Source organism: Actinomycetota bacterium (genome assembly GCA_016700055.1).
In the GTDB taxonomy this organism is placed as follows: domain Bacteria; phylum Actinomycetota; class Acidimicrobiia; order Acidimicrobiales; family Ilumatobacteraceae; genus Kalu-18.
Genome location: CP064997.1, coordinates 1,764,828 through 1,820,348, shown reverse-complemented (window position 1 = coordinate 1,820,348; position 55,521 = coordinate 1,764,828). Strand labels below are relative to the sequence as shown.

Genomic DNA, 55,521 nt, shown 5'->3' with positions numbered 1-55,521 from the left:
GCCCGGACCGCTGAGGTGGAACGACTGGTCGTCGAGCACCACGGCCCGCTCGCCGCCACCGACGACGGCCACGGCGGGCGCAAGCAGGCCGTTGTCCGGGCCGAGCAGAACGCCGCGCCCGCCCGCCACCTCGACCGCGACCATCCTCGACGAGCCGGCACCCGGGTCGACGGCCGCGATCACGACGCCGGCCGGCACGTACGGGATCGCCCGGGCGAGCGCGAGGGCGCCGGCACGCACGTCGAACGGTGCCACACCGTGGGTGAGGTCGATCACGCGCACACCCGGGGCGAGATCCTGCAGCACCGCGCGGACCACTCCCGCCGCCTCGTCGTCGGTGCCCAGATCGGAGAGCAAGGTCACCGTGTCGTAGCGCACGCCATGGCAGGCTAGGACCTGGACAACGGGCGCAGACGCGACAGAAGCCGGTGCCAACCCCCCGATGGCACCGGCTTCCGTCGGCGCAGCCCATGTGGGCGCGTCTCCCGGTCGAGTCGCTCGACCGGCGGTCGCTCGACCAGCGCCGACTTTAGACGCTGCTAGTCGGTGAGAAAAGAGTCACGTCCCGAATTGTTGGCGCCTATTCGCCGAGCTGCCTGCTGCGCGCCGCGGCGGCGGCGACGGCGTCGAGAAACGCCGCCCGGACGGCGTGTGACTCGAGCGCGTGGAGCCCGGCGACGGTGGTCCCCGCCGGCGAGGTGACGCCCGCCCGCAGTACGGCCGGCGGGTCACCGCCGGCGAGCAGAGCTGCCGAGCCGACGAACAACTGGCGCACGAGCGCCTCCGACGTCGCCCGGGGAAGCCCGACGGCGACACCGGCGTCCATCATCGCCTCGGCGACGAGGAACAGGTAGGCCGGCCCGCTCCCCGACAGACCGGTCACGGCATCGAGGCTCGACTCCGGCACCCGCACCACCGTCCCTACGGCGGAGAGCACCTGCTCGGCCCAGTCCACGTCCCGGTCGTCACAACCTCGGCCGGGGCTGATCGCCGCGGCGCCCTGGCCGATGAGCGCCGGGGTGTTCGGCATCGCGCGGATCACCGCCACTCCCGGTCCGCATGCGCTCTCCAGTTGGGCAAGCGTCACCCCGGCCGCGATCGAGAGCACCCGCGTCGCGCCGGCCGCCACGGCGGCGCCGGCAGCGCCCGGCGCGTCGGGAGGCTTGACGGCGATCACCGCGCCGGTGCACGGCGGTGTCGATTCGGCGACGAGCAATCCCGGGAAGCGCCCGGTGAGCTCGTCCCGGCGGGAGCCAACCACCTCCACCACACCGAGCTCGCCGACCTCGCGGCCGGCGGCGAGCAGCCCGGCGACGAGGGCCGCCCCCATGTTGCCGCCTCCGACCACCACCAGCGCCTGTGTCATGGCATCGCACGCTAGTGAGCACCCGGCGTCGGCCGCCCCCGCTGCGGCTGCGCCCGGGTGTTCCGACGACTTCCCCAAGTGCCGGCCCGCCCGGACGCCACCTGGTATGTGGGCGCGCTAGGGGGCGAAGCGGCCGGCGAAACCGATGCGGACCATCGTCGTGAAGCAACGCTCGACGTATTCGTGCAGTGACCCGAGCACCCGATCGAGCTCGTCCTCGGTGAGGGCCGGGAGCGCCAGCTCGCCGCGGAGGTAGACGGCATCTTCGGCCCCGATCGAGAAGTGCGCCCCGACGAGCGTGTCGTTGCGCCGCAGCAGGTGCTCGTAGAGCTGCTGCGCGTTCTCCTCGGGCGCGGGCATGACGTACGTCTCGTAGCGCAACGTCCTCTGGCCGAGGGCGAGCCAGGCCGTGGTGTAGTCCTTCGCCTCACCGCGCATGCGCACGTACCAGCGCCTCGCGTCGCCGGGATCGCGGTCCACCGCTTCGATTGCCGGGTTCGCCGCCGCCGCCGAGCTCAGCCACTCGTCGATCAGGCGCTCCGTCGCGTCGAGCGAGGAGACGCCGAACAACTCGCTCACGAGCAGGTCACCGGCTGGCGAGCGGCGACGTCGGCGTAGACGCGGCGCAACCTGGCGGCGGCCAGGCTCCAGGTGTAGTGGCGGCCGCGCTCGGCAGCCTCCGCGCCCATCGCCGCCGCCAGCTCCGGCGCGTCGAGCAGCTCGGCGGTGTGCCGCGCGAACAGCTCGGGATCGCGCCCGCGGACCAGGAAGCCGGTGCGGCCGTGGTCGACGAGCGACAGCAGCCCACCGACGGCGCTCGCGATGACCGGCACGCCGCAAGCAGCCGCCTCGAGCGCGACCAGCCCGAAGCTCTCCGAGCGGCTGGGCACCCACACCACGTCGGCGGCGCGGTAGTAGGTGGACAAGATGTGGTGCGGTTGCGGCGCCACGAAGCGCACCTGCGCGGAGAGACCGAGCGCTTCGACCAGGGCCTCGATGCGGCTGACCTCGGCCCCGCCCTCGGCGCCGCTCGCCCCGCCGACGACGAGCAACGTCGCATCGCGGCGCCCGAGCGAGTGCAGCGCCTTGACGGCGACGTCGAGTCCCTTCAGCGGCTGGATCCGCCCGACGAAGACCAAGACCGGCCCCGAGCCGAGCCCGAGCGCGTTCCGAGCACCGCGACGATCACCGGGCGCGAAGAACGCGTGCTCCACGCCGGGAGCGACGATCTCGAGCACGCCGGGTGGGTCGCCGTACAGCCGGCGGAACTGCTGCTCCTCCTGGGGGCAAGACACGCAGATGGCGTCGGCACAGCCGATGACGTCGGCCTCGGCGCGCTCCCGGCGCGCCGATTCGGTGTCGCCGCCCTCGGCCTTCACCCGTGCCAGCGTGTGGAAGGTGGTGACGAGCGGAAGATCCAGCTCGTGCTTCACGCGGTGTCCGGCGACACCGGAGAGCCAGTAGTTCGCGTGCACCACGTCGGCTCCGCCACGACGGTGCAAGTCGTCGAGCACACCGTCGGTGAACTCGTCGACGACACCACCGAGTGCTTCCTTGTCCAGCTCGTAACGGCCGGCGGGCACATGGACGACGCGGTGGTTCGGCTCGACCTGAACCGAGGGCGCGAGCCCGGCGCGCCAGGCACGGGTGTACGTGGTGCAGTCGAGCCCGGCATGGGCGAGGGCGGACACCAGCTCGCGCACGTAGACGTTCATCCCCCCGGAGTCGCCGACGCCTGGCTGGGCGAGCGGCGACGTGTGGAACGAGAGCACTGCCACGCGCTGCACGAGCGTTGAAACCTACCGTCACTCGGCGCTGTTGGCGGCGAGGAACCCCTTGTACACCGTCACCAGGCTGCGCTTCTGGTCGGCCGTCAGACGGTCGTCGTGGGAGATCGCGTCGAGTACACCCCAACGATGCTCGTGCTCATGGTCGAGGATGCCGGCGCGCACGTACAGGCTCTCGGCCGAGATCTGCAGTGCCTTCGCGAGCTGCTGGAGGATCTCGGCCGACGGCCGGCGCAGGCCGCGTTCGATCTGCGACAGGTAGGGGTTGGAGACGCCGGCGAGCTTCGCGAGGTCGCGGATGCTCTGGCGCGCGGCCTCACGCTGGGAACGGATGAAGGCGCCGAGGTCGGGCAGGCGCGAGTCGGCCTCGTTCGGCACCCTCGGTCAGTCCTCGGCCGGCGAATCGCCGGCGAGCGGGAGCGGCGCGGCGCCGTCGCGGTAGCGGCGCACCAGCTCGGCGGTGAGGGCGTCGATCCGCTCGAACAGGTCGTGACGCTCCCCGGAACGGTCGCGCTCGAACCCGGAGATGCCGTCGGCGAGGCGGGCGAGGCCGGCGTCGTCGAGCGCGGCGAGGTCTTCGAACCCGAGCTCTGCACACAGCGAGTCGAGCTCACGCAGCAGATGGTCGTCGGCGGGCAGCACGGTCGGGCGCGGCGGTCGGGCGGATCCCGCCGCCACCTGCCTGCCGAGGATCGCGGTCAGCTCGCCGGAGAGCTCGGCATCTCCCTCGCCGTCACGGCGCCTCGACTCGGCGCGGACGAGGTCGAGGCGGCCCTGGGCGACACGGCGCACGAAGGACACCGCGTCCTCCTCGGCCTGGAGCGCGGCGCGTTCGGCCTTCAGGTCGTCGAGCGCGAGCTCGGTGGGATCCGTGGCACCCATTCAGCATCCTCCAGAGACCGGTGGCAGCACCGCCAGCTCATCTTGGTCCGCCACAGCGGCCGTGCCGGGGACCGCTTCGCCGTTCAGCCACACCCGACAGGTGGCGAGCACCGTGGCGAAGGGCTCGCCGTAGCGAGTGACGGCTGTCGCGAGCACCTCGTCGACGCTGCTGCCGGGCACCTCGTCGCGGGCCGTGCCCGCGGCTTCGCGAGCCGATGCGAACAGGCGCAGGATCGCCATCGGCTCCGATGGTACCGGCGCTACCCTCGCCGCCGTGCCGGCGGGGACCACCAACATCCTCGTGGTTCGCCACGGGCAGAGCGAGTGGAACCGCGAACGCCGTTGGCAGGGCCACGCCGACTCACCACTCAGCGAGCTCGGCGTGGAGCAGGCGGTGGCGGCGGCCGACGCCCTCCGCGACGACTGCCCGCCGTTCGACGCCGTACTGGCGAGCGACCTGTGCCGGGCCAGCCACACGGCCGAGCTGCTCGCGGCGGCCCTCGGCCTCGGCGCGGTCCGCCTCGACGCGCGGCTGCGTGAGGCCGGCGCCGGCGAGTGGCAGGGCCTCACCCCCGAAGAGATCGCCCGGCTGTGGCCGGGGTGGCTCGAAGCAGGCCGCCGCCCACCTGGGGCCGAGCCCCACGCGGCCGCTGGCGAGCGCTTCCTCGCGGCCCTGCGCGACGCCTCGGCAGCGCTGCCCGGCGCCCACGTGCTGGTCGTCAGCCACAGCGGGGTCCTGCGCGCCGCGCGGCGACTCGTCGGCGCGCCCGATGTCAAGTTCCCGAACCTGGCCGGGGCATGGTTCCACGTCGGTCGACCGGTCGGGGCGGGCGAGGCCGAGGTGCGTGGCGGCGCGGTCTTCTTGCCACTGGCACCGCGTGAGGACAGCGTCGTCGAGTAGCCGGTCGGCTGAGCGGCGCTAGGGATGCACAGCGCCGGGCATGGCCGGGATCGGCTCGTCGGCGCCACGAGCGGCCTGCGCGGCGGCGCCGACCAGCAGCACCCCGGCGACCACCGCCGTCACCACGATCCGAGCCGTCCGTCGCCGCACGAGAGCACACGTTAGGGACGATCCTCCAGACGTTGGATGGGCCGTATGGACCGTTCCCTCTCGGCACCCCCTCGGCGCCGTCCGCTTCAGCCGCGGAAGCGGTGCGTGATCGGCAGGCGACGGTCCTTGCCGAACGCCTTCCCGGTGACGCGCACCCCGGGCGGGGACTGGCGGCGCTTGTACTCGGCGAGGTCGACGAGTCGGGCGATGCGCGCGACCAGCGCCGCGTCGTGGCCGAGGGCGACGATCTCGGCGACGGTGCGGTCGTCCTCGACGTAGAGCTCGAGGATCGGGTCGAGCACCTCGTAGGGCGGCAGGCTCTGGTCGTCGCGCTGGTCGGGGCGCAGCTCTGCCGAGGGCGCCTTGGTGAGCACGGACTCGGGCACCACCTGGCGGCCCGCGCTGGCGTTGACGAGCTCGCACAGCTCGTACACGTCGAGCTTGCGCACGTCCTTCAACACCGCGAACCCTCCGGCCGAGTCGCCGTAGATGGTGAAGTACCCGACGGCCATCTCGCTCTTGTTGCCGGTGGTCAGCACCATGTAGCCGAACTTGTTCGAGAGCGCCATCAGGATCTGGGCGCGACAGCGGCTCTGCAGGTTCTCCTCGGTCAGGTCCGGCGCGAGGCCGGCGAAGCTCGGCTCGAGCATCTGCAGGTAGGCGGCGAAGGCCGGCTCGATCGGGATCGTGCGCAGGTCGATGCCGAGCGCCTCGGCCAGCGCCTCGGCGTCGGTGCGCGAACCCTCCGACGAGTAGCGCGACGGCATCGACACCCCGTGCACGTGCCCGGCGCCGAGCGCGTCGACGGCGATGCACGCGACGAGCGAGGAGTCGACGCCACCGGACAGGCCGATGACCACGTCTTCGAAGCCGTTCTTGCGCACGTAGTCGCGAGTGCCGAGCACCAGCGCGCCGTAGAGCTCCTCGACGGGCGGGAGCGCAGGCGCGACCGTTCCCCTGGCGGGCCCGTTCGCCGACCGGGGCACGGCCGCGCCGGCCACCACGGTCGGCAGCGGGGCCTCGGTGGCGCGCCCACGCGGATCGAGGAGCCGCTTGCGGTACACGGGCGGGATGTCGACGTCGACGATCAGCAACTCCTCGGCGAACTGCGCCGCTCGGGCGAGGAGGCGCCCGTCCGCGTCGAAGGCCAGGGATCCGCCGTCGAACACGAGCTCGTCCTGGCCGCCGACCTGGTTGACGTAGACGACGGCGCAGCTCGCGTCGGCGGCGCGGGTGGCGAGCATGCGCTCCCGGTCGGCGAGCTTGCCGCGCTGGAACGGCGAGCCGTTCAGGTTCACGTTCAGCTCGGCTCCGCCTGCGGCCTGGGTGGCCAGGGGACCGCTCGGGCTCCAGATGTCCTCGCAGATCGTCACGCCCACCTTGACCCCGCCGATCACGTAGAGCTCCGGCGGATCGCTCGGCGCACCGGGGGTGAAGTAGCGCGCCTCGTCGAACACGCCGTAGTTCGGCAGCAGCCGCTTGCGGTAGGTGCCGACCACCGTTCCCGCCGTGCACACCGCCGCCGCGTTGTACAGGTCGCGGTCGGCGTCGACGAAGCCGACCACGGCCACGCATTCGCGGGTGCGCGCGGCGAACTCGGCCAGAGCCGCTTGGTTGGCGGAGACGAAGCCGGGCTTCAGCACCAGGTCTTCTGGGGGGTAGCCGGTGATCGCGAGCTCGGGGAAGGCGACGATGTCGCACCCCGCGGCGTCTGCCTCGTCGTAGAAGCGCGTGATCAGGTGGAGGTTGGCGTCGAGGTCGCCTACCGCCGGATCGATCTGGGCGAGAGCGATGCGCAGCCGTGGCACGCGCAGGAGGCTAATGGCTCAGCACAGCCCGTCGCCGGGGAGCACGGGGGCGACGAACAGCTGGTAGGCCTCGCCGCCGTCTTCGAACAAGGTGAGCTGGTCGACGGGATCGAGGATCTCGCTCGCGTCCTCGTACGCGACGCGGGCGCAGTCGCCGGCGTCGGCGAGAGCCACGCCGAGCAGGGCTCCCGGCCATGGCCGTACGGTCGCCTCCTGCCCGTTGCGCCCGAAGTCGGCCGGGTCGACGGCCACCGCGCGGATCCGGTACTCCTCGGGCACGAACGCGGCGGGGAGCCCGAAGTGGGCCGCGCCGATCACCACGTCGAGCTGGGGAAGAGCATCGGTGAACTGCTGCAGCCGCCGACGGTCGGGATCGGACTCCGCCCTGCCGTCGAAACCGATCGCGACCGCCTCGTGCACGAACGACCCCCCGTCGGCGTTGATCGTCACCACCCATTCGTCCACCTCGGAGAAACCCTCCGGGATCGTGTACTCGGGCGGGTCTGTGAGCAGACCGTTCGCGTCGGCGAGGGCGAGCGTGGCGTCGATGCCTTGGGGAGTGACCGTGCGCACATCCATGAGCGGCACCAGCGGACCGGGGTAGGGCGCGACCACAGGGGCCGGGGTGTAGAGGGCGCCGTCGCCGGCGATCAGCACCGCCGGCAGGTGCAAGAAGTCGAACTGCTCCGGCATCACCTCCCCCACCCGGTCGAGGCGTACGACCACGTCGTTCGCGCCGGTGGACCAGCTGTGCGCGGCGTCGAAATCGCTGTCGCCACCGCCGCCGGGGCCGTCCCCGCCGCCACCGTCGTCGCCCCCGCACCCGACGACGAACGCACTGAGCGCGAGCGCGGTGACGGTCAGCGAGCGAAAGGAGCGGTTGCTCATCGCTCGAAGAGTGCCACAACCCTCCCCGTGAGGGCGAGCACCGCCGATCGGCGGTGGGCGGTTCACACAGCGTTCACAGGGGGGCAACGGCTGGGAAACCGCGCCTTGGCAAGGTCTCTCGTGCCCCTCACCCCGCAACCGGAAGGACGACATCCCGTGGCTTTTCAGGCCGAGTACATCTGGCTGGACGGCACCGAGCCGACGCCGTTGCTACGCAACAAGACGAAGATCCTGACCCACGACACCGAAGTGCCCCCGATCTGGGGTTTCGACGGCTCGTCCACGAACCAGGCCGACGGAGAGCACTCGGACTGCGTCCTGCGTCCGGTCTTCCAGTGTCATGACCCGATCCGTGGAGGACGCAACATCCTCGTGCTCTGCGACGTGCTGAACGCCCGTGACATGGAGCCCCACCCGACGAACACCCGCGCGGCGTGTGAGGCGACGGCCAAGCAGTACGAGCGCCACGAGATGTGGTTCGGCATCGAGCAGGAATACACGATGATGCGCGACGACGGGACGCCGCTCGGCTTCCCGACCGGTGGTGGCTTCCCGGCCCCCCAGGGGCCGTACTACTGCGGCGTCGGCGCCGGACGCGTCGTCGGGCGCGACATCATCGAGGCCCACACGGCAGCCTGCCTGGAGGCCGGCTTGATGATCTCGGGCACGAACGCCGAGGTCATGCCCGGCCAGTGGGAGTTCCAGATCGGGCCTGCCGACGCGTTGAAGGTCAGCGATCACCTGACCGTCGCCCGTTGGCTGCTGCACCGCATCGCCGAGGACTACGACGTGGTCATCACCCTCGCCGCCAAGCCGCAGAAGGGCGACTGGAACGGCGCCGGCGCCCACACGAACTTCTCCACCTGGAAGATGCGCGAGAGCTACCAGGCGATCGAGCAGGCGTGTGAGGCGATCGGCAAGAAGATCGACCAGCACGTGTCCAACTACGGCCACGACATCCAGAGCCGCCTCACCGGACAGCACGAGACGGCGCCGTGGAACCACTTCTCCTACGGCGTCTCCAACCGCGGCGCTTCGATCCGCATCCCGTGGCAGGTGGAACGAGACGGCAAGGGCTACGCCGAGGATCGCCGACCGAACGCGAACTGCGATCCGTACACCGTCACCCGCCTGATCGTCGACACCGTCTGCTCCAACGAGACGCTCGACTGACCTGGCGTTCCCGAGGTCGCTGCCGCCCGCGGGGTGGGTGACGAAGTTCGCCACCTACCTCGCGGCCGGCATCGGCCAGAATGAGGAGATGTCCGGCATGCTCGAGCAGCAGCGCGACTACGTGCTGCACACCGTGGAAGAACGCGGTGTGCGGCTCATCCGGCTTTGGTTCACCGACGTCCTCGGGAACCTGAAGAGCTTTGCGATCAGTCCCGCCGAACTGGAGAACGCCCTCGACGACGGGATGACCTTCGACGGCTCGTCGATCGACGGCTTCTCGCGGGTGCAGGAGAGCGACGTGCTCGCGATCCCCGATCCGAACACGTTCGAGCTGCTGCCGTGGGGTGACCCGAAGGCTCCCGAGGCCCGGGTCTTCTGCGACATCTGGAACCTCGACGGCACCCCCTTCGACGGCGACCCCCGCCAGGTGCTGCGCCGCAACCTCGAGCGCGCCCACGAGCTCGGGTTCACGTTCTACGTCGCGCCCGACATCGAGTTCTTCTACTTCGCCCCGCCCGAGCCCGGGCTGGCCCCGGTGCCCCTCGACGAGGCCGGGTTCTTCGACCTCACCGCGAGCGACGTGGCGGGGACGCTGCGCAAGCAGACCATCCGCACGCTCGAGACGATGAGCATCCCGGTCGAGTACTCGTTCCACGAGGACGCGCCGAGCCAGCACGAGATCGACCTGCGCCACACCGACGCGCTGACGATGGCAGACAGCGTGATGACCTTCCGGCTGGTCGTGAAGGAGGTCGCCGCCCAGCAGGGGGTGCACGCCACCTTCATGCCCAAGCCGCTCGAGGGTGTCCAGGGCAGCGGGATGCACGTGCACCTGTCGCTCTTCGACGGCGCCGAGAACGCGTTCTACGACGCTTCCGACGCATACGACCTGTCCAAGGTCGCGAAGTCCTTCATGGCCGGTCTGCTGCGCCATGCGGGCGAGATCACCGCGCTCACCAACCAGACCGTCAACAGCTACAAGCGTCTCGTGCCCGGCTTCGAGGCGCCGGTGCACATCTCGTGGGCACGCAACAACCGCAGCGGCCTCGTCCGCGTGCCGATCGCCAAGCGCTCGAACCCGCTCGCCACCCGGATCGAGTACCGCTCGCCCGACCCGGCGTGCAACCCGTACCTCGCGTTCGCGGTGTTGCTCGCCGCCGGGCTCCAAGGCGTCGCCGAGGGATACGAGCTGCCCCCCGAGGCAGACGCGAACCTGTTCGAGCTCGACGAGGCCCAGCTCCGCAACATCGGCGTCGCCAACCTGCCCCAATCCCTCGCCGACGCGTTGACCGCGATGGAGGGCTCGGAGCTGGTGCGCAACGCGCTCGGCGAACACATCTTCGAGTGGTTCCTGCGCAACAAGCGCTCGGAGTGGCGCGGCTACAAGACTCAGGTGACACCGTTCGAGTTGCGCCGATACCTGAAGTCACTGTGAGGCCACGGTGGAGCTGATCGCCGTCTACCCCGATCCGCCCCCTGCCGACCTGGTGCGCACCCTCGACCTCGCCGGCTACCGCTGGCGCGGGGTCGCCTCGGCCGACGAGGCCGCTCGGGCGGAGCCGGGCGAGGGCTGGCTCGGCGCGGTGGTCGTCGCCGACGCCGATCCCGAGGGCGCGTGGGCGTTCGTGCGCGCGGTGCGCAAGCGCGACGGCTCGGCCCATCCGCTGCTGCTGCTCGTCGGTGGCGCCCAGCTTGACGAGCTCGACCTGCGTGACGAGCTGTTCGACGACTTCTGCATCACCCCGTTCCACCCGCGCGAGCTGGAAGCCAGGCTGCGCCACCTGCTGTGGCAGCGCGGCGGTACGGCACGGCCCGACCTCGTCGAGTACGCCCAGCTCGTGCTGAACCTCGAGACCTATCAGGCCACGATCGAGGGTCGGCCGCTCGACCTCACGTACATGGAGTACGAGCTGCTCAAGTTCCTCGCCCAGAACCCAGGCAAGGTGTTCACCCGCGAGGTGCTGCTGTCGCGCGTGTGGGGTTACGAGTACTACGGCGGAGCACGGACCGTCGACGTCCACATCCGCCGCCTGCGGGCCAAGCTCGGCGAGGAGCACGCCGGGCTGATCCAGACGGTGCGCAGCGTCGGCTACCGCTTCGGCCAGTCGCGCTGGGCCGCCTAGGCGCATTGGTCGCCTAGGTCGCCGCCGACACGAACGACACGAGCGCGAGCACCAAGAACACCCCGGCGGCCACCTTGCGCACGAGGGCGAGCGGGACCCGCCGTTCGATGGCCCGGCCCGCCGTGACCGCCAGGCCGGCGACCGAAGCGAGGGCCAGCCAGGCGCCGAGCCAGACGGCCACCGGGTCGCCGGTGCGGCTCGCGAGGCCGGCGGTGGCGAGCTGGGTGAGATCGCCGATCTCGGCCAGCAGCACCACCGATCCCGAAGCGAGCGCGATCCGCCACGGCGAGACGATCGGCTGCTCGCCGGTGCCGGAAGCCTCGCCCACCGCCTCGCCCTGGTCGCGCCAGAGCAGCACCGCGCCGACGAGGAACACGAGCCCGACAGCGACGTCGACGGGGCGCTCCGGCAACCGGCGCAGCAGCGACCCGAGCAGCACGGCAGCGGTGACGTGCACCGCGAACGCCGCGATCACGCCGAGCCAGACGGGCAACGGACGGCGAAAGCGCGCGGAGAGAACCAGCGTGGCGACCATCGTCTTGTCCGGCAGCTCGGCCAGGAAGACGGCCGCGAACGCGGTCAGCACATGTCCGATCATCGCTTCGGCACTCAGTTCGTCGGGTCGAGACGCTGGATCCGTCGGGCCGCCGCCTGGTGGCGGCGTAGCGCGTCGTCGATGCCGGGGTGCACGAGCACACCGTCGCGCACCAGCACCCGACCGTGCACGACGGTGTGCCGGGCCGACACCGGGCCGCAGCGCAGCCAGGCCTCGACGGCGTCGGCGGCGGCTCCGGAGAACGCCGGCCCGGTGAGCGGCCACACGGCGACGTCACCGACGGCACCGGGGGCGAGGACGCCGATCTCGCCCTCCCGCCCGAGGCAGGCGGCGCCGCCCGTCGTCGCGCACTCGAGTGCCATGCGCGCCGTGAAGGCAGCGGGACCGCTGCGCAGCTTGGCGAGCAACATCGCCTGGCGGGCCTCGAGCCACAGCGAGGCCGAATCGGCCGAGGACGAGCCGTCGACCCCGAGCCCGACGTGCACCCCGGCGGCGCGCAGCTGGACGATCGGGGCGATGCCGGAGGCGAGGATCAGGTTGCTCGACGGGCAATGGGCGGCACCGATGCGCGCCGCGCCGAGGCGGCGCACCTCGTCCTCGTCGGGTCGCACGCAGTGGGCCACCCAGGTGCGCTCCGTACACCAGCCGACGCGCTCCAGGTACTCGGTCGGGCGGCAGCCAAAGCGCGCGAGGGAGTACTCGTCGTCCTCCTCGTTCTCGGCGAAGTGGGTGTGGAGACGCACGTCGAGGCGCTGGGCGAGCTCGGCCGAGCGGACCATCAGCGCCTCGGTGACGGTGAACGGCGAGCACGGCGCCAGGGCCACCCTCACCATCGCCCCGTGGGAAGGATCGTGGTGAGCCTGCACGGCCGCCTCACACGCGGCGAGGATCTCGTCGTCGTCGGAGACCACGTCGTCGGGTGGCAGACCGCCGTCCTTCACCGACAGCGACATCGAACCCCGCGTCGGGTGGAACCGCATGCCCAGCTCTCGCGCCGCCTCGATCTCGGCCGCCAGCAGATCCCCGGCGCCGTGCGGGTGCAGGTAGAGGTGATCGGTCGAGGTGGTGCAGCCCGCCAGCGCGAGTTCGGCGAGGCCGACGAACGCGCTGACGTGGACCGACTCCTCGTCGAGCGCCCGCCAGAGGGGGTAGAGCGTCTGGAGCCATCCGAAGAGCGGCTGCCCGGTCATCGGGGGGTAGGCCCTGGTGAGGTTCTGGAACAAGTGGTGGTGCGTGTTGACCAGCCCCGGTGTGACGAGGCAGTCGGTGGCGTCCAGCGTCTCTCGCGCCTTCGGCACCGGCGCGCCCGGGCCGCCGACGGCGCTCACCAGGCCACCGTCGATGGTCAGCCAGCCCCCGGCCAGCTCCCTGCTGTCGCCGTCCATCGTCACGAGCAGGCGCGCGTTGACCACGGCGAGATCGACCGGGTCGAGCGCGTTCATCGAAGGGACTCGATGATCGCCCGCAGGTCGTCGACGGTGGTCAGCGGGTTGACGATGCACATCCGCAGCACGGTTTCGCCCTGCCACACCGTCGGTACGACGAAGCTCTCCCCGGCCGCGAGCATGCGGTCGCTCCACTCCTGGTAGTCGTCGTGGCGCCAGCCGACGCGGCGCAGCAGCAGCACGCTGAGCTCGGGCTCGAGCAGCAGCTCGGTGTGCGGGGCCTGGCGCAGCAGATCGGCGCCGGCGCGGGTCACCCGCAGCGTCGTCTCCACCGCCTCGGTGTAGGCATCGGTGCCGTGCGCGGCCAGGCTGAACCACAGCGGCAGCCCCCGCGCGCGGCGCGAGAGGTGATGCGCGTAGTCGCTCGGGTTCCACTCCGGAACCCCACGCTCGTCGGCGGTGTGGAGCACCTCGAGGTACTCGGCGTGCTGGGTGTGCGCAGCGCGCGCCACCGACGGCTCGCGGTACACCAACGCGCACGAGTCGAACGGCCCGAAGAGCCACTTGTGGGGGTCGACGATGAGGCTGTCGGCCCGTTCGATGCCGTCGAAGCGTTGGCGCACGCTCGGCGCGGACAGCGCCGCCCCGCCGTAGGCCCCGTCGACGTGCAGCCAGGTGTCGAGCGCCTCGGCGGCGTCGGCCGCGGCAGCGAGGTCGTCGATCACGCCGGCGTTGGTCGTCCCGCCCGTGGCGACGATGGCGAAGACGCGCTCGCGGTCGGCCACGTCCAGCGCCGCGAGCGTGGCCCCCAAGGCGTCGGCGCGCAGGCGGCCCTCGGCGTCGGGGGGCACCGTCACCACGTCGGCATCCATCACCCGCGCGGCCTGCGCCACCGACGAGTGTGCTCCGCCGGAGGCCACCATCAGGCCCCTCGTGCGGTCGTGGCGGGGATCGGCGCGGTGGCGCCACCGGAAGCGGGCGGCGATCAGCGCGCTCAGGTTGCCGGCCGTGCCGCCGGCCACGAAGACGCCCCCCGATCCAGCCGGGAAGCCGGCCAGGTCGGCGATCCACCGCAGCGCCTCGTTCTCCGCGAAGACGGCACCCGAGCCCTCCATCCACGACCCGCCGTAGATGCTCGACGCCCCGACCACGAGGTCGAACAGGATCGAGGACTCGGTCGGCGCGGCCGGGACGAACGACAAGAACCGGGGATGGTCGACCGAGATGCACGCGGGCGCGAGCACGTCGCTGAACACCCGGAGCGCCTGGAGACCACCGAGCCCGTCGGCGGTGATCGTGCGCCCGGCCATCTGGTTCAGCTCGTCGAGCGTGCGGCCGTGGTCGAGCGGCGGAGGGTGCATCCGCACGCGGTCGATCGCGTAGCGCACGATCGCCTCGGTGAGGACCTCGGTGGACTGGTCGTGGCGGTGCACGCGGGGACCGCCAGCGCTTTCAGACGTTCAGGTCGAGCAGCTCACTGCCCTCGTTGCGCGCCTCGCCGTCGCGGGCGAGCAGCTCGCCGAGACCGACGGCGAGGAGCGTGCTGCCGATGGCGACCAGCACCGGGAACGCCAGCAGCACGACGACGAGAACGATCGCTCCAGCCACGACGCCGACCCTACTCGCCGAGCGGCTTGTAGGCCCAGGCCTCGATCTCGACCGCCGCGTTCGCCGGCAGCGCGGCGACGCCGATCGTGGAACGTGCCGGGCGGTGACCGACGAAACCGGCGACGTAGGCCTCGTTGAACGTGGTGAACGCGTCCATGTCGGTGAGGAAGCACAGCGTCTTCGCCACGTCGCCCAGCTCGGCGCCGAGCTCGCCGAGGCGCTCGGACAGGTTGGCGATGGCCTGCGCGGTCTGGGCGGCGACGCCGGTGGCGAGCACGCCGTCGGCCATGCCGAGCTGGCCCGACACGATGATCCAATCGCCGGCGCGCACGGCAGGGGTGTACGGACCGAGAGGTGCTTGCATCGCGCGGACGCTACCGCGCGCCCGGCGCCCGCTGGTAGGGCCACTGCGGGGGGTGGCCCGCGTGGCGCCATGCCGCAGCTGCGACGGCGGCGAACACGGCGTCGGAGCCGTTGACGGCGGGAGCGTCGTCGGGCTCGATCTCGACGTGCACCGCCGGGGTGTCGACGGCGCGCAAGATGCCGAACGAGCGCATCGTCAGGTCGTGCACCTGGCCCTCGCCGTCGACGGCGATCCCCTCCGAGCGCACCCAGCCGAGAGCCATGTGGGCGGCGCCGATGCAGTAGCTGCGCAGCACCACAGCATCGAGCGGCTGGCCGCAGCGCACCCTGACGTGCACGCCGTCGGCGTCGACCACGGCCTCGGCCGTCGCCCCCTCCGGCGATCTCACCCGATCCGGACCGCCAGGTGCCAGCGAGGCGAGCAGCACCGCGGCCTCGGCCCACCCGGCCGCGCGCAGGTCGCCCGACGTCGACGGGCCGTTCACCGCGCACTCCTCCACCAAGAGCGACGGCGCCACGGCGTGAATCGCAGCGGCGATGCCGGGCGTGGCGACCACGCGCACGATTCCGCTGCCGTCGGCTCGCACCCCCGCGGCGATGGGTGGGCGCTTGGGGCCGTGGCGCACGACGTCTTCGCGCGACCACAGCACCCGCGTCGTGCGGCCGTGGATGTCGGCGAGCTCACGCGCGACGCGTCCCAACTCGGCGGTCACCTTGCCCCCGAACGCGCCGCCGTTGCCGAGCGGCGAAGCCGGCACACCTCCCGGTGCACACCACGTCGCGTCGGGCTCCAGGTAGGCGGGCTCCACCCACGTCGTACGCAGCGTGCGCGCCCACTCCCCTGCCGGCAGGTCGAGCGGCCAACCGAGGGCGACGGTGCTCCGCCGGCCCTGCACCTTGCGGGCTGCGGCGCGGGCCTCGACCAGAGTCTCGGCCACCGCCCAGCCCCCGTCTGCGGAGGGCACGGCGACGAGTGCCCCGGCGGGCGCGGTGTCATCGGCGAAGCCGCCCGCGCCGAGGGCGACGGAGGGATCGACGCGTTGGCCGGTGCGGCCTTCGAGGGCTGCCCGCCGCTCGGCGCCAGCACGGTCACGTGACGGCGCGTGATGTCCGGCGCCACCGCCGGCCACGAGCCGCGCCGCCTCCTCGATCGTCTGCCACCCCGTGCAACGGCAGACGTGGGCCAGGAGCGCCTGGCCGACGGCGGCATCGTCGAGAGGTCCCTTCACCGCGGCCGCTGCGCCCAGCCCGGCCAGCCGGGTGACGATCCCCGGGGTGCAGAACCCGCACTGGCTGCCCCCCGTTGCCGCGAGCGCGGCGGCCCATTCGTCGCGCACCTCGCCGGCAAGGCCCTCGAGCGTGGTCACCGACCGCCCGGCGACCCGCGCGGCCGGCGTCACGCAGGCGACGCGTGGCTGGCCGTCGACGAGCACCGTGCAACAGCCGCACTGGCCCTGCGGGCTGCAGCCGTCCTTGGCCGCGCGCAACCCGAGCCGGTCGCGCAGCACCTCGAGCAGCGAGGCCCCGTCGGCGGGCACCGTCGCCGGGCGGCCGTTCACCGTGAGCGTGATCGTCGCGGGTCGAACACCAGCCGAGTCGTCCATGGGTGCCCATGCCACACGCCGCGCGCACCCGGCGCCAAGCCCGAGCCCGATACCGTCGGGCGCCGTGACTTCGCGCGCGCGTCCTGGCACCACGTTCGGCCGTCGCCGGTTCCTGCAGGTGTCGCTCGTTTCGCTGGCCTCCGGCACGGCCGTGCTCACCGTCGCCTGCGGCGGCGACAACGACGACGACGACGACAACGGCACCGGCACCGGCGGCGACGACAACGACGACACCGGCGGTGGCGCGGTCGACACCGCGCCCGCGGGGTTCAGCGTCGTGCAGCGTTGGGTGCCCACGGCGAACACCCCCGGTGAGGTGCGGCTGCCGTTCTCGATCGGCGACGGAGCGGGACTGCTGCTGAGCGGTCCCGACGAGCTCGAGGTGCGCATCGTCGACTTCGACACCGGCGACGTGCTGGTCGAACCATTCGCGGTGCCGATCGAGAAGTTCGACGCCGAGACGCCGCCGTTCTGGGTGGCCAACGTCACCCTCGACGAGCCCGGCGTCTACCGGCTGCAGGTGCTCGGCGGCGACCCCGACGGGGCCTCGGTGCAGGTGCTCACCGCCGATCAGGTGATCGTGCCGAAGCCCGGCGAGCCCCTCCCCCCGTTCGACACGCCGACGCTCGACGACCCGCGTGGGGTGGACCCGATCTGCTCACGCCTCGACGGTCCCTGCCCCTTCCACGACGTGACGCTCACCGAGGCCCTCGCGTCGGGCAAGCCCGTCGTCTACCTGATCGGCACCCCGGCGCACTGCCAGACGGGCACCTGCGGCCCGGTGCTCGAAGAGCTGATCACCGCGAGTGAGCAGTTCGGCGACGACGTCGTCGTCGTCCATGCCGACGTCTACACCGACGACACGGCGACGGAGGTGGCGCCCGCGGTGCAGGCCTACCAGATGGATTACGAACCCGTGCTGTGGGTGACCGACACGGACGGCACGATCGTGGCCCGCTTCGACAGCGTGTGGGCGGCGCGTGAGGTGCTGGCCGCCCTGGGGCTCAGCTGAAGCTCTGGCCGCAGCCGCAGCTGCGCGACGCGTTCGGGTTCGTGATCGAGAACCCGGCCTGGTTCAAGCCGTCCTTGTAGTCGAGCGTGGCGCCCTCGAGCAGTTGGGCAGAGGCAGGGTCGACGACCACGCGTACTGCGGGTTCGCCGAACGTCGCCTGCTGGTCTTCCTCGGCGATGTCGCCGTCGAAGAACATCTCGTAGGAAAAGCCGCTGCATCCGCCGGGGCGAACCGCCACGCGCAGCGCCAGATCGGTGGCGCCTTCGGCAACTAGCAGCTCGCTGACCTTGGTCGCGGCGGTGTCGGTGAGGGTGATCACGGGAGGTCCTCCTCTTGGCTGATGTCGGGAAAGGTTAACGGGTGGCGATCGAGACTTGGCACGAGGTGCGGTGCACGAGCGTGCAGAACTCCCGCACCTCGGCGTCGTCGGTGGTCTCGACGAAACCCTCGACGAGTCCTCGGTGCAGGGCGCAGACGATCTCGGGGTTCTCCTCGGCGAGCGCTCGGAACGGGCAATGCGCGAACCCGACGACGGCGGTGTCCTCGTCGGGGCCGTCGGTGACGGCGGGGTCGAAGCCGAGCCGGTCCAACTCGGCGACCAGGGCTTCCAGGCTGGAAGGGGCGTGCTCGTAGCGGCCGGCATCGATCCGTCCCTGACGCCTGCCCACTGCGGCCGCGTCTTCGCTGCCGGCCCCCATCGCCTTCGCGAGGGAGAGCACCATCCCCGCGAGCATCGGCATCGATGCCGACTCGGTCCCGAGCGAAGGCGCGTCCGGCGCGATGGAGTAACGGTGCTGGGGCCGCCCGACGCCGCCGCGCGAATCGATCGCCACGTCGAGCAGGCCGACCTCCCGCATGCGCTCGAGATGGGGCCGCACCGTGTTCGGGTGCAGGTCGAGCACCTCGGCGATCTCCGCGGTGGCGAGTGGGCGTGACGAGCGGGCGATCTCGAGGTAGATCGCGTAGCGCGTGTCGTCGCCGAGCGCCTTCATCACGTCGAGGCGAGGGAAACCCGGCAACATGCCGGCCAATTTACACGGTTAGAACCGGTACAATGCGCGAATGGCCCGCCCGACTGCTCCGCCCACACCGGCAGAGGTCACCGGCCTGCTGCGCGGCGTGATCGACCCCGAGCTCGGGGGCAACGTCGTCGATCTCGGCATGGCCCGCTGCACCGGCGTCACGCCCGAGGGCGACGTCGGCATCGCCGTCAAGCTGACCGTCGTCGGCTGCCCCCTGCGCGCGCAGATCAAGGCCGACGTCGAAGCCCGGGTGGAGAGCCACCCCGGCGTGCGCAGCGTGCACGTCGAGTGGGGCGAGATGACGCCCGAGGAGCGCACCGAGGTGATGACGAAGGCTCGGTGGAACGCGCGAGAGCAGGCCCCCGAGACCGAGGTCGGCCCGACCACGCGGGTGCTCGCCATCGCCTCGGGCAAGGGCGGGGTCGGCAAGAGCTCGGTCACGGTCAACCTCGCCGTGGCCATCGCCGCGAGGGGCTACAAGGTGGGCGTCCTCGACGCCGACATCTGGGGCTTCTCCGTGCCGCGCATGCTCGGGATGAGCGAGCGCCTCGAAGCCGAGCCAGGCGCGAACGGCGGGCCGGCGAAGATCCGTCCGAACGAGCGCCGGATCGGCGACGGGCTGCTGAAGGTCGTCTCCACCGGCTTCCTCGTCGACGACGAGGGCACCGCGCTCATGTGGCGAGGGCTGATGCTGACGAAGGCGGTCGAGCAGTTCCTGCGCGACGTGAGCTGGGGCGAGCTCGACTACCTGCTGATCGACATGCCCCCCGGCACCGGCGACGTGCAGATGGGCCTCGCCCGGATGCTGCCGCGAACCGATCTGATCATCGTCACCACACCCGCCGTCAGCGCGCAGAAGGTCGCCATCCGCGCCGCCGACATGGCACGGCGCTCCTTCCTGCGCGTGGCCGGCGTGATCGAGAACATGAGCACGTTCACCTGTGACCACGACACCACCTACGCCCTGTTCGGCACGGGAGGGGGCCAGACGCTGGCCGACGAGATCGGCGTGGAGTTGCTCGGCCAGGTGCCGATCGAGCCCGGTGTGGCCGCCGGAGGAGACACCGGCCAACCGGTCGCGCTCTCCGGCCACGGGCCGGCGGCCGACGCGTTCCGGGCGATCGCGGACAAGTTGGTCACCACCACGGTCCCGCCGGTGCAGATGGCCGGTTGCTCGGCGCGGATGCTCGACGCCGCGCTGGCCGCGCTCGGGCCTGCGCCCGAGCGGACCTGACTCAGCCGGTGACCACTTCCATGCCGGCGGCCTGCAGTACGCCGATGCCGCCGAGGTCGTACACCTCGGTGAAACCCGCCTGACGCATCGCTTCGAGGGCCAAGGCGCTGCGCCTGCCCGAGCGGCAGTAGACGGCGTACGCGCCGTCCTTGTCGAGCTCCTCCAGGTTCGACGCGAACGCCGGGTCCTCGAAGTCGACGAGCACGGCGTCGGGCAGGTGACCGCTGTCGTACTCGGCGGGCGTGCGGACGTCGACGATCGTCAGCGAGTCGCCGCGCGCCTCGACGAGGGCGATGCCGTCCGCCGCGCTCAGCGTCGAGAACGGGGCAGGGGTCGGCGCGGATTCCGAGGACGTGTCGCTCTCCGCCGTCGTGGCCCCGTCGCCTCCGTCACCGTCGTCGCCGCCGCATGCCGAGAGGACGAGCGTCACCGCGACGGTGCCGAGCGCGAGGCGGACAGGGAGCGAGTGCTGGGGGCGTGTCACAGGTGGCGACGCTATACCCCACCCGGTATAGTTGACAACATGCAGCTGCCCGACGAAGTGAACGACGATCTCACCCGGCGCCTGCGGCGCATCGAGGGCCAGGTGCGCGGTATCCAGCAGATGCTCGCCGACGGGCGCGAGTGCCGTGACGTCGTCGCGCAGGTCTCGGCGGCCTCCAAGGCGCTCGACCAGGTGGGGTTCAAGATGCTCGCGAGCGGCCTCAGCAGCTGCCTCGCCGATCCCGCCGCGGCCGAGGCCAGCGGCTTCTCGCTCGACGAGCTCGAACGCCTCTTCCTCAAGCTCGCCTGAGCTGTCACGCTTCCAGGACCGCCACCAAAGGGGACGAAACGGTGAGCCTCTTCTTCCGCCAGTACTACCTCGGCTGCCTGTCACACGCGTCGTACCTCGTCGGCGACACCGAGACCGGCACCGCGGCCGTGGTCGACCCCCAACGAGACGTGTCGCAGTACTTGGCCGACGCCGCGGCCAACGGGCTGCGCATCGAGTACGTGATCGAGACCCACTTCCACGCCGACTTCTTGTCCGGGCATCTCGGGCTCGTCGAGGAGACCGGCGCCGTCGTCGTGTACGGCCGTGACGCCGAGGGCCGCACCGAGTTCCCGATCGTCGCCATGGCCGACGGGCAGCGCATCGCGCTCGGGCGCCCGGGCGAGGGCGTCGAGCTAGAGATCCTGGAGACGCCGGGCCACACGCCCGAGTCGATCTGCGTCGTCGTGCGGGAGAGCCCGGCAGAGGTGCCCTACGGCGTGCTCACCGGCGACACGCTGTTCATCGGCGACGTCGGCCGGCCCGACCTGTTGTCGGCGGTCGGCCACTCCGCCGAAGGACTCGCGCGCGCCTTGTACGCGTCGCTCCACGAGAAGCTGATGACGCTGCCCGACGAGACGCTGGTGTACCCGGCGCACGGCGCGGGTTCGGCGTGCGGCAAGAACCTGTCCACCGAGACCGTGTCGACCATCGGCGAGCAGCGGGTGTCCAACTACGCCCTGGCGCCGATGAGCGAGGCCGAGTTCGTCGCGGCGGTCACGCAGGGCCAGGCCGCGGCCCCGATGTACTTCCTGTTCGCGGCGACGAAGAACCGCCGCGCCCACGACACGCTGCACGAAGACGACGAGCTGCCCTCGCTCGACGTCGACGCGGTGCTGTCCGCGCAGGGCGCAGGGGCCGTCGTCGTCGACTGCCGCGACGAACCCGAGTTCGCGGCCGCGCACCTGCGGGGATCGGTCAACGTCGGCCTCGGCGGACGTTTCGCCGAGTACACCGGCGAGGTCGTGGCCCCCGACACGCCGATCGTGCTCGTCGCCGAACCCGGTCACGAGCACGAGGCCAAGATCCGCCTCGCGCGGATCGGGTTCGACCAGGTGCTCGGCGTGCTCGACCGTCCCCTCGATGCATTCGTCTCGCGCCCCGACGCCGTCGAGCGGGCCTCGCGGCTGACCGCCGACGACCTGCGCCGGCGGCTTGTCGAGCTCGGCTCGGTGCAACTCGTCGACGTGCGCGGCCCGGGCGAGACGGCGCTCGGCGTCCTTCCCGGGGCACGCCGCGTAGAGCTGGCGTCGTTGCTCGGGCGCCTCGACGAGCTCGACCGCGATGCACCTACGGTGGTCTACTGCGCCGGCGGGTACCGCTCCTCGATCGCCGCGAGCACGCTGCGCGCCAACGGCTTCACCGACGTGAGCGACCTGATCGGCGGTGTCGTCGCCTGGACCGCTGCCGGAGAAGAGCTGCAGGCCGGGGTCTAGGGCTCTAGCTCGCCGCGCACTTCTCGCGCAGTCGTCTCTTGCACCCCGTCGCGGTCGTAGCGCGCGGTGACCACCTGCATCCTGCCGGCCGCCACCGCACCCTCGGCCCGGCGAACGATCACTCCCCGCAGCAGCGCTCGGGTGGGCGGGAGCAGCAGAGCGAGTCCGAGGATGTCGCTCACGAAGCCGGGCAGGATCAACAAGATGCCGGCCAGGATCAGGCACAGCCCGTCGGCGATCTCCCTGGTGGGCTTCTCCCCCTTCGCGACCTGCTCGTTGAAGCGCCTCCAGGCGCGCGAGCCCTGGCGCCGGACGAGCCAAGACCCGACGAGACCGACGAGGATCATCGCCCCGAGCGTGTTCCAGAACCCGATCTGCGCGCCGACCTGCACGATCACGTACACCTCGAGCATCGGCAGCAGGATCAGCACGAGTACCGCGAGCACCATCGCTCGGGAACGCTACCGCCAGGCCCACGGGTAGCGTCCCGCCCGTGACCGGGAACGGGGGATCGGCACGCACCGGACGCCCGCCGTCGGTCGACGCCCTGGCCAGGTCGCTCTCCCCCACAGGGCTGCCCCACCCGATCCTCGTCGAGATCGCCCGCGACGCGATCGCGCGTGGTGCGCCCGACGTGCACGCCCACGCGGCGGAGCTGGCGGCTGAGTTCGCCCGCACGCTCCTCGGCCCGGTCGTCAACGCGACGGGGGTGCTGCTGCACACGAACCTCGGCCGGGCGCCGTTCGCACCGAAGCGCGATGGCGGCCCTGATCGTCCCCTCAACCTGGAGCTCGACCTGGACACGGGTGAGCGCGGCAGCCGCCAGCGTGGTGTCGGCAGGCTGCTCGCCACCCTCGTCGGGGCCGAGGCGGCGCTCGTCGTCAACAACAACGCGGCCGCGGTGCTGCTCGTGCTCAGTGCTCTCGCCGCCGGTCGTGACGTGCCGGTCAGCCGCGGGGAGAGCGTCGAGATCGGCGGAGGGTTCCGGGTGCCCGAGGTGATGCAGCAGTCCGGCGCCCGCCTCGTCGACGTCGGCACCACCAACCGCACCCGCCTCGCGGACTACCGCGCCGCGCTCGCCTCGCCGGGCAACGACGTCGCGTTGGTGCTGAAGGTGCATCCCTCGAACTACCGCGTCGAGGGCTTCGTCGAGACGGTCACCGTGGCCGAGCTGGCCACGCTCGCCGTGGCCGTCGTGGCCGACATCGGCTCGGGCCTGATCGACGCCGCCTGCCCGTGGCTCGACGGCGGGCCGCCCGCGTTCTTGCGCGGCGAGCCCGCTGCCCGCCAGACGCTCGCCGACGGCGCGGCGCTCGTCACCTTCAGCGGCGACAAGCTGTTCGGCGGTCCTCAGGCCGGCGTCATCGCCGGCCGGGCCGACCTCGTCGATCTGTGCGCCCGCCACCCTCTCGCGCGGGCGTTGCGGCCGGGGGGCATCGTGCTCGCCGGCCTCCAGGAGGTGGCGCTGTCGTACCTGCGGCGCGACGCCGGGTCGGAGCTCGCGTTCTGGCGCATGGTCACCGCCGGCGAAGCCGAGCTGCGGGAACGAGCCGAGCGCATCGTCGCGCAGGCCGGGGTGGGTGAGGTCACCGCCACCGAGGCCCTGCCTGGCGCCGGTTCTGCACCGGGCGCGACCCTCGCCTCTTTCGGGGTCTGCCTCGCTGGCGACCACCTCCGTGCCCTCCGCTGCTGTCCCGTGCCGGTCATCGCGCGGGTCCACGACGACCGCACCCTGCTCGACGTGCGCAGCGTCGACCCCGCCGACGACGAACTCCTGGTCGAGGCGCTGCGCACGGTCGCGCCGGCACCGAACGCGCCGTGAGGATCGTCGCCACCGCCGGTCACGTCGACCACGGCAAGTCGTCGCTCGTCCGCGCGCTGACGGGCACCGACCCCGACCGCCTGGCCGAGGAGAAGCGCCGCGGCTTGACGATCGACCTCGGCTTCGCCAACACGACCCTGCCTTCGGGCGCCGGGATCAGCTTCGTCGACGTACCCGGCCACACCCGGTTCCTGCGCAACATGTTGGCCGGGGTCGGCGCGGTGGACGCGTGCTTGTTCGTGGTCGCCGCCACCGAGGCGTGGAAGCCCCAGTCCGAGGAGCACCTGCGCATCCTGGAGCTGCTCGGCATCACCCACGGGGTGGTCGCGCTCACGAAGGCCGACCTCGTCGACGACGAGTGGCTGCAGCTCGCCGAGCTCGACGTGCGTGACCACCTGGCCGGCACGTTCCTCGCCGAGGCTCCGGTCGTGGCGGTGTCGGCCACCACCGGTGCCGGCCTGACCGAGCTGGTCGGCGCCCTCGACGCACTGGTCGCGTCCACGCCCGCCGCCGTCGACCTCGGCCGCGCCCGGCTCTGGGTGGACAGGGCGTTCGTCTCGCGAGGCAGCGGCACCGTCGTCACCGGCACCTTGACGCGCGGCGGGCTCACCACCGACGACCAGGTCGTCGTCGGCCCCGGCCGGCGCCGCGCCCGCATCCGCGCGATCCAGACGCTCGGTGTGGACGTCGAGCGGATCGGGCCCGGCAACCGGGTGGCGCTCAACCTGTCCGGTGTCGAGCTCGCCGACATACACCGCGGCGATGCCGTCGTGCACCCCGGCCGGTGGCACCAGAGCGCCCGGGTCGATGCCTCGCTCACCGTGCTCGCCGCGCTCGGCCACGAGGTCAGCCGCAAAGGCGCGTACGCGGCATACGTCGGCTCGGGCGAGCTGTCGGTGCGCCTTCGCGTGCTCGGCGCCGAGACGGCGATCGCCCCCGGCACCGAAGGGCTGGTGCGGCTGCACCTCGCTCACCCTCTGCCACTGCTGCCCGGCGACCGGTTCGTGCTGCGCGAGAGCGGGCGGGAAGAGACCGTCGGCGGCGGTGAGGTGCTCGACGTGGCCCCGGTCCTCGCGGCGTCGAAGGCGAGCCCCGACCGCCGCGTGGAGCGCGTGGTGGCCGAGCGCGGCTGGATCGCAGCCGACGAGCTCGAGCTGCTCACCGGCGAGCGGCGCGCGCCCGACGTCGGCCGCTGGGTCGCCGCTCCGGGAGCGCTCGCGGCCGAGACGAGCAAGTTGACGACCCGCATCCGCGACGCCGGCCCGCTCGGTCTGGAGCTCGCCACGCTCGAGGACCGCGCCCGGGCGGTGCTCGCGACGATGCCAGACGTGGCCGTCGACCGCGGCTTCGCCCGCCCGGCGGAAGCTGTCGATCCCCTCGCCGACCATCCCGTCCTGGCGCTGCTCGCGAGGTACGGATGCAGCCCTCCCGACGCCGACGCGATCGCCGGCGTCGACCGGGCGACGTTGCGCCAACTGGTCCGGCGCGGCCTGCTCGTCGATCGTGACGGAGTGGTGTTCCACCCCGACGCGATCGACACCGCCGCGCAGACCGCGGCCCGGCTGCTCGCCGAGCACCCGAGCGGGTTCACGGTGTCGCACCTGCGCGAGGCGCTCGGGGTGACCCGCAAGCACGCCCTTCCCCTCGCCGCCGAGCTCGACGCCCGCGGCCTGACCCGCCGCCGCGACGACCGCCGGGTGGCCGGCCCACGCCTTTCCACCTGGGACGATGGCGAGCGGGGCGAGTGACCATCGGCCGTGTCACCGGGCGGCCGAGATATCTATCGTCGGGGCATGAGCGAGGCCATCGTGAGCCGACGTACTTGGGTGGAAGGACGTCCCGCGGCGTACTCGACCGCCGGCTCGGGGCCGCCCGTGCTGCTGCTGCACGGCTGGGCGTTGAACGACCGCGCCTACCGAGAGGTGATCGACGCCATCGCGACGCAGGGGGCACATGTGTACGCCCCCGCTCTGCCCGGCTTCGGCGGTACCGGTGACCTGCCCCGCGCCCAGTTCTCGATCGAGGGCTACGCCCGCTGGGTGGCGAGCTTCGTCGCCGCCCTGGAGATCGACGAACCCCTCGTCGTCGTCGGGCACAGCTTCGGTGGTGGAGTGGCCATCCGCTACGCCCACGGCGCGGCCGACCACGTGCGGGCGCTGGTGCTCGTCAACTCCGTCGGCGGCTCTGCGTGGGGCAGCGGCGGCACCGTGCGCTCCATCGCCGAGCGCCCGCTGTGGGACTGGGGCCTGCACTTCCCGGCCGACGTGTTCCCCGTGCGCCAGGCGACGAGGGTGCTGCCGGTCCTGGCAGAGGGGATCGTTCCCAACCTGATGCGCAACCCGCGCGCGATCGTGCGTGTGGCCGGCCTCGCCCGGCGGGCCGACCTGCGCCAGCAGGTCGAGGAGCTGCGCGATCGGGACCTGCCGATCACCATCTTGTGGGGCAAGCGCGACGGCGTGATCCCGCGGGAGAGCTTCGAGGCGCTCTGCGTGGCTGCCGGTGTCGAGGGCACCGAGCTGGAGGGCAGCCACTCGTGGCTGCTCGCCGACCCCGGCCGCCTCGGTGAGGTGATCACCAACAGCCTCGCCGTCGCCCGCCTGGCCGAGAAGCTGAGCGACGAATCGCCGCCGGCCGAGAGCCCTGACGACGGAGCGAAGGCAGAGCGGCCCGCCAAGCGACGCTCACCCTTGCGTCTGCGCACCCTCGTCGGGCGGCGCAGCGCCTGACTCAGTGCTCGCGGTAGTCGCGGGCCGCGCCTTCCAGCGGTTCGACCTCGAGCGTCACCCCGTCGATCGCCACCACCCGCACCCGCTCGCCCTGCTTCACCGGCGTGGCCCGGTTCGTGCGGGCCTGCCACCGGGCGGCACCGAGCTGCACGGTGCCCTCCGGGTCGACGTCACCGGCCGCGGTCGCCGTCTGGCCGATCATCCACTCCCGTCCGATCGTCGGCGTGGCGAAGCGGGTGCGGGTCATGCTCGGCATGCCGCTGACGAACGTGATGGCCACCCCGCCGATGCCAACGAGCAGGGTCAGCCACGAGGGCCTCAGCACCGCGCCGTCGGCGGGCTCGAACAAGAACCACGAGCCGACGGCGAACAGCACCATTCCGACCGCAGTCCAGAACCGGGGGATGCCGACCTGCACGTCGACGGCGAGCGCCAAGAACGCGCCGAGCACCATCGCGAGGGCCCACCCGCGCGTCGGTAGGGCCCCCAGGCCGTATCCGGCCAGCACCAGGCACACGGCTCCGACGAGGCCGGCGACGCCGACGCCTGCGGTGAAGAACTCGAACACGATCAGCGCGAGACCGATCGTCAACAACAGGTAGGCGACGGCCGGGCTGGCCACGGTGTGGAAGAGCTGCGCGAGGAGCCCGAGCTTCCAGAACCGCACCGTGGTGATGTCGTTGGCGACGGTCCCGTCGTCGTCGATCCGTTCGACGGCGGTGTCGAGGGTGACGCCGTCGACGGTCAGCCCGTCGAGGGCGAAGACCATGTTGCGGATCGTCGGCACGCCCTCGTCGCTGATCTCCAGCTGCAGCGCGCCGAGCTGGCGGGCCTCCTGGAACCCGAGCGAGCCGCCGCGCATCCGCTCGGTGGCCGCGCCGAAGGTGACGGATTCGTCGAGGGGCACCCCGGTGTGGCCGATGCGGGCGCCAGGGGCCATGCCGCTCGCGTCGACCGCGGCGAGGAGCTGCGCGGGCAGCCCGTAGAGCCGCGCCCCCGAAGGGCCGACCCAGATCGCGATGGGCACGGCAGACGTGGCGACGCGCTGGTACAGGTCGCGCATCGTCGCCCGATCGACGATCGAGGCCTTGGTGTTCATCTGTAGGACCAAGGCCTGGGCGTCGCCGTCGGCGGCGCGGTCGATGGCGCGTCCGATCTCGTCGACGACGATCTCGTCGAGGAAGCCCGACACCTGGAGCACGTCGACGGGGTCGAGCGCCGCGGCCGCGTCGGTCGGCTCGACCGGGGCGACGGGGGCGGGCGCGGCCGAGGCACCGCCCGCGGCCAGGACGAACCCTCCCGCGGCGAGGAACGATGCGATCGCTAGTCTGCGCACGAGAGCCTCCGGAGGGCGCGTGGACCCACAGCAGTTCTTCACCACCTCGCGCGTGGTGGTGGTGGCCGGCAAGGGCGGTGTCGGCAAGACAACCGTATCGGCCGTGCTGGCGCGCGCAGCAGGCGATGCGGGATTGCGGGTGCTCGTCGTGGAACTGGAGGACAAGCCCGGCATCGCCGCGTTGCTCGGCGGAGAGGGCCTGCTGCCGTACGAGGACGTCGTGCTCGCCGAGGGTCTCGGCCCGTCGGGCAGCGGGCGGGTGAGCGGGCGCACGATCACCCCCTCCGACGCCCTCGCCGACTACCTGACCTCGCACGGGCTGAAGCGTCTGTCGAAGCGCCTGGTGACGAGCGGGGTGATCGACGTCGTCAGCACCGCGGCCCCCGGGATCGACGACATCTTGGTGCTCGGCAAGCTGAAGCAGCTCGAACGGGAGATCGAGACCGAGGGCCTGTTCGACCTCGTCGTCGTCGACGGGCCGGCGGCCGGTCACGCGATCACCTTCTTGCAGTCGGCGCGGGGCCTGCTCGACGCCGTACGCGTCGGGCCCATCCGCACCCAGGCCCGAGACGTGCTCGAGATGCTGAGCGACCCCGCCCGCTGCCAGGTGCTGCTCGTGACCTTGCCGGAGGCCACGCCGGTCAACGAGCTGATCGAGACCGCCTACGCGCTGGAGGATCGCATCGGGGTGCAGCTCGGCCCCGTCGTCGTCAACGCGCAAGATGTGGGCGACCTGCTCCCCGATCCGCGCACCGTTGACGGCCTGCCCGAGGGCGACGACGGCGCGGCGCTGGCCGCGGCGGCGTCCTTTCGCACGCAGCGGCGGGCGATGCACGCCGAGGAGATCGCCCGCCTCGCTCGTGAGCTGCCGCTCGCGCAGCTCAAGCTGCCGCTCGTCCCTACGGCCGGCCTCGACGCCGACGACGTCGCGGCACTGGCCATGCGATTGAGCGCCGCCGTGGGGTCGCTCGCGCCATGACGGCCCGGCCCGCGCGCCTGGTCGACGTCGTCGACCGCACGTCCGTGCTCGTCTGCTGCGGCTCGGGCGGCGTCGGCAAGACCACCACCGCGGCGGCGATCGGCTTCGATGCCGCCCTCCGCGGCCGTCGGGCGGTGGTGGTGACGATCGACCCCGCGAAGCGCCTCGCGGATGCGCTCGGGCTGGGCGGGGGCCTGACCAACGATCCCGCGCCGATCGATGCCGTCTCGTCGCCGGGCGGCGAGCTGTGGGCGATGATGCTCGACACGCGCACCACCTTCGACGCGCTCGTGCGCCGCCACGCCGCGGACGACGAGCAGGCCGAACGCATCCTCGCCAACCCCTTCTACCGCAACATCGCCGGCGCGCTGAGCGGCACTCAGGAGTACATGGCGGCGGAGAAGCTGTACGAGCTGCACGCCGACGAGCGCTTCGACCTCGTCGTCGTCGACACCCCGCCGACCAGGAACGCGCTCGACTTCCTCGACGCCCCCGGCCGCCTCACCCGGTTCCTCGACCACCGGCTCTACCGCTGGCTGATGGCACCCGCCCGCGGGGGGATGAGGGTGTTGAACGTCGCCGCGCAGCCCGTGCTGCGCACGATCGGCAAGATCATTGGCGGCGAGGTGCTCGCCGACGCGATCGCCTTCTTCCAGGCGTTCGACGGGATGGAGGCCGGGTTTCGTGATCGGGCCGACCAGGTGATGGCGCTCCTCCACTCGGAGGAGACCGCGTACGTGATCGTCGCCTCGGCCCGCCACGACACCGTCGAAGAAGCCGTCTTCTTCGCCCGCAAGCTCGCCGACGACGGCCCCGGGGTGTCGGCGGTGGTCCTGAACCGCCTGCAGCCCTCGTTCGGCGAAGGTTCCTCGATCTCGGCCGCCGAGGCCGCGGCCGAGGCCGGCGCCCGAGGTGAGCTCGACCTGGCCGCGCTGTGGTCGAACCTCGCCGAGCTGCGCCTGCAGGCAGAGCGGGAGGCGGCGACGATCGTCGAGCTGCTCGAGGTCGCCGACGAGGCGCCCATCGCGCGCGTGCCCCTGCGTGCTGACGACGTGCACGATCTCGACGGCATCGCCTCCGTCGCCGCAGACCTGTTCGGGTAACGTCGCCGCGGTGCACGTGCTTCTCGCCGCCGACGCCGACTGGCTGATCGACGAGGTCGTCGCGGCCCTGAGCGGGCCCGACACCTCGTTCGTCGTGTGCCGGGAGGGCCGTCTCGTGTCCGGGATCGTGGCCGAGCGGACACCCGATCTCGCCGTGCTCGATCTCCAGATCGGCTCGATGGGCGGCATGGCGGTGACGATGTCGTTGCGCCTCGACGAGAGCGCCGGGACGGCGCCCTACGTGCCGGTGCTGATCCTGCTCGACCGCCATGCCGACGTGAACCTGGCCCGGCGTTCCGACGCCGACGGCTGGCTGGTCAAGCCACTCGACCCGCTACGCCTGAAGCGGGCGGCACTCACCGTCGCCGCCGGCGACACGTTCTTCGAGGGACCCCACTTCGCCGGACCCAACCAGGAAGCATCCGGTGAGAGATCCGGCCAGGAAGGATCCGGCGAGGAAGGATCCGGTGCGCCCGCCGTCGAGGAGGAACCGGCCCCGGCCGGGTAGCATCCTCGGCTGTTCCACCGGGGTGTAGCGCAGCTTGGTTAGCGCGCCACGTTCGGGACGTGGAGGCCGGGAGTTCAAATCTCCCCACCCCGACCAGAAAACCCCTGGTCACGGACCTGCGACAGCAGCCCGGACCAGGGGTTCTGTCTACCCAGACCGGGCGATCAGGGGTTGCGGATCTGGATGGTCGACCAGTTCGTCAGGTCGGTGCTGAAGTCGATCGTGTCGAGCGTGGAGCTGTCGGCCTCGTCTATGTAAGAGTGGATCATGGCGACGCCGGCGCGGTTGACGCTGAAGCGCAGATCCGTGAGCGAGCCGGGTTCGGCAGCGAACTCGACACTGACGCTCTCGAGTTCGGTCCAGTCCGAGCCCGTCGACGCCAGTACTTGGCTTGGGTAGGGATCCATCGATCCCATCACAACCAGGCGTCGGTCGGCGAGGACGTACAGGTGTACACCGTTGCCGGTTGGTTCGGAGGCTGCGGTCGTCCAGGTGGTTCCTGCGTTGTTCGAGACGTAGACGGTGTTGTCGTCGCCTTCCCATGACTCGGCCACTGCGACGCGGTCGCCGTCGGCTGCGATCTCCAACAGATCGTCTCCGTAGGGAAGGAGGCTCGTCGTCAACTCCTCGCTGGTGGCGCTCACCTGTTCTGGGAGTGCGACCTCGTTCCAGGTCGCGCCCCCGTCGTCGCTGTACGCAAGTCCGAGCCGGTCGTCGTCGGGGTCGGTCCCGATCCAGATCCGCCCGGAGCCGTGCTGGGCGACGGGAAGACCGGCGACTGCACTGTCGGGCATCGCCAATGGCCGGATCGTGCCGTCACGAATGTTGACCACCTTCGCCAAGCCGGCGTCGCTCGGCGCGAATTGCCATCCCCCGTCGGCGGCGTCGGGACCGCGAAAGACTGCGCAGTGCGTGGCGAGCGAGCTGTACGACTCCCCGCACAGCAGCAACCGCTGCTCTGGCGAGTTCAAGGTCGTCGGCACGTCGCGCCATCTGAGAGACCCTGCTCGTCCCGAAACCGCATCAATGAGCCATGCCCTCGCCGGCGCCTGCGCGTCGGGTGAGCTCTCCGACGCCACGAAGTAGCGATCATCGAGCAGCTGAAGATGCAGATTGACCGGGCTCGCTTCACCCAACAGCCCGCCGTGCACCTCGCCACCACCGGCAACCACGGTCACGTACGCCCAGTCGGTGCCGCACGTGGCGGAAGCCGAGTCCCGGCACGTGCGCAACGAAACGGAGTTGCCCGTCGCCGAGACCTGCGTCCCAACGTCGCCGTCCCGGTACAGGTCGTCGTTGGTCGCCTGCGCCTCCTCCTCGGCGGACGGGCTGGTCATCGCGAACACTGACTCGCTGAACGCGCCGGGTTGGACGCTGTCCGGGCCTTGGTCGCGGATTAGCGCCAGTAGCCCGATCGCGAACGCGACGATCGTGGCCGCGGCCACCTGCATCCACCGCCGTCGCGGAAACCACTCGCGGGGAGGATCACCTGCCGACGTCGTGTGCGCCTCGCGCTCGTCGAGGGGGGCGTGCTCACCGTTGAGGAACCGGACGGTTGGCCCAGGCTGCCACGCTGACGTGTCGACTGGAATCTCCTCGGCAACTCGGCGCAGGGCGACGCGTAGCACCGGCCCGCACTCCCGCTCCAGTCGATCGAGGTCATCGAACTCGTTCATGCCAACAACCCCTTCAACTTCCTCAGCGCCCGCCGCAAATCCGAACGCACCGTGCTCGCCGAACGCCCGACAAGCGACGCGATCTCGTTCAGACGAAGATCCTCATAGAAGCGCAACACCACGACCGTGCGTTGCGCCATCGGCAACGCCTGCACGAACAGCCACGTCTCATCCACCGCAGGCTCGCCGGGCAACTCACGAGCCACGACCACCGGTGCCGCGCGGAACGCCCGCCGATGAACCTCGTTGGCGCGATTGACAACTGCTCGGCGGAGATACGCCAACGGCTCCTCGATCGTGTCCCAGTGGGCCGCGGCGGCGGTGAACACCGCCTGCACCACATCTTCGGCGTCGCTGCGGTCACCCACGAGCAGATACGCCAGCCGCGTCAAGCTCAAACGCGACGTGCGATATACACCCTCCAGACTCCGCTCATCCCGCTTCACCTCGCCCACGAGTACATAGTCGTACGACGGCACCAAAACGTTGCACCCTGCGAAGAGATTGCTCGCGGCAAGGAAGCAACGAACGGAGCGCCGAACTGCGGCGTTCACCGCCCCCTACGCTTCGACGAATGGACCTCGCCCACCTGCAGGACGTGATCGGGCAGACCTACGGCGAGCGCGACCGCGAGCGGGGCATTCCCTCCACCGTGGCCTGGCTGGCCGAGGAGATCGGTGAGCTGGCCCAAGCGGTGCGCAAGGGCGGCCGAGCCGAACAAGCGCACGAGCTGAGCGACGTGCTGGCGTGGGTGGCGTCGCTCGCGAACCAGCTCGACATCGACCTCGCGACGGCGGTCGAGCGCTACGCCAACGGGTGTCCCCGCTGCGGCAAGCTGCCCTGCGCCTGCCCACTCTGAGGGAGTGGACTACCGAGCCGCGATCAACTCCGCGATCTGCACGGCGTTCAGCGCCGCGCCCTTGCGCAGGTTGTCGTTGCTGACGAAGAGCGCCAGCCCACGGCCGCCGTCGACCGAGTCGTCCTGGCGGATGCGCCCGACGTAGCTCGGGTCTCGGCCGGCGGCCTCGAGCGGGGTGGGCACGTCGACGAGCTCCACCCCCGGCGCGGCTGCCAGCAGCGCGGTTGCGGTCGCGACCGAGATCGGCCGCTCGAACTCGCAGTTCAGACTCAGCGAGTGGCCCGTGAACACGGGCACCCGTACACAGGTGCCCGACACCCGCAGGCCGGCGATGCCGAGGATCTTGCGGCTCTCGTCGCGGAGCTTCTGCTCCTCGTCGGTCTCGCCCGACCCGTCGTCGACGAGCTTGCCGGCGAATGGCAGCACGTTGAACGCGATCGGCTTGACGAACTTCACCGGCTCTGGGAACGAGACCGCGCTGCCGTCGTGGGTCAGCTCACGTGCCTGGCCGACGACCTCACGCGCCTGCTTGTCGAGCTCGTCGACTCCGGCCAAGCCCCCACCGGACACCGCCTGGTACGTGCTGGCGACGAGGCGCACCAAGCCAGCCTCGTCGTGCAGCGGCTTCAGCACCGGCATCGCCGCCATGGTGGTGCAGTTCGGGTTGGCGATGATCCCTTTGCGCGCGTTTGCGACCTCGCCGGGATTCACCTCGCTGACGACGAGGGGCACGTCGGGGTCCATTCGCCAGGCCGACGAGTTGTCGATCACGATCACGCCTGCTTGCGCGAAGCGAGGGGCCAGCGAGCGCGACGACGTCGCGCCGGAGGAGAAGAGCGCCACGTCGAGACCGCTCGGGTCGGCGACGGCGGCATCTTCGACGACGATCTGACGGCCCTGCCACTCGAGGGTGGTGCCCGCCGACCGCTGCGAAGCGAAGAACCGGATCTCCTCGACGGGGAACCTGCGCTCGGCGAGGAGCAGCCTCATCACCGCGCCGACCTGTCCTGTTGCACCGACCACACCCACGCGCATGGGGTGTCAGGCTAACGGGCCGTCTCCACGGTGCGCCGGAGATATGCGCCCGACGAGCCACCAGTGGCTGCGGTGGACGCCCTCGTACGACCGCGTCACACCGCCGGGCACGTCTCGCGCCCTGCGCGAGGGCGACGTGAACACGACGAGCTCGTCGAACACCGTGCCTGATTCCTGGAGGGCGGCGATCACAGTCTCGGGGTCGAGCCGGCTCGCCTGCCAGCCGAGGCGGGTGGTGAGCCTGCGGCGCGCGAGCCAGGGACCCACCCCGGGGATCCGCCACAGCGTGCGCATCACCGCTCCGGCGGGCACCAGCACGGTGTCGGCGGCGGTGAACTGGCGGTAGTTCAACGCCAGCCTGCCGCCGGGGCGCAGCACGCGCACCGCCTCACGGGTGAGCGTGAGGGCGTCGTCGCGAGCGCAGTGTTGGAGCGTGATGTAGCTGAAGACGACGTCGGCCGAGGCGTCGGGCAAGGCCAGCGTGCGCCCGTCCTCGACGTGCGAGGTGGCCAGCCTGCCGGGCACCCCGAAGCGGGCGACCGTCTCGCGGCAGCGCTCCAAGAACGCGGCGTCCAGGTCGCACGCCACCACCGTCGCGAACCGCTTCGTGAACCCGGCCGTCATCCGCCCGATGCCGGCGCCGATCTCGACGAGCGTCGACCCGGAGTTCGCGGGGTCGTCGAGGCCGAAGTGGTGCAAGTACGCACCGACCTCCTCCTCGCCGCTCTGCACGAACTGCTCGAGCGTCAGGCCCCTCCCGGTGGCGTTGTTGAACACCCAGCCGGTGCGGCGCACGACCGCGTCGCCGGAGGGCTGCAGCTCAGAAGCCCGGCCCGCTGCCGTCCAGGGAACGTGCTGCTTGCGACGGGCCACTCGATCACTTCCGAACGGGCAGCGGCGCCGAGTACGCCTGCCCGCTGTCGAGGCCGAAGGCGGTGTGGAGCGTCCGCGCTGCTCGTTCCAGGTCGCCCGCCGCGATGACCACGCTGATCCTGATCGTCGAGGTCGAGATCATCTCGATGTTCACCTGCTCGTCGGCCAGCACCCGGAACATCTTCGCCGCGATCCCCGGGCTGGACTTCATCCCCGCGCCGACCAGCGAGACCTTCGCGATCTGGGCGTCATGGGTGACCCCGGTAGCGCCGATCTCACCCGCGACCCGAGCGACGATGTCCTCGGACACCTGCATGTCCGACACCGGGACGGTGAAGCTGATGTCGGTCGTGCCCTCGGTCGAGGTGTTCTGCACGATCATGTCTACGTTCACGTTCGCTTCGGCGAGCGGCTCGAACAGCGCGGCCGACACGCCCGGTCGGTCGGGCACACCGATGACGGTCACCTTCGCCTCGCTCGTGTCGGTGACCACACCGGAGATGATCGGATCTTCCACTGAGGGTCCCTCCCCATCAACTGGTTCTTCTGCCTCGGGCGTGATCCACGTGCCCGTCTCCCACGTGAAGCTGGAGCGCACGTGCAACGCCACATCGTGGTTCCTCGCGAACTCGACCGAGCGCAGGGCCAGCACCTTGGAACCGGCCCCGGCCATCTCCAGCATCTCGTCGAAGCTCACCCGGGCCAGCTTCCGGGCCTGGGGGACGATGCGCGGGTCGGCCGAGAAGACGCCGGTCACGTCGGTGTAGATCTCACACGCGTCCGCGCCGAGCGCGGCCGCCAGCGCGGAGGCGGTCAGGTCGGAGGCACCGCGCCCCATCGTCGTGATCTCCTTCGCCGTCGACACGCCCTGGAAGCCGGCGACGACGCACACCTTCCCGGCGGCGAGCGCGTCACGCACGCGGTCGCCCTTCACGTCGACGATCTTCGCCTTGCGATGCACCGTGTCGGTGATGATCCCCACCTGGCTGCCGGTGAGGCTGATCGCCTCGATGCCGAGGTCGGCGAGGGCCATCGTGGTGAGGGCCGCCGTCACCCGTTCGCCGGTGGTGAGCAACATGTCCATCTCGCGCCCCGGCTGCGTGCGCGACACGGAGTCGGCGAGAGCGATCAGGTTGTCGGTGGCCTTGCCCATCGCCGAGACGACCACCACGACGTCGTTGCCGTGACGCTTGGTGAAGGCGATGTTCTCGGCGACCGCCCGGATGCGATCTGGGTCGGCGACCGAGGTGCCGCCGTACTTCTGGACGATCAGGGCCACGAGGGCGCCACGCTAGCGGCCGGCCCACCCGCCGCGCCCGTCCGCCCCTTCAGTGCCTCGGATGCATCCCGATCACGCTGCGCAAGATCGCCAGGCCGGCGGTGATCTTGGCCAGGAACGACTGCTGGTGCGGGACGAAGTAGAAGCGCTCGTGCTGGCTCCACAGCTCCCGCAGGCGCTCGTCGAGCGCGACCGCCTCGTCGACGGACTCCAGCCGGTACCGGTTGCCGCCCTCGATCGACAGCCCGCCGACGGCGGCCGTCTCGAAGAACAGCACCGCGTCGTACCTCGCCAGCTCTTGACGCAGGTCGGTCCCGGCGATCGCGAAGAACTCGTCTTGCCCGTCGGGCCAGAACGCGGCCCCGTCGACGGTGCCCCGGTCGCAGAGCTGCACGCGCTCTGGGAAGCGGGCACCCTGGACGTCCTCCAGGTGGTGCTGTACGGCGAAGATCGCCTGCTGGAGGCTGCGCTCGGCGTCGGGCTCGTCCACCCGCGGGAAACCCCCGGCGAACAACAAGGTGGCCGCCTCGGGCACGATGATCGCCGTCTCACCCAGTTCTCGCAGGTAGAGGTCGCCTGCCGTGGTCTTGCCCCCGCCGGGGCCACCGGTGAGCACGACCCTTGGCGCCGGCCTCCCGCCGACTCGATCCGGATGTGGCTCCCCCGCCGACACTGCGCTCACGGCCCGCACCGTAGCCAGCCGCGAAGAGTCCCCGGCCGCTAGCCTGCTGCGCTCGTGGGTACCGCCAAGCGTGAACGCCAGAAGGCCAACCGGCAAGCCCGGCTCGAAGAGCTGGCCAAGCAGTCGCAGCGCAAGCAGACGAAGAAGCGCACACTGCAGATCGTCGGCGGCATCGCCGCGTTGCTGGCGCTGTTCTTCATCCTCGCGTTCGTGGTCGGCGGCGACGACGACGGCGACGACGCCGAGGTCGACACGTCGGTGACGTTCACCGCCCCGCCCGAAACCGACCCCTCGGCAAGCACCACCACGCCGGCCACCACCGAGGCGCCGCCCGAGACCGTGCCCGGACGCACCATCACCGGTGAGACGCCGTGCCCTGCCGACGACGGCTCGGAAGAGCGCGCGGTGCTCTTCGCGCAAGCGCCCCCGATGTGCATCGACCCGGCGAAGAGCTACACCGCCGAGATCACCACGAACCACGGCGCGTTCACCATCGAGCTCGACGCAGCCGCGGCACCGAACACGGTCAACAACTTCGTCGTCCTGGCCAGGTACCACTACTTCGACAACACCGTCTGCCACAGGGCGATGCCCGGGTTCGTCGTGCAGTGCGGCGATCCTTCCGGCACCGGCACCGGCGGTGCGGAGGGCTTCCCCGGCTACCAGTTCGACGACGAGCTGCCCGCCGACGGCGAGTACAAGATCGGTTCGGTCGCGATGGCGAACGCCGGCGCCAACACCAACGGCAGCCAGTTCTTCGTCATCACCGGCGTGGGCGGTGTCGGGTTGCCACCCAACTACTCGCTGTTCGGCCAGGTGTCCGAAGGCCTCGACACCACGGTCACCGCGCTCGACGCGCTGGGCAACCCGGACCAAGCGGCAAACGGTGTGCCGACCCTCGGTCTGATCGTGATCGAGTCGGTGACGATCACCGAAGCCTGACGACGTCCGCTCGGCGGCCCGCCCTACGCGGGCAACTCGCCGCGCACCTCGACGTCACCGACCATCTCCCACCCGGCCCGCGTGTGCAGCAGCGCGGCTCCGGTGGCCACGATGGCGAGCGGTACGGAGGCTCCCGGTTCCGCGGCGAGCTGAGCCGTGCGATGCAGCCGGTCCTCGGACCAGGTCTCGGCTTCGGTCACCAGGGCCAGACCGCCGATCAGGCCGAGCCCGAGCGTGAACGCCCCGCCGCGGGGATCGGTCATCGGATCGCACAACGCAGCCGCGCTGGCCCCGACCCCGACCACGGAGCCGCCGGCAGCGAGCACCGCGCGGACCGCCTCCCACAACGCGGTGTCCTTCACCACGCTGCGCAGGTGCAGCGAGGAATCGCCGACGAACCACACCGCGCGCGACCTGCCGACCACGCTCGCCACCCCGGCATCGGTGGCATCTGCGCGCCCCATCACCATCAGCGCCTCGACCGTGACACCGAGGCGCTCGCCCCAGTTCATCGCCTCCGCGACGAGGCGTTCGGGGTGCTCGAACGCGTCGGCGGTGGGTATGACGAGGGCGGTGTCGGCACCGGCGGCGTCGAGCAGCCGGCGGTCCAGCTCGTCGTTCGCGGTGAATGGCCCGCCACCGCACAACCCGATCGTCCCGCTCATGGGGCCGAGCGTAGGCGCGCCGGACCGGCGCGTGTTTGCCGTGGTTACCGCGCGGTAAGTACGTTCGCGGCTCATGTCAGACATCACCACCGTCGGCGTGCTCGGCTCGGGGATCATGGGCGCCGGGTTGGCCGAAGTCGCCGCCCGAGCCGGTTGCTCGGTCGTCGTCCGCTCCCGCACCCAGGCCGCTGCCGACGCGATGATGACGTCGATCGACAAGGGCCTCGCGAAGCAGGTCGAGCGGGGCAAGCTCGCCGAGACCGAGCGCACGGCGATCCTCGGGCGGATCACCCCCACCGACCACCTCGGTCGCCTCGCCGAATGCGATCTCGTGATCGAGAGCGTGGTCGAGGATCTCGCGGTGAAGAAGGAGCTGTTCGAAGAGCTCGAGCAGATCGTGAAGCCCGAAGCGATCCTCGCGACCAACACCTCCACCTTGCCCGTGATCGAGCTGGCGATGGTCACCCAGCGCCCGAGCCAGGTGTGCGGCGTGCACTTCTTCAACCCCGCGCCGGCGATGAAGCTGGTCGAGATCGTGCGGCCGCTGACTGCGAGCGACGAGACGATCGCGGCTGTCACCGCCTTCGCCAGGGCGTGCGACAAGGACGCCGTCGAGGTCAAGGACCGCGCCGGGTTCATCGTCAACGCGCTGCTGTTCCCGTACCTCAACAACGCGGTCCGCATGTGGGAGCAGGGCACGGCGAGCCTGGAAGACATCGACACGGCGATGAAGGGAGGGTGCAACTTCCCGATGGGGCCGTTCGCGTTGCTCGACCTCGTCGGGCTCGACACCTCGCTCGCCATCCTCGACGCGCTGTACGAGGAGTTCCGCGACCCCAACTACGCCGCCGTGCCGTCGCTGCGCCGCATGGTCACCGCCGGCCACCTGGGCCGCAAGACCAAGCGCGGCTTCTACACCTACTGAGGTTGCGGGCTCGGGCCTGTGGCAGACGAGCCCGCCTGGGACCTCACGGCGGCGCTCGACGCCTTCAGCCGTGTGCCCGAGGAACCGGCGCCGTCACGATGGCGGCTCCCCGAGCCGCAGGATTGGCCCGCCGACGATCTCGTCGCCGTCGGTGCAGACCTCGCCCCGGGCACGCTGCTCGCCGCGTACCGAGTGGGCTTGTTCCCGATGCACCTCCGTCGTGGCGAGATCGGGTGGTGGTCTCCCGACCCGAGAGGCATCGTTCCCCTCGACGGGCTGAGGGTGACCCGCTCCCTGCGGCAGAGTTGCCGCCGGTTCACGATCCACGTCGACACCGGCTTCGCCGACGTGGTGCGGGCGTGCGCGACCGTCGAGCGTGACCACGGCTGGATCGACGCGGACATCGTCGCTGCCTACGAGGAAATGCACCGGCTGGGCTGGGCTCACTCGGTGGAGGTCCGTGACGAGGCGGGCGCCCTGGCCGGGGGCCTCTACGGCTTACGGGTCGGCGGGCTGTTCGCCGGGGAGAGCATGTTCCACCGCCGGCGCGATGCCTCGAAGGTCGCCCTCGTCGCTCTGGTCGCGACGATGCGCGCCGCTTCGATGACCCTGCTCGACGTGCAGTGGGCGACCACCCACCTCTCCTCCCTCGGAGCAATCGCCGTGCCTCGCGCGGAGTACCTCGCGCTGGCCGCCACGGCAGTGCAGCAGCCGACCGGGGAGTAGCTGCCCGCACCCGGTGACCCAGAAGGTAGGCGGCGAGATGGTGCTGCTCCGACCACCAGCTCCCACCGCCGGCGCCCGTCGCATTTGCACCATCTCGCCGTCATCCCCTGGCCGCCGCCTGGAGAGCTGATGGCCACCGCCCCATCCGGTGCGGCCGCAGGGGGGGTGTCGGCCGCACCGGTTGGACGATCTGTCGGCCAAGTCATCGGCGCGCCGCGCGGGCAACTTGAGCGAGCGTCGGCGAAGCTCTGCCGAGTGGCTGGCGCTCGTGGCGCCACGCGGGCAACAGTGGGGAGATGAGCGAGCACCCGCGAACGCCAACGCGCCGGGACGACCCGTGGATGATGCGCACGTACTCCGGGCACTCCACCGCCAAGGCGTCGAACGAGCTGTACCGCACGAACCTCGCGAAGGGTCAGACCGGTCTGTCGATCGCGTTCGACCTGCCGACCCAGACCGGCTACGACCCGGACTCCCCGATGGCCCACGGCGAGGTCGGCAAGGTCGGCGTGCCCGTGTCCCACCTCGGCCACATGCGTGCGCTGCTCGACGGCATCCCGCCGGCGCAGATGAACACCTCGATGACGATCAACGCCACGGCGGCATGGATGCTCGCCCTATACGTCGCGAATGCGCAGGAGCAGGGCGTGGCCGCCGACGCGCTGCGCGGCACCACGCAGAACGACATCGTCAAGGAGTACTTGTCCCGCGGGACGTACATCTTCCCCCCGGCGCCCTCCAAGCGCCTGATCGTCGACATGGTCGCATGGTGCGCGCACAACGCGCCGCGCTGGAACCCGATCAACGTGTGCTCGTATCACCTGCAAGAAGCCGGCGCGACGCCCGTGCAGGAGATCGCGTTCTCCCTGGCCACCGCGATCGACGTGCTCGACGCCGTCCGGGACTCGGGCCAGGTCGAACCCGAGCGGTTCGGGCAGGTGTTCGGCTCGATCTCGTTCTTCGTCAACGCCGGCATCCGCTTCGTCGAAGAGATCTGCAAGATGCGCGCCTTCACCGAGCTGTGGGACCGGATCGGCCTCGAGCGCTACGGCGTCGAAGACGCGAAGGCGCGCCGCTTCCGCTACGGCGTGCAGGTGAACTCGCTCGGGCTCACGGAATCGCAGCCGGAGAACAACATCCAGCGGATCGTGCTCGAGATGCTCGGCGTCACGCTCTCCAAGCGGGCGAGGGCCCGTTCGGTGCAGCTACCCGCGTGGAACGAGGCCCTCGGTCTCCCGCGACCGTGGGACCAGCAATGGTCGTTGCGGATGCAACAGATCTTGGCGTTCGAGACGGACCTGCTTGAGCACGACGACATCTTCGACGGCTCGCGCGTGATCGAGTCGGCGACCACCGCGCTGGCCGCAGCAGCGTGGACAGAGCTGGGCGAGGTCACGGCCCTCGGCGGCGCGTTCGAGGCTGTCGACGAGCTGAAGGGGCGCCTCGTCAGTTCGATGGCCGAGCGCACCAGGCGCATCGGGTCCGGCGACCAGGTGGTGGTCGGTGTGAACCGCTTCACCGAGACCGCCGAGTCACCGCTCGACACGCCGGGCAACATTCTGACCGTCGACCCGGCGGTGGAGCCGGAGATGATCGCCGACGTCACCGCCTGGCGCACCGGGCGCGACGAGAGCGCCGTGGCCGCCGCACTCGACTCGCTGCGGCGCGCCGCCGAAGACGGCACGAACGTGATGGGCCCGTCGATCGCGCTGGCAAAGGCCGGAGGCACCACCGGCGAGTGGGCAGGCGCGCTGCGCGAGGTGTTCGGCGAGTACCGCGCCCCGACGGGGGTCGGCGCCGCAGTCGGACGCGCCGCCGGCGGGCTGGGCGGCGCCGCCGAGGCGGTGCGGGCGGTGCCGGGCGGGCCGCCCAAGTTGCTCGTCGCCAAGCCCGGTCTCGACGGCCATTCGAACGGGGCCGAGCAGATCGCCGTCGCCGCCCGCGACGCGGGGATGGAGGTGGTGTACGCCGGGATCCGGCTGACACCTGACCAGATCGTGGCGAGCGCGCGCGACGAGGACCCAGACGTCGTCGGGCTCTCCATCCTGTCGGGCTCCCACCTGGAGCTGGTCCCGGCCATCGTCGACCGGCTGCGCGCGGCGGGTGTGGACGCACCGGTGGTGGTCGGGGGAATCATCCCCGAAGGCGACCGGGAACGACTGCGGGCGGCCGGGGTGGCCGCGGTCTATACGCCGAAGGACTTCCAGCTCGGCGAGATCATCCGGGACATCGCCGAGCTGGTCGCCGCCCACCGGCGGGCCGGCTGAGCCGGCCCGGGCCCGGTCTTCTCAGACGGGAACCGGCTGGCGTTGTGAGTCGATCCAGCGCTCGAGCGTCGGACCGCTCTCGAAGCTGGTGATCAGCGCATAGCGGGCGGACGTGCCGTTGTGCACCACGACGTGCCACAGCCGCTGCGTGTCGACGACGAAGCGTGCACCGCGGGGCAGCGGGACGCGCCGCTCGGTGGAGGGGTCGGGCAGGCCGTCGGCGTCGTTGTCCATGAGCAGCATGTAGCTGTCCGGGTTGTCGGTGAGCTCCACCCACGAACGCACCACCCAACCCTCGGCATCGGGGTTGAAGCGGTTGTTGTCGTCGCGATGGATCGAGCGCATCGCCACTTCACGGTCCTGGGGCTCGAGCTTGATGATCCGCACCCGGCCGAAGTTGGCTCCGACGGAATCGACGTAGTTCCGCAGGGTCGGCGCCTTGTCGGCGTTCGAGGTCCAGATCGCGTCCTTATCGGTCTTGCCCTTGTCCCAAAAGCCGCGGCAGTCGAGCTGGCCGTCGGCCGAGGCGAGCGGCGCGAAGTTCGTGTCGCCGCCGCTCTTCCAGTCGAGGTACTCGAGCGATTCCCATTCGTTGCTCGGCACCTCGAAGGAGGCCGGTGCAAGCGCCACGAAGCCGGTGTCGGCGAGCACGGGCATGCGGTAGTGGGGCGTGTCGAGGGGCACGGCCACCGACCAGTGGTCCGGGGTCGGCCAGAAGGGGGTAGTCATGGCGGAGATTGTACGAAGCGCAGTGCCGGGCTGTCAGGGCTGAAGGTCCCGCTCCGGGTCACGGCGTGGAGCTGCTCGGGACGGTGACGAGCACCGTCGGAGGCGGGATCTCCAGCTTCTGGCCGGCCTGGATGTGATCCGGGTCGAGGATCCCGTTGACGGCGATCAGGTCCTCGATGCGCACGTCGAACTGGTCGGCGATGGAGGACAGGCTGTCGCCGGGCTGGACCTCGTAGAACTTGGCCGGTCCGCTCGTCGAGGTCGGAGGAGTCGTCGTGCTCGAAGGCGGGGTGCTGGTGAGCGGCGGCAGGGTGGCCGGCTCGGCAGAGTCGTCACCCCCGCAAGCCGCGGTGGCGCCCAAGGCGAGGAGCGCTACAGCCAGTGCCCGCATCATTCCCTCCTCCCGACGACTACTTCGAAGCCCGCATGGTACGCGCGTCCCGGCTGGTCAGCCCGTCGGTGACACCACCTATCCTGCAACGCGTGGGGGACGAGGCGGTCAGCTACGCAGGGGCGCGGGCGCCGGAGCGCACCCGCACCGTCGATTCGAGCGGGGCGGCGATCACCGTGCACGAGTGGGGTGACGCCTCGGCGCCGTGCCTCTACTGCATCCACGGTGGCTTCGACTTCGCCCGCACCTTCGACGTGTTCGCCCCCCTGCTCGCCGACGCGGGGTGGCGCGTGGTCTCCTGGGACCAGCGTGGCCACGGCGACAGCGCCTACGCCGAGCTCTACTCGTTCGAGGCCGATCTGCGTGACGCCACGGCGGTGATGGACGCGACTACCGACCGCCCGGGCGTCGTCGTCGCGCACTCCAAGGGTGGCTCGATGGCCATCCAGCTCGCCGACGCTCAGCCGTTCCGCTTCAGCCACATGGTCAACCTCGACGGGATCCCTTACCGGCGGCCGGTGCCCGACGTCGCCGAGCACGAGCGGACGCGCATGCTCGCGAGCGACGTCGCCGGCTGGCTCGACCACCGCCGGCGCACCGTCGCCGCGCAACGCCGTCCGGGCACACTCGACGAGCTCGCCGAGCGCAGGGCGCAGATGAACCCCCGCCTCAGCCATGACTGGCTGCGCTACCTGGTGTCTGTCGGCGCCCGCCACGACCCCGACGGTTGGCGGTGGAAGATCGACCCGACGATGCGCATGGGCGGCTTCGGTCCGTGGCGCCCGGAGTGGACGATCATGCGCCTGCCCGGCCTGGCGATGCCCTTCCTCAGCCTGCTCGGCACCGAGCCCGACGTGATGAGCTGGGGCACGCTGCCCCACCACGTGAAGCGCTTCCTGCCGACCGGGGGCCGGTGCGAGGTGGTCGAAGGCGTCGGCCACTTCGTGCACATCGAGCGGCCGGTAGAGGTGGCGGCGACCGTGTTGGAGTTCGTCGGGAGACCCCGATGAGCGAGGAGATCGTCTGGCTGCGCCACAACCGCATCGACCTCGCGCTGCACGTCCTGCGCGGGCGGCAGACGGGGGCCGAGCCGTCGCCGACACTGCTCCTGCTTCACGGTCTGGGTGAGCGCTCTCCCGAGACCGTGCCGCAATGGGCGAAGCCATGGCCGGGCGCGGTCGCGGCCCTCGACTTCACCGGGCACGGGGTGTCGACGATGCCCCGCGGCGGCGGGTACTCGGCCGAGATCCTGCTCGCCGACGCAGACCATGCGCTGGCCGAGCTCGGCGAGGTCACCGTCGTCGGGCGGGGGCTCGGCGCCTACGTGGCGCTGCAGCTCGCCGGCTCGCGTGCCGGCCAGGTGCACGGCGCCGTGCTGGCCGACGGGCCGGGTCTGTACGGAGGGTCGGTCGGACCCACCTCCCAGAGCTACTTCACGCTCGCCCCGCGGACGTCGACACCGGACCCGTACGCCCTCGTCGAGCTCGGGCGCGACGTGCGCCCTCCCGACTACGCGACCCTGTTCGTGCGCCTCGCGGTGGAGGGCTCCGGTCTCGACGAGCCGATCTGTGTCGTCGCCACGGTGCGCCCGCCATGGCTCGAGGCCGTCACCCGTGAGGTGGGTGTGGTCGAAGCAACGCTCTCCGAAGCGCTCCAGATCTACGCGTCGCGCCAGCTCACGTAGTGGGCGAGCTGCTCCAGCTCGTCACGCGCGGCCGGCGTCAGCGGTAGGCCGGCGAGCGCCCCGATCGCCTCGGCGGCGAGCCGGGCGATCACCTGCTCGAGTTCGGCGAGAGCGCCGGAGTCGACGAGCACCTGCTGGATGCGGGCGACGTCCGCGTCGTCGATGTCCGCTGCGCCGACGCGGGCGAGCACCGCGCGCTGCGACGCGTCGGCACGCTCGGTGGCGAGCGCCATCAACGGAGTCGGCTTGCCCTCACGCAGATCGCCACCGACGGCCTTGCCGGTCAGCTCGGGATCGCCGAAGGCCCCCATCACGTCGTCGCGCATCTGGAACGCGTCGCCGAGAGGCAAGCCGTATGCGCTGAGCGCCGGCACGAGCTCGCCCGCGAGCTCGGGGGCGGCGAGGAGGGCACCGAGATGGAGCGGGCGCTCGATCGTGTACTTACCGCTCTTGTACCGGCAGATGCGCTCTGCCTTCACCCAACGCCGCTCGTTGCCCGCCGACCCGAGCAGGTCGAGCACCTGGCCGACGTTCAGCTCGATCCGCAGCTCGTTCCAGACCTCCCACGCCGGGGCGGGCGCACCGAGCAGCAGCCGGTCGGCGTAGACGAACGCGAGGTCGCCGACGAGAATCGCCACCCCTTCGCCGAACCGGCGCGCCTCACCGAGCCCACCGCCGGCGAGGTGCTGGCTCTCGAACACCTTGTGGGTGGTCGGCTCGCCGCGCCTCGTGTCGCCACCGTCCATCACGTCGTCGTGCAACAGGGCGAATGCGTGCAGGAGCTCCAGCGCGGCCCCCGCGTCGACGACGACGGGGTCGTCCGGGTCTCCACCGGCGCCGACGAACCCCCAGTGGCAGAACGCCGGCCGCAGGCGCTTGCCCCCGGCCAGCACCAGGCGCCCGATCTCGGCGAGCGGCGAGTCGAGATCGGCGTCGAAGGCCGCCCAGCGTCGCTGCTCGGCGTCGAGCACGCCCGCCAGCCGTTGCTCGACGCGAGACGCGATCCAATTGAGCGAGTCGGGGGGCGCCGCGGCCACCCGAGCGAGGCTAGGCCCCTGCTCGGCGGTCACGGCCCCAGCTCGCCGACGACCTGTTCGATCTGCAGGCGAGCCTCGGAGATGCGCTCCCGGCAGGCCCGGATCAGCACCGCCGCCCTCTGCACCCTCTCGGCGAGCACGTCGACGTCGACGTCGGCGGCTTCGAGCTCGGTCAGGATCCGCTCCAGCTCGGCCAGTGCCGCGGCGTAGCCGATGCCGCCCGCAGCCGCCCCGTCGGGCGCCGGATCCCCGTGGTCACTCGTGCTCATGGCGTGGTCTCCTCCACGGTGCTGCGCGCCGAACCGTCGGCGAAGCTGGTGACGATGCCGGTGCCCGGCGCGAGCTGCTGCACCGATCGCACCACCCCACCGTCGAGGGTGCGGGTGATGCTCCACCCGCGGGCCAGGGTGTGCACCGGATCGAGCAGGCGGGCGTGGGCCTCGGCCAGCTCCAGCCGGCGCTCGCCGCGCTCCAGGGCGCGCGCGGCGGCGCCGGCCAGGCGAGTGGAGCGGGCGCTCAGCCGCTCGTCGGAGCGGTCGACGGCGTGGACGGTCTGGCGGCGCAGCGACTGGCTGGTGCGCGCCAGTTCGTGGGCCGCGCCGTCGAGCCGGGCGCCTGCGCGTGCCGAGATCCGGGCCCACGCCTCTTCGGCGAAGGCGCTGAAACCCTGCACGCGCTCGACCAGCGCGGCGGCACACGCGGTCGGCGTCTTGGTGCAGGTGTGGGCCACCTCGTCGGCGACGCTGCGGTCGGTCTCGTGGCCGAGGCCGGTGAACACCGGCAGCGACGACCCGGCGATGGCGCGCGCGATCGGTTCGGCGTCAAACGTGGCGAGCTCTGTACGGGAGCCCCCGCCACGGACCACGGCGACGACGTCGAGATGATCGACCGCGGCCCCGAGCCTGGCGACGGCGGCGCTCACCTCGGCCACAGCCCGTTCGCCCTGCACGCGCACGTCGAGCAACCTCAGCACGAACCCGATGCCGCTGCGCTCGATCTCGTGGCGGAAATCGGCCCATGCAGCGCTGTCGACGCTCGTCACGACGCCGACGCGCAGCGGCACCGGGGCGAGGGGGCGTGAGCGGTTGGCGTCGTAGAGCCCGGCGGCGACGAGGCGCCCGACGACGGCATCGCGTCGCAGAGCCAGCTCGCCGAGGGTGTGGCGGGGGTCGATGTCGGTGACCTTCACCCCGATGCGCCCGCTCGGCGCGTAGAAGTCGACGCGGCCGAACACGCGCACCTGCATGCCGTCGGCCAGCTGGAACCCGTGCCGCTCGAACAGCGGCGCGAGCCGCTCACGTGCAGGGGCGAACAAGCTGGCGTCGATCGTCGCTCGCCGGCCGGCATCGTTCGCGACGAGACGGAAGTAGTAGTGGCCGTTGCGCTCGTTCAGCCCCGTGATCTCGCCGGTCACCCATACCCCGGCACGGAAGGTGAGGGCGAGCGCGTTGTTCAGCCGGTCGGCGAGCTCGACCACGGTGTACGTGGGAGCCGTCGCTCTCACGTCGCCGAAGTCGAACGAAGGTTGGCTCACGAGAGCGATGCTGCCACGTCGCGGGCGTGGTCGGGTCGCCGCCGAGCACGCACCGCCATCGTGAGTAGCCTGCTCACATGCGGGGGTCATTGGGGCGACGGGTGGTTTCCTCGGCCTTCTACCGCATGGGCCCAGATCTCCGCCAGCACACAGCCGACCTCGTGTCGCGCAGCTTCGAAGAGGTCACCTATCGCCGGCTCGGTTCGACGGGATACGCGCCGGGGGCGATCATCGACGTCGGGGCGTACAAGGGCGACTGGACGCGGATGGCGAGAGCCGTCTTCGGCGCCTGCCCTGCGCTGATGGTGGAAGCCCAGGAGGCGCTCCTTTCCGAGCTGGCCGCGTTCAGCAAGGAGCATGACGACCTTCATCTGAGCCACGCGGTGCTCGGCGCCGACAGCGGTCAAACGGTGACCTTCTACGAGATGGGTACCGGTTCGTCGTTCTTCGCCGAGACCAGCGATGCGCCACGGACCGAGCGGAAGATGACGACGCGCACTCTCGACGAGGTCTTCCGGGAGACGTTGGGTGAGGTGCGGGACATCTTCTTGAAGATCGACGTGCAGGGTGCCGAGCTGCAGGTTCTCGCCGGCGCGAGCGAGGTGCTGGAACGTGCATCGCTGGTTCAGCTCGAGCTGGCCATGTTGCGCTACAACGACGGCGCGCCGCTGTTGCCAGAAGTCGTCGGGTGGATGGCCGAGCACGGCTGGCTGCCGACCGAGGTCTCCGGCTTCAGTCGCCCCCGCACAACCCTGGTACAGATCGACATGCTGTTCGCCCGCGAAGGTTCACCGCTGCGTCCCGCGCAGTTCGAATTCTGACCTGCCTGTCCGACCCGAGAGCTACATCGCTTCGACGGGTGCTTCGAACGTGCCGGCCCGCACCTGGCGCGCATAGGCACCGTCGAGCGCGATCAGCTCGTCGTGCGTGCCCTGCTCCACCACCCGGCCCTCGTCGAGCACGACGATGCGGTCGGCGTCTCTGATCGTCGAGAGCCGGTGGGCGATGACGAGCGCGCTGCGTCCCTGCATGGCGACATCGAGCGCGTCCTGCACGAGGGCTTCGTTCTCGTTGTCGAGGTGGCTGGTCGCCTCGTCGAGCACCATCACCGCCGGGTCCTTCAACAGCAGCCGCGCGATCGCGAGACGTTGCTTCTCGCCGCCGGACAGCCGGTAACCGCGCTCTCCGACCAGCGTCGCGTATCCGTCGGGGAGCTCGGCGATGGTCTCGTGGATGCGCGCCGCCCGGCATGCGGCCTGCAGCTCGGCATCAGTGGCAGAGGGCTTCGCGTAGCGCAGGTTCGACTCGATCGACTCGTGAAACAGGTGCGGGTCCTGACTGACGACGCCGATCGCCCGGCGCAGCGACGACGACGTGAGGTCGCGCACGTCGCGACCGTCGATCCGCACCGCTCCCCCGGCGACGTCGTACAGGCGGGGGATGAGGGAGGCGAGCGTGCTCTTGCCAGTGCCCGAGGGCCCGACCACCGCGACCGTCTCGCCCGGCGCGATGCGCAGCGAGACGTCGTGCAGCACGTCGACGTCGGGATCGCCCGCCGGCGCACCTGGGGCCTCGAGCGAGCGGACGGAGACCGACGCCGCGGCCGGGTAGCGGAACGTGACGTGGTCGAACACGACGTCGCCCCTCGCGTCGACCAGGTCGACCGCTCCTGGCCGATCGACGATCGCCACCGGCGCGTCGAGCACCTCGAACACCCTCTCGAAGCTGACGAAGGAGGTCATCAGGTCGACCCGAGCGTTCGTCAGGCCGTTGAGCGGCTGGTAGACGCGGGCGACGAGCGCGGCCAGCGCGACGAGCGTGCCGGGCGTGATCTCGCCCGACACCACGAGCTGGGCGCCGATGCCGTAGATGACCGCCGCGCCGATGGCGCCGACCAGCCCGAGCGCGACGAAGAACACCCGGCCGTACATCGCCGAGCGCACACCGATGTCGCGCACCCGGCCGGCCCTGCTGGAGAACGCGCCCACCTCGTCGTCGTGGCGGCCGAACAGCTTCACGAGCAGCGCACCGCTCACGTTGAAACGCTCGGTCATCTGCGTGTGCATCTCGGCGTTCAGACCCATCTGCTCGCGCGACAGCTGCTGCATCCGTCTGCCGACACGCCGAGCCGGGACGACGAAGAGCGGCAGCACGGCGAGGGCGAGCAGCGTCAGCCGCCATTCGAGGGCGATCATCGCCGCCAGGGTCGTGGCCAGCACGACGATGTTGCTGACCACGCTGCCGAGCGTGCTCGTGACCGCGCTCTGGGCTCCGACGACGTCGTTGTTCAGGCGGCTGATCAGCGAACCGGTCTGGGTGCGCGTGAAGAACGCCACCGGCATCCGCTGCACCTTGTCGTACAGCGCGACGCGCAGGTCGTAGATCAGGCCTTCGCCGATGCGCGACGAGAACCAGCGTTGGACGATGGCGAGCCCGGCGTCGGCAAGGGCGGCGACGACCGCGACGGCCGCCAGCGACCACACCAGGGCGCGGTCACTGTTCGGAATGGCGTCGTCGAGGATCGCGCGGAAGACGAACGGCGGCACCAGCCCTAGGAGGGAGGCCGCGAGGATCGCCGCCAGGAACCCGGCGATGCTCCACCGGTAAGGCCGGGCGAACTGCCAGACGCGCCCGACGATCCCGCGGTCGAGCCGTTTGCCCTTCACGGCCTCCGCGTCGCGGGGCATCATGTGGTGGGGTCCCATCCGCACGCTGTCAAAGGCTACGGCGCCAGCCCGACCGCCGACCCTTGGCCATCGGTCGTACCATGCCCGGCCATGCATCCCCGCATCCTCCCCGCGATCGTCGTCGCGGGTTCACTGGCGCTCGCTGCCTGCGGCGGCGACGACGCGGTCCGCACCGTCGGCGCGGAGAGCCACGATCCGCAGAGCACCGTCGCACCGCGCGACGACGTGGATCTGGATTGGGAGGAGTGCGGCGAAGACCTCGAGTGCGCAACGCTGGCCGTGCCGCTCGACTACGCCGAACCGGACGCGGGCACGATCGAGCTGCCCCTGGTGCGCCACCTCGCGGGGAACTCCGCAGAGCGCATCGGGTCGCTCCTCGTGAACCCGGGCGGGCCGGGGTTCGGCGGCACGATCCTGGCCGAGTACGCCGCGAACATCTACAGCCAGGCGATCCTCGACCACTTCGACGTCGTCGGCTGGGACCCGCGCGGCACCGGGGAGAGCGAGCCGGCGATCGACTGCATCGACGACTACGACGACTACTTCGCCGTCGGCGACATCACCCCGGACACCGACGCCGAGCACGACGAGCTGGTCGAGCAGTCGAAGCGCTTCGCCGAGGCCTGCGAGGAGCGCAACGGCGAGCTGCTCGCACACGTCGGGACGAACAACTCCGCGCGCGACATGGACATGATCCGCCAGGCCCTGGGCGAGGACGAGATCAGCTACTTCGGCTTCTCGTACGGCAGCGAGCTCGGCGGCACATGGGCGACGATGTTCCCGGACACGGTGAGGGCGGCCGTGCTCGACGGCGCGGCCGACCCCAATGCAGACTCCACCGAGGGTCTCGCGCAGCAGCTCGCCGGCTTCGAGGGGACGCTCGCCACGTTCCTCGCCGAATGCTCGGCCGACCGCAGCTGCGAGTTCTACAACGATGGCGACGCAGAAGGCGCCTACGACGACCTGATGTCCGAGCTCGACGAGCACCCGATACCCACCGAGGCGGGCCGACCCGACCTGACCCGGGGCATGGCCAACGTGGCCGTCGCCCAGGCCATGTACGACGAGTCGTTGTGGACGCAGTTGGCGGGTGGGCTCGCCGAGGCCCAGGCGGGCGACGGGGCGACGTTGCTCGGCCTCTTCGACGCCTATTACCAGCGCACGTTCAGCGGCGACTACGGCAACGAGATCGAGGCCTTCATGTCGATCCTGTGCGTCGATTCGGACGAACGACCGACGGTGGAAGAGGCCGATGCCGAGGTGCCGCGCCTGCAGGAGGCGGCGCCGCGCTTTTCCCCCGGCACCACCGGCGACTACACGTGCACGTTCTGGCAGGCGCCCGCCGACCCGCGCATCGAGATCACCGGCGTGGGTGCCGGCCCGATCGTGGTGATCGGCACGACAGGCGATCCGGCCACGCCGCTCGACAGCACGCGCCGGATGGCAGAGGCGCTGGAGGACGGGCGCCTGGTGATCGTCACCGCCGACCAGCACACGGGCTACAACGTCAACGACTGCGTGAACGACGTCGTCGACGACTACCTGATCGACCTCGAGGCCCCGGAACACGAGACCCAGTGCCGGTGAACGCCTAGAGCCGCACCGGGACGACGCGAAGGTCCTTGATCCCGCGGAAGTCTTCGACGCTGACGGTGTGCAGGGCCAGGTCGTGCGTGATCGCGATGGCTGCGATCTGCAGGTCACTCGTTCGAGTCCGCGACTTCCGTCCGGCGGCGAGCACGTCGGCCACCACCCGTGCGAACGTTCTTGCCGAGTCGGCGTCGTACGGCAGGATCGACTGGGCGAAGGTGGCCTCGACCATCTGGAGGCGAAGCTGACGCTTCGCGCGCTCGTCGGGGTTCGAGGCGGCCAACGGCCCGACGCTCAGCTCACCCAGGGTGACCGACGAGATCCACTGGTGCTCCGGCAAGTCGTCCGGATCGAGCCGGTCGCCACCGAGCTCGATCACGACACACGTGTCGAGCAGCCCTGACGTGGTTCCCATAGGTCACACGGTCGCGTGCAGCCATGGATCGACGAGCTCGTCGAGCTGCTCCCGGAACCGCTCGTGGTCATCGCCGCCGAGGCGTCGGAAGGTGTCGAGCACGTCAGATTTGTTCGCCGGACGACGATCGAATCGGTGGGGGACGAGGTCGGCGATGGGAACGCCACGATCCGTGATCACGATCGTCTCGCCGGCCTGAGCACGGCGCGCGAGCGCGCTGCTGGCGCTGTTCAACTCCCGCAGGCTCGCGTTCACGTCGCCACCCTAGCTGTTGTAGCTCGTTGTAGCTACTTCAGCTTGGGCGTGACCTGGGTGGAGACCACCCAGCGGTGCTTGCCGATCTTGCGGTCCTTGCGAAAGCCTGCTTGTTCGAAGCTCGACAGCACGCCGTGGTAGAGGAAGCCGGCCGGGACGTCAGCCGCTGGCTCCGGGTAGCCCTCCACCCTTCCGCCGCCGAGCTCGGCGATCAGCTCCAGTGCGCCGGCGAGCGCCGCCGCGGCAACGCCTTGGCGGCGGTGCCCCTTGCCGACGTAGCAGCACCCGATCCGCCAAGCGGGCAACTCGTCCAGTTCCTTCTCGTACTCCTTGCGGTTCTTGATCCGTACCACCTCGGCGGGTGAGCCGAACTGGCACCAGCCCACACACGCGTCGCCGTCGAAGACGAGCGCAGCGTGCGCGGTGCCTGCGCGGACCCGGTCGTGCTTCTGCTCGCGATGCGGCTGCGCCGCGTCGAGGTGCGTTCGGTCGTCGGGGTGCATCCCCATGCACCAGCAACCGCCGAAGATCCCGCCGTTCGCCTCGACGAGCGCGGCGAAGGCGTCCCAGGTAGTCGGGTCCAGCGGCTTGATCGTGAAGCGGTCTGTGGCCATCGTGGCTGTCCCGGCGCACGAGCCCCTGCTGGGAGTTGCACGCCGGGAATGAGTTTCGTGAACCGGGGGGGAACCCCTGCAGCGGAAGGAGTGGGATTTGAACCCACGGAGGCGTGAACCTCGCACGCTTTCGAGGCGTGTCCCTTCGGCCGCTCGGGCATCCTTCCGGGCGCGAGATTACCGGCGCTCGGCGAAGAACGCTTCCAGCACGGCGGCGCACTCGCCGGCCAGCAAACCGTCCACGACGGCGAAGTTGTGGTTCAGCCGGGGATCGGCGCTGACGTTGTAGAGGCTCGCGGTGGCGCCGGCCTTCGGGTCGGGCGTGCCGTAGACGAGCCGCCCGATGCGGGCGTTGACGAGGGCACCGGCGCACATCACGCACGGCTCCAGGGTGACGACGAGCGTGCAGTCGTCCAGCCGCCAGCGCCCGAGCGCCGCCGCCGCGTCACGCAACGCCAGCAGCTCGGCGTGTGCCGTCGGGTCGGCGCGCAGCTCACGCTCGTTGTGCCTGGCCGCGATCACCTGCCCGGAGTGCAACACGACCGCACCGACGGGCACGTCGCCGGCGGCGCCGGCCGCGCGGGCCTCGTCGAGGGCGAGGCGCATCGCGGCCGTGTCGTCGATCGTGTCGTCGATCGTGTCGTCGATCGTCGTGCCGTCGGCGGCCATGGCGGAGGGAGTGGGATTCGAACCCACGGTGGGTTGCCCCACACACGCTTTCCAAGCGTGCCGATTCGGCCGCTCTCGCATCCCTCCTGGTCGCCCACACGCGACCCCGCCGGCTGAGGTGACGGCCAGGCTCCCCGCGGCGCACGGACGGTGCCGCTGAAGGCTGCTACCTCCCGGTCCTGACCTGGTTCGCGGATGCCCGTCGCACGGGACCCGGCCGTCACCTCACCCGGCGGGTGCCGAACGAGGGCAGCGACACACTACCGGGCGAGCGCGGCCGCCCGCTCGGCCAGGCCCGGCGCGCCGACGTCGTCGGCGAAGGCGGCGAACGACGGGGTCGGCCCGCGCCAGCGCCAGTCGTCGACCGTGCCGATGTCGAGCTCACTCGACACGTCCGTGACCACGGTGGCGACGAGCCGGAACAGGAGAGCCGCGTCGCGCTGGCCCCGGAGGGTGTCGGCGAGCTTGGCCGCGCCACGCACGGTGACGTCCCAGTCGGCCGCGTCGGGCGGGATCGCCTCCACGTGGCCGTACCGCGCGAGCACCGCCGCCGCCGACTTCGCGCCCCACCCGGGCAGGCCGGGAAACCCGTCGGCCGAGTCGCCGACGAGCCCGAGGTAGTCCGGCACCGAGGCCGGCGGCACGCCGAGGCGGGCGATCACCCCGTCGTGGTCGACCAGCTCTCCCTTGCGACGGTCGAACTGCACCACCCGCGAGCCGCGCACGCACTGGCCGAGGTCCTTGTCCGGGGTGAGGATCAGCACCTGCTCCACGCGGGCATCCGCCGCGGCCACCTCGGCAGCCGCGCCGAGCGCGTCGTCGGCCTCGAACTCGACCATCGGCCAGACCGTGACCCCGAGCGCTGCCAGACCCTCTTCCATCAGCGGGATCTGGTGCAGCAGCTCCGGCGCCATGCCCTCACTCGTCTTGTATCCCGGCCACAGACGGTTGCGGAACGACTCGATCACGTGGTCGCTCGCGATGCCGAGGTGAGTGGCGCCGTCGGCGACGAGCTGCAGCGTGGAGCCGAGCACGCCGATGGTCGCCGCGAACGGTGGCGGGTCGGCGTTCCTGTTGACCGCGCCGAAGTGCTGGCGGAACAGCTCGTAGGTGCCGTCGACGAGGTGAACCTTCACGACAACCCCTGTGCCACGACAACTCCTGTTCGCCGAACGACCCCCGCTGCAGTCTGGCTGCGTCGGCAGGATTCCTTCAAGATTCGTCCCGGCGACGCCGATATGAGAGCCGTGGGACGGATGCGGACGGATGACGACGGCCGAGGCACGGCCTTGCGCGCCTCGTCGAACGGCTCGGAACGGCGCCAGCGCGTGGTGCCGAGCCCGCTGCCTCCGCCGGTGCAGGCGGCTACGCATGCCGAGCTCGTGCTCGTCGCCACCCGGCTCG

Annotated in this window: 61 protein-coding genes, 3 tRNA genes and 1 other RNA gene (2 of these 65 running past the window's edge); 25 read left to right on the top strand and 40 right to left on the bottom strand. The window is 71.2% G+C overall.

The genetic code is table 11. The annotated features are described in order from the left end of the window. The 7 genes from IPM43_08905 to IPM43_08875 form a co-directional block, all read right to left on the bottom strand. Positions 1-378 carry the beginning of an SAM-dependent chlorinase/fluorinase gene (locus IPM43_08905; GenBank protein ID QQS23577.1) on the bottom strand. 552 nt of this gene lie to the left of the window's left edge, so only the first 378 of its 930 coding nucleotides appear in the window; its start codon is at positions 376-378; its stop codon lies beyond the left edge, outside the window. Positions 379-580: 202 nt separating this feature from the next. Next, positions 581-1,366, bottom strand: a complete 786-nt coding sequence (proC, locus tag IPM43_08900) for a pyrroline-5-carboxylate reductase (protein ID QQS23576.1) — start codon at positions 1,364-1,366, stop codon at positions 581-583. 117 nt (positions 1,367-1,483) lie between these two features. Further along, positions 1,484-1,945 (bottom strand): YbjN domain-containing protein, encoded by a 462-nt coding sequence (locus IPM43_08895; protein ID QQS23575.1) that lies wholly within the window; start codon positions 1,943-1,945, stop codon positions 1,484-1,486. Next, entirely contained in the window at positions 1,942-3,153 is a 1,212-nt protein-coding gene (locus tag IPM43_08890; GenBank protein QQS23574.1) for a glycosyltransferase, read from the bottom strand. Before IPM43_08890 ends, IPM43_08895 begins: the two co-directional genes overlap by 4 nt. 18 nt (positions 3,154-3,171) lie before the next feature. Then, complete coding sequence (locus tag IPM43_08885) at positions 3,172-3,531, bottom strand: helix-turn-helix transcriptional regulator (GenBank protein ID QQS23573.1); 360 nt, start codon at positions 3,529-3,531, stop codon at positions 3,172-3,174. A 6-nt stretch (positions 3,532-3,537) separates the two neighbouring features. Continuing rightward, positions 3,538-4,035, bottom strand: coding sequence for a hypothetical protein (locus IPM43_08880; protein QQS23572.1), 498 nt, complete (start codon positions 4,033-4,035; stop codon positions 3,538-3,540). Further along, entirely contained in the window at positions 4,036-4,275 is a 240-nt protein-coding gene (locus tag IPM43_08875) for a MoaD/ThiS family protein (GenBank protein QQS23571.1), read from the bottom strand. Between the two features lie 34 nt (positions 4,276-4,309). On the opposite strand from IPM43_08875, the gene IPM43_08870 reads away from it, so the two are divergent. Continuing rightward, entirely contained in the window at positions 4,310-4,936 is a 627-nt protein-coding gene (locus IPM43_08870) for a histidine phosphatase family protein (GenBank protein ID QQS23570.1), read from the top strand. A 236-nt stretch (positions 4,937-5,172) separates the two neighbouring features. On the opposite strand, the gene IPM43_08865 is transcribed toward IPM43_08870, so the two are convergent. Further along, positions 5,173-6,894, bottom strand: a complete 1,722-nt coding sequence (locus IPM43_08865; GenBank protein QQS23569.1) for an NAD+ synthase — start codon at positions 6,892-6,894, stop codon at positions 5,173-5,175. A gap of 18 nt (positions 6,895-6,912) precedes the next feature. After that, on the bottom strand, positions 6,913-7,782 hold the full coding sequence (locus tag IPM43_08860; GenBank protein ID QQS23568.1) for a hypothetical protein: 870 nt from the start codon (positions 7,780-7,782) through the stop codon (positions 6,913-6,915). A gap of 156 nt (positions 7,783-7,938) precedes the next feature. On the opposite strand from IPM43_08860, the gene IPM43_08855 reads away from it, so the two are divergent. From IPM43_08855 to IPM43_08845, 3 genes are all read left to right on the top strand, one after another. Continuing rightward, complete coding sequence (locus IPM43_08855; GenBank protein QQS23567.1) at positions 7,939-8,955, top strand: glutamine synthetase beta-grasp domain-containing protein; 1,017 nt, start codon at positions 7,939-7,941, stop codon at positions 8,953-8,955. A 97-nt stretch (positions 8,956-9,052) separates the two neighbouring features. Beyond that, positions 9,053-10,390 (top strand): glutamine synthetase, encoded by a 1,338-nt coding sequence (locus tag IPM43_08850; protein QQS26401.1) that lies wholly within the window; start codon positions 9,053-9,055, stop codon positions 10,388-10,390. Between the two features lie 49 nt (positions 10,391-10,439). Beyond that, positions 10,440-11,078, top strand: coding sequence for a response regulator transcription factor (locus IPM43_08845; protein ID QQS26400.1), 639 nt, complete (start codon positions 10,440-10,442; stop codon positions 11,076-11,078). A 13-nt stretch (positions 11,079-11,091) separates the two neighbouring features. Here the strand turns inward: IPM43_08845 and IPM43_08840 are convergent, their stop codons facing one another. The 6 genes from IPM43_08840 to IPM43_08815 all read right to left on the bottom strand — a co-directional run bounded on the left by IPM43_08840 (position 11,092) and on the right by IPM43_08815 (position 16,594). Then, on the bottom strand, positions 11,092-11,676 hold the full coding sequence (locus IPM43_08840) for a TMEM165/GDT1 family protein (GenBank protein QQS23566.1): 585 nt from the start codon (positions 11,674-11,676) through the stop codon (positions 11,092-11,094). Positions 11,677-11,687: 11 nt separating this feature from the next. Beyond that, complete coding sequence (locus IPM43_08835; GenBank protein QQS23565.1) at positions 11,688-13,076, bottom strand: 8-oxoguanine deaminase; 1,389 nt, start codon at positions 13,074-13,076, stop codon at positions 11,688-11,690. Then, entirely contained in the window at positions 13,073-14,380 is a 1,308-nt protein-coding gene (locus tag IPM43_08830) for an aspartate aminotransferase family protein (GenBank protein ID QQS26399.1), read from the bottom strand. Before IPM43_08830 ends, IPM43_08835 begins: the two co-directional genes overlap by 4 nt. 91 nt (positions 14,381-14,471) lie before the next feature. After that, positions 14,472-14,627, bottom strand: a complete 156-nt coding sequence (locus tag IPM43_08825) for a hypothetical protein (GenBank protein QQS23564.1) — start codon at positions 14,625-14,627, stop codon at positions 14,472-14,474. 10 nt (positions 14,628-14,637) lie between these two features. Next, positions 14,638-14,991 carry a RidA family protein gene (locus IPM43_08820; protein QQS23563.1) on the bottom strand — a complete coding sequence of 118 codons (354 nt, stop codon included), beginning with the start codon at positions 14,989-14,991 and terminating at the stop codon, positions 14,638-14,640. A 10-nt stretch (positions 14,992-15,001) separates the two neighbouring features. Beyond that, positions 15,002-16,594 carry a 2Fe-2S iron-sulfur cluster binding domain-containing protein gene (locus tag IPM43_08815; GenBank protein ID QQS23562.1) on the bottom strand — a complete coding sequence of 531 codons (1,593 nt, stop codon included), beginning with the start codon at positions 16,592-16,594 and terminating at the stop codon, positions 15,002-15,004. A gap of 64 nt (positions 16,595-16,658) precedes the next feature. Between IPM43_08815 and IPM43_08810 the strand changes: the two genes are divergently transcribed. Then, the gene (locus tag IPM43_08810) at positions 16,659-17,606 is read left to right on the top strand and encodes a hypothetical protein (GenBank protein ID QQS23561.1); all 948 of its coding nucleotides are present in this window, start codon (positions 16,659-16,661) and stop codon (positions 17,604-17,606) included. Here the strand turns inward: IPM43_08810 and IPM43_08805 are convergent. After that, a complete protein-coding gene (locus tag IPM43_08805; protein QQS26398.1) occupies positions 17,599-18,249 on the bottom strand; it encodes an iron-sulfur cluster assembly accessory protein in 651 nt (216 codons plus the stop codon). The genes IPM43_08810 and IPM43_08805 overlap by 8 nt on opposite strands. A gap of 419 nt (positions 18,250-18,668) precedes the next feature. On the opposite strand from IPM43_08805, the gene IPM43_08800 reads away from it, so the two are divergent. Continuing rightward, a complete protein-coding gene (locus IPM43_08800; protein ID QQS23560.1) occupies positions 18,669-19,862 on the top strand; it encodes an Mrp/NBP35 family ATP-binding protein in 1,194 nt (397 codons plus the stop codon). Position 19,863: 1 nt separating this feature from the next. On the opposite strand, the gene IPM43_08795 is transcribed toward IPM43_08800, so the two are convergent. Continuing rightward, complete coding sequence (locus IPM43_08795; protein ID QQS23559.1) at positions 19,864-20,346, bottom strand: rhodanese-like domain-containing protein; 483 nt, start codon at positions 20,344-20,346, stop codon at positions 19,864-19,866. Between the two features lie 39 nt (positions 20,347-20,385). Here IPM43_08795 and IPM43_08790 point away from each other — a divergent pair, with 39 nt between their 5' ends. Together IPM43_08790 and IPM43_08785 are read left to right on the top strand one after the other, a co-directional pair. Beyond that, positions 20,386-20,655 (top strand): metal-sensitive transcriptional regulator, encoded by a 270-nt coding sequence (locus tag IPM43_08790; GenBank protein QQS23558.1) that lies wholly within the window; start codon positions 20,386-20,388, stop codon positions 20,653-20,655. A 41-nt stretch (positions 20,656-20,696) separates the two neighbouring features. Further along, complete coding sequence (locus tag IPM43_08785) at positions 20,697-22,109, top strand: MBL fold metallo-hydrolase (GenBank protein QQS23557.1); 1,413 nt, start codon at positions 20,697-20,699, stop codon at positions 22,107-22,109. Here the strand turns inward: IPM43_08785 and IPM43_08780 are convergent. Next, the gene (locus IPM43_08780; GenBank protein ID QQS23556.1) at positions 22,106-22,558 is read right to left on the bottom strand and encodes an FxsA family protein; all 453 of its coding nucleotides are present in this window, start codon (positions 22,556-22,558) and stop codon (positions 22,106-22,108) included. The two genes, IPM43_08785 and IPM43_08780, sit on opposite strands and share 4 nt — an antisense overlap. A 44-nt stretch (positions 22,559-22,602) precedes the next feature. On the opposite strand from IPM43_08780, the gene selA reads away from it, so the two are divergent. From selA to IPM43_08765, 3 genes are read left to right on the top strand one after another with little or no spacing between them, the layout of a single operon-like run. Then, the gene (selA, locus tag IPM43_08775) at positions 22,603-23,931 is read left to right on the top strand and encodes an L-seryl-tRNA(Sec) selenium transferase (protein ID QQS23555.1); all 1,329 of its coding nucleotides are present in this window, start codon (positions 22,603-22,605) and stop codon (positions 23,929-23,931) included. Then, positions 23,928-25,679: a selenocysteine-specific translation elongation factor gene (selB, locus tag IPM43_08770; GenBank protein ID QQS23554.1), complete on the top strand. Its 1,752-nt coding sequence runs from the start codon at positions 23,928-23,930 to the stop codon at positions 25,677-25,679. Before selA ends, selB begins: the two co-directional genes overlap by 4 nt. A gap of 45 nt (positions 25,680-25,724) precedes the next feature. Further along, on the top strand, positions 25,725-26,657 hold the full coding sequence (locus tag IPM43_08765; GenBank protein QQS23553.1) for an alpha/beta fold hydrolase: 933 nt from the start codon (positions 25,725-25,727) through the stop codon (positions 26,655-26,657). Position 26,658: 1 nt separating this feature from the next. Here the strand turns inward: IPM43_08765 and IPM43_08760 are convergent, their stop codons facing one another. Continuing rightward, entirely contained in the window at positions 26,659-27,993 is a 1,335-nt protein-coding gene (locus IPM43_08760; GenBank protein QQS23552.1) for a hypothetical protein, read from the bottom strand. Positions 27,994-28,012: 19 nt separating this feature from the next. Between IPM43_08760 and IPM43_08755 the strand changes: the two genes are divergently transcribed. The 4 genes from IPM43_08755 to IPM43_08740 all read left to right on the top strand — a co-directional run bounded on the left by IPM43_08755 (position 28,013) and on the right by IPM43_08740 (position 30,679). After that, entirely contained in the window at positions 28,013-28,972 is a 960-nt protein-coding gene (locus IPM43_08755) for an AAA family ATPase (GenBank protein ID QQS23551.1), read from the top strand. Continuing rightward, entirely contained in the window at positions 28,969-30,075 is a 1,107-nt protein-coding gene (locus IPM43_08750) for an ArsA family ATPase (protein QQS23550.1), read from the top strand. Before IPM43_08755 ends, IPM43_08750 begins: the two co-directional genes overlap by 4 nt. A gap of 10 nt (positions 30,076-30,085) precedes the next feature. Continuing rightward, positions 30,086-30,583: a response regulator transcription factor gene (locus IPM43_08745; GenBank protein ID QQS23549.1), complete on the top strand. Its 498-nt coding sequence runs from the start codon at positions 30,086-30,088 to the stop codon at positions 30,581-30,583. Positions 30,584-30,601: 18 nt separating this feature from the next. Continuing rightward, positions 30,602-30,679, top strand: a tRNA-Pro gene (locus IPM43_08740). A gap of 68 nt (positions 30,680-30,747) precedes the next feature. Here the strand turns inward: IPM43_08740 and IPM43_08735 are convergent. Further along, positions 30,748-32,259, bottom strand: coding sequence for an exo-alpha-sialidase (locus tag IPM43_08735; GenBank protein ID QQS23548.1), 1,512 nt, complete (start codon positions 32,257-32,259; stop codon positions 30,748-30,750). After that, positions 32,256-32,813, bottom strand: a complete 558-nt coding sequence (locus tag IPM43_08730) for a SigE family RNA polymerase sigma factor (GenBank protein QQS23547.1) — start codon at positions 32,811-32,813, stop codon at positions 32,256-32,258. The genes IPM43_08735 and IPM43_08730 overlap by 4 nt, the downstream gene beginning before the upstream one ends. Positions 32,814-32,833: 20 nt before the next feature. Here IPM43_08730 and IPM43_08725 point away from each other — a divergent pair, with 20 nt between their 5' ends. Beyond that, entirely contained in the window at positions 32,834-33,118 is a 285-nt protein-coding gene (locus IPM43_08725; GenBank protein QQS23546.1) for a pyrophosphohydrolase, read from the top strand. 9 nt (positions 33,119-33,127) lie between these two features. Here the strand turns inward: IPM43_08725 and IPM43_08720 are convergent, their stop codons facing one another. The 4 genes from IPM43_08720 to IPM43_08705 form a co-directional block, all read right to left on the bottom strand. Then, positions 33,128-34,153 carry an aspartate-semialdehyde dehydrogenase gene (locus tag IPM43_08720; GenBank protein ID QQS23545.1) on the bottom strand — a complete coding sequence of 342 codons (1,026 nt, stop codon included), beginning with the start codon at positions 34,151-34,153 and terminating at the stop codon, positions 33,128-33,130. 6 nt (positions 34,154-34,159) lie between these two features. After that, positions 34,160-34,777, bottom strand: coding sequence for a class I SAM-dependent methyltransferase (locus IPM43_08715; protein QQS26397.1), 618 nt, complete (start codon positions 34,775-34,777; stop codon positions 34,160-34,162). Positions 34,778-35,030: 253 nt separating this feature from the next. Further along, a complete protein-coding gene (locus IPM43_08710; protein ID QQS23544.1) occupies positions 35,031-36,305 on the bottom strand; it encodes an aspartate kinase in 1,275 nt (424 codons plus the stop codon). Between the two features lie 49 nt (positions 36,306-36,354). After that, the gene (locus tag IPM43_08705) at positions 36,355-36,978 is read right to left on the bottom strand and encodes an AAA family ATPase (protein ID QQS26396.1); all 624 of its coding nucleotides are present in this window, start codon (positions 36,976-36,978) and stop codon (positions 36,355-36,357) included. Positions 36,979-37,416: 438 nt separating this feature from the next. Between IPM43_08705 and IPM43_08700 the strand changes: the two genes are divergently transcribed. Continuing rightward, positions 37,417-37,929 (top strand): peptidylprolyl isomerase, encoded by a 513-nt coding sequence (locus IPM43_08700; protein ID QQS26395.1) that lies wholly within the window; start codon positions 37,417-37,419, stop codon positions 37,927-37,929. Between the two features lie 23 nt (positions 37,930-37,952). On the opposite strand, the gene IPM43_08695 is transcribed toward IPM43_08700, so the two are convergent. Further along, entirely contained in the window at positions 37,953-38,594 is a 642-nt protein-coding gene (locus tag IPM43_08695; protein QQS23543.1) for a hypothetical protein, read from the bottom strand. Between the two features lie 73 nt (positions 38,595-38,667). Between IPM43_08695 and IPM43_08690 the strand changes: the two genes are divergently transcribed. The 3 genes from IPM43_08690 (at position 38,668) to IPM43_08680 (ending at position 42,512) form a co-directional block, all read left to right on the top strand. After that, a complete protein-coding gene (locus tag IPM43_08690) occupies positions 38,668-39,519 on the top strand; it encodes a 3-hydroxybutyryl-CoA dehydrogenase (GenBank protein ID QQS23542.1) in 852 nt (283 codons plus the stop codon). 72 nt (positions 39,520-39,591) lie between these two features. Next, a complete protein-coding gene (locus tag IPM43_08685) occupies positions 39,592-40,245 on the top strand; it encodes a leucyl/phenylalanyl-tRNA--protein transferase (protein QQS26394.1) in 654 nt (217 codons plus the stop codon). Positions 40,246-40,541: 296 nt separating this feature from the next. After that, complete coding sequence (locus IPM43_08680) at positions 40,542-42,512, top strand: protein meaA (protein QQS23541.1); 1,971 nt, start codon at positions 40,542-40,544, stop codon at positions 42,510-42,512. A 21-nt stretch (positions 42,513-42,533) separates the two neighbouring features. Here IPM43_08680 and IPM43_08675 read toward each other — a convergent pair whose 3' ends face one another. After that, positions 42,534-43,241, bottom strand: coding sequence for a hypothetical protein (locus IPM43_08675; GenBank protein ID QQS23540.1), 708 nt, complete (start codon positions 43,239-43,241; stop codon positions 42,534-42,536). Positions 43,242-43,299: 58 nt separating this feature from the next. Next, a complete protein-coding gene (locus IPM43_08670) occupies positions 43,300-43,632 on the bottom strand; it encodes a LysM peptidoglycan-binding domain-containing protein (GenBank protein QQS23539.1) in 333 nt (110 codons plus the stop codon). A 35-nt stretch (positions 43,633-43,667) separates the two neighbouring features. Here IPM43_08670 and IPM43_08665 point away from each other — a divergent pair, with 35 nt between their 5' ends. Continuing rightward, complete coding sequence (locus tag IPM43_08665; protein ID QQS26393.1) at positions 43,668-44,642, top strand: alpha/beta hydrolase; 975 nt, start codon at positions 43,668-43,670, stop codon at positions 44,640-44,642. Next, complete coding sequence (locus IPM43_08660) at positions 44,639-45,316, top strand: alpha/beta hydrolase (protein ID QQS23538.1); 678 nt, start codon at positions 44,639-44,641, stop codon at positions 45,314-45,316. Before IPM43_08665 ends, IPM43_08660 begins: the two co-directional genes overlap by 4 nt. Here the strand turns inward: IPM43_08660 and IPM43_08655 are convergent. From IPM43_08655 to xseA, 3 genes are read right to left on the bottom strand one after another with little or no spacing between them, the layout of a single operon-like run. Beyond that, on the bottom strand, positions 45,292-46,353 hold the full coding sequence (locus IPM43_08655; protein ID QQS23537.1) for a polyprenyl synthetase family protein: 1,062 nt from the start codon (positions 46,351-46,353) through the stop codon (positions 45,292-45,294). The two genes, IPM43_08660 and IPM43_08655, sit on opposite strands and share 25 nt — an antisense overlap. A 29-nt stretch (positions 46,354-46,382) precedes the next feature. Next, positions 46,383-46,622: an exodeoxyribonuclease VII small subunit gene (xseB, locus tag IPM43_08650; GenBank protein ID QQS23536.1), complete on the bottom strand. Its 240-nt coding sequence runs from the start codon at positions 46,620-46,622 to the stop codon at positions 46,383-46,385. Next, positions 46,619-47,887, bottom strand: a complete 1,269-nt coding sequence (gene xseA / locus IPM43_08645) for an exodeoxyribonuclease VII large subunit (protein QQS23535.1) — start codon at positions 47,885-47,887, stop codon at positions 46,619-46,621. The genes xseB and xseA overlap by 4 nt, the downstream gene beginning before the upstream one ends. 101 nt (positions 47,888-47,988) lie before the next feature. On the opposite strand from xseA, the gene IPM43_08640 reads away from it, so the two are divergent. Beyond that, entirely contained in the window at positions 47,989-48,708 is a 720-nt protein-coding gene (locus IPM43_08640) for an FkbM family methyltransferase (protein QQS23534.1), read from the top strand. Between the two features lie 21 nt (positions 48,709-48,729). Here the strand turns inward: IPM43_08640 and IPM43_08635 are convergent, their stop codons facing one another. Continuing rightward, positions 48,730-50,577, bottom strand: a complete 1,848-nt coding sequence (locus IPM43_08635) for an ABC transporter ATP-binding protein (protein ID QQS26392.1) — start codon at positions 50,575-50,577, stop codon at positions 48,730-48,732. 87 nt (positions 50,578-50,664) lie between these two features. Between IPM43_08635 and IPM43_08630 the strand changes: the two genes are divergently transcribed. Continuing rightward, positions 50,665-52,161, top strand: a complete 1,497-nt coding sequence (locus tag IPM43_08630; GenBank protein QQS23533.1) for an alpha/beta fold hydrolase — start codon at positions 50,665-50,667, stop codon at positions 52,159-52,161. A 4-nt stretch (positions 52,162-52,165) separates the two neighbouring features. On the opposite strand, the gene IPM43_08625 is transcribed toward IPM43_08630, so the two are convergent. From IPM43_08625 to IPM43_08590, 8 genes are all read right to left on the bottom strand, one after another. Next, entirely contained in the window at positions 52,166-52,579 is a 414-nt protein-coding gene (locus IPM43_08625) for a type II toxin-antitoxin system VapC family toxin (GenBank protein ID QQS23532.1), read from the bottom strand. 3 nt (positions 52,580-52,582) lie between these two features. After that, entirely contained in the window at positions 52,583-52,834 is a 252-nt protein-coding gene (locus IPM43_08620; protein ID QQS23531.1) for a hypothetical protein, read from the bottom strand. Positions 52,835-52,866: 32 nt separating this feature from the next. Beyond that, positions 52,867-53,448: a GNAT family N-acetyltransferase gene (locus tag IPM43_08615; protein ID QQS23530.1), complete on the bottom strand. Its 582-nt coding sequence runs from the start codon at positions 53,446-53,448 to the stop codon at positions 52,867-52,869. Between the two features lie 82 nt (positions 53,449-53,530). After that, positions 53,531-53,615, bottom strand: a tRNA-Ser gene (locus IPM43_08610). A 10-nt stretch (positions 53,616-53,625) separates the two neighbouring features. Next, a complete protein-coding gene (locus tag IPM43_08605; GenBank protein ID QQS23529.1) occupies positions 53,626-54,117 on the bottom strand; it encodes a nucleoside deaminase in 492 nt (163 codons plus the stop codon). Next, positions 54,117-54,204, bottom strand: a tRNA-Ser gene (locus IPM43_08600). The genes IPM43_08605 and IPM43_08600 overlap by 1 nt, the downstream gene beginning before the upstream one ends. A gap of 33 nt (positions 54,205-54,237) precedes the next feature. Then, positions 54,238-54,336: signal recognition particle sRNA small type (ffs, locus tag IPM43_08595), an RNA gene on the bottom strand. Positions 54,337-54,377: 41 nt separating this feature from the next. Further along, the gene (locus IPM43_08590; protein QQS23528.1) at positions 54,378-55,253 is read right to left on the bottom strand and encodes a flap endonuclease; all 876 of its coding nucleotides are present in this window, start codon (positions 55,251-55,253) and stop codon (positions 54,378-54,380) included. A 120-nt stretch (positions 55,254-55,373) separates the two neighbouring features. On the opposite strand from IPM43_08590, the gene IPM43_08585 reads away from it, so the two are divergent. Beyond that, on the top strand, positions 55,374-55,521 hold the beginning of the coding sequence (locus tag IPM43_08585; protein ID QQS23527.1) for a hypothetical protein. The gene runs 1,250 nt beyond the window's last position; the window shows 148 of its 1,398 coding nt (coding positions 1-148); the start codon lies at positions 55,374-55,376; the stop codon falls past the right edge of the window.

Bases quoted from the DNA above. Each gene is read 5' to 3' on its own strand.
- IPM43_08800 (QQS23560.1), top strand. From the start codon at position 18,669: ATGGCCCGCCCGACTGCTCCGCCCACACCGGCAGAGGTCACCGGCCTG.
- IPM43_08720 (QQS23545.1), bottom strand. From the start codon at position 34,153: ATGCGCGTGGGTGTGGTCGGTGCAACAGGACAGGTCGGCGCGGTGATG.
- IPM43_08815 (QQS23562.1), bottom strand. From the start codon at position 16,594: ATGGACGACTCGGCTGGTGTTCGACCCGCGACGATCACGCTCACGGTG.
- IPM43_08820 (QQS23563.1), bottom strand. From the start codon at position 14,991: ATGCAAGCACCTCTCGGTCCGTACACCCCTGCCGTGCGCGCCGGCGAT.
- IPM43_08675 (QQS23540.1), bottom strand. From the start codon at position 43,241: ATGACTACCCCCTTCTGGCCGACCCCGGACCACTGGTCGGTGGCCGTG.
- IPM43_08875 (QQS23571.1), bottom strand. From the start codon at position 4,275: ATGGCGATCCTGCGCCTGTTCGCATCGGCTCGCGAAGCCGCGGGCACG.
- IPM43_08790 (QQS23558.1), top strand. From the start codon at position 20,386: ATGCAGCTGCCCGACGAAGTGAACGACGATCTCACCCGGCGCCTGCGG.
- IPM43_08635 (QQS26392.1), bottom strand. From the start codon at position 50,577: ATGATGCCCCGCGACGCGGAGGCCGTGAAGGGCAAACGGCTCGACCGC.
- IPM43_08780 (QQS23556.1), bottom strand. From the start codon at position 22,558: ATGGTGCTCGCGGTACTCGTGCTGATCCTGCTGCCGATGCTCGAGGTG.
- proC (QQS23576.1), bottom strand. From the start codon at position 1,366: ATGACACAGGCGCTGGTGGTGGTCGGAGGCGGCAACATGGGGGCGGCC.
- IPM43_08850 (QQS26401.1), top strand. From the start codon at position 9,053: ATGCTCGAGCAGCAGCGCGACTACGTGCTGCACACCGTGGAAGAACGC.
- IPM43_08665 (QQS26393.1), top strand. From the start codon at position 43,668: ATGGTACGCGCGTCCCGGCTGGTCAGCCCGTCGGTGACACCACCTATC.
- IPM43_08615 (QQS23530.1), bottom strand. From the start codon at position 53,448: ATGGCCACAGACCGCTTCACGATCAAGCCGCTGGACCCGACTACCTGG.
- IPM43_08630 (QQS23533.1), top strand. From the start codon at position 50,665: ATGCATCCCCGCATCCTCCCCGCGATCGTCGTCGCGGGTTCACTGGCG.
- IPM43_08880 (QQS23572.1), bottom strand. From the start codon at position 4,035: ATGGGTGCCACGGATCCCACCGAGCTCGCGCTCGACGACCTGAAGGCC.
- IPM43_08735 (QQS23548.1), bottom strand. From the start codon at position 32,259: ATGAACGAGTTCGATGACCTCGATCGACTGGAGCGGGAGTGCGGGCCG.
- IPM43_08750 (QQS23550.1), top strand. From the start codon at position 28,969: ATGACGGCCCGGCCCGCGCGCCTGGTCGACGTCGTCGACCGCACGTCC.
- IPM43_08690 (QQS23542.1), top strand. From the start codon at position 38,668: ATGTCAGACATCACCACCGTCGGCGTGCTCGGCTCGGGGATCATGGGC.
- IPM43_08660 (QQS23538.1), top strand. From the start codon at position 44,639: ATGAGCGAGGAGATCGTCTGGCTGCGCCACAACCGCATCGACCTCGCG.
- IPM43_08835 (QQS23565.1), bottom strand. From the start codon at position 13,076: ATGAACGCGCTCGACCCGGTCGATCTCGCCGTGGTCAACGCGCGCCTG.
- IPM43_08860 (QQS23568.1), bottom strand. From the start codon at position 7,782: ATGAGCAACCGCTCCTTTCGCTCGCTGACCGTCACCGCGCTCGCGCTC.
- IPM43_08715 (QQS26397.1), bottom strand. From the start codon at position 34,777: ATGACGGCCGGGTTCACGAAGCGGTTCGCGACGGTGGTGGCGTGCGAC.
- IPM43_08670 (QQS23539.1), bottom strand. From the start codon at position 43,632: ATGCGGGCACTGGCTGTAGCGCTCCTCGCCTTGGGCGCCACCGCGGCT.
- IPM43_08700 (QQS26395.1), top strand. From the start codon at position 37,417: ATGTGCATCGACCCGGCGAAGAGCTACACCGCCGAGATCACCACGAAC.
- IPM43_08680 (QQS23541.1), top strand. From the start codon at position 40,542: ATGAGCGAGCACCCGCGAACGCCAACGCGCCGGGACGACCCGTGGATG.
- IPM43_08695 (QQS23543.1), bottom strand. From the start codon at position 38,594: ATGAGCGGGACGATCGGGTTGTGCGGTGGCGGGCCATTCACCGCGAAC.
- IPM43_08805 (QQS26398.1), bottom strand. From the start codon at position 18,249: ATGCCGGCCGCTACGAGCACGCCCCTTCCAGCCTGGAAGCCCTGGTCG.
- xseB (QQS23536.1), bottom strand. From the start codon at position 46,622: ATGAGCACGAGTGACCACGGGGATCCGGCGCCCGACGGGGCGGCTGCG.
- IPM43_08830 (QQS26399.1), bottom strand. From the start codon at position 14,380: ATGCACCCTCCGCCGCTCGACCACGGCCGCACGCTCGACGAGCTGAAC.
- IPM43_08625 (QQS23532.1), bottom strand. From the start codon at position 52,579: ATGGGAACCACGTCAGGGCTGCTCGACACGTGTGTCGTGATCGAGCTC.
- IPM43_08725 (QQS23546.1), top strand. From the start codon at position 32,834: ATGGACCTCGCCCACCTGCAGGACGTGATCGGGCAGACCTACGGCGAG.
- IPM43_08605 (QQS23529.1), bottom strand. From the start codon at position 54,117: ATGGCCGCCGACGGCACGACGATCGACGACACGATCGACGACACGATC.
- IPM43_08765 (QQS23553.1), top strand. From the start codon at position 25,725: ATGAGCGAGGCCATCGTGAGCCGACGTACTTGGGTGGAAGGACGTCCC.
- IPM43_08840 (QQS23566.1), bottom strand. From the start codon at position 11,676: ATGATCGGACATGTGCTGACCGCGTTCGCGGCCGTCTTCCTGGCCGAG.